This window comes from Streptosporangium sp. NPDC002544 (assembly GCF_040295965.1).
In the GTDB taxonomy this organism is placed as follows: Bacteria; Actinomycetota; Actinomycetes; order Streptosporangiales; family Streptosporangiaceae; genus Streptosporangium.
On sequence record NZ_JBEOWJ010000036.1, the window covers coordinates 53,956 to 111,041 of the forward strand.

A 57,086-nucleotide genomic window follows, 5' to 3' on the forward strand; every position below is an offset into this window, starting at 1 on the left:
CATGAATGCAATGCAATCCATCTCGCTTCCGCCAACTTGCTCGCACAATAAGGTAGATCGCTTAGTCCATAGGCAGAAATAAGAGGAAATATTCCTTTGTTTGCAATACATAAACCATGTGGCTTTTTGTAGACCGTGCTCTCCTGGAGCGGGCGCCTCAGGCTCAGATGCTCCTCGTGAGGTGGGTAGTTATGGAGCCTCCCGTGCTCGGCTGTCGCGACGGATGGATCACCTCGTCGAGTGCCGCCGCGAGGCCCTGGACGGACTGTCGCAGCTGTGGTCCGAGGGTCTGCGAGCCGGGATTATCACCAACGGGATCGCGGACAACCAACTCGGCAAGGTCCGGCGTCGTTCGCCTTGCTGCCGGTTCACCTAGGTTGAGGTGACAGCGACGCCCCCGCTGCTCGTGTTCTGGACGATCTCGCTCAAGCGCAGGAATGGGCTGGCGGCTCTTGCGACGTCGGAAGGCGCGTCTGTCGGCTCAGACCGCAGTGCGCTATCTGATGGGCCGAACCGCCGACCATCCCGCCCCGGCCGGCCGGGGTGCGGATCTCTGCCCAGCTCCGTCGTAGGTTGTGCCGAAGACCAGAGACCACTGGCCGACCGCGACGGTCACGTCCTGTAGGAACTCCTCACAGAATGATCTCTCAGGGCGTCACGACGGTACGGTATGCCGATGGCGGACATCTACGAACTCGTGCTGTCGGTGGACATCCGTGCTGACGTGACCGACGACGAGCTCGCCGAGCTGCGGTGGCATGTGGGGCAAGGACCACGACCTGAGCGACTGCCGATCGGCACTGACAGATACGTGGAAACCTATCCACTCGGTGATCCCAACGACCCCGATTGCGAGTGGGAGGACGCGGAAGCGGAGCCCGTGTTCGCGCAGCGAGGCGCTGCCTGGCGGGTGGGGGGCGCGCTCGCTGCCGAGTTGGTCGCGCGAGAGCGATCGGACGGCTGGGCGCTGACGGTACGCCAAGAACTCCATCCCGGCGACTTCTACCGGCTCCGGACACTGCTGGACTGGCTCGGCCGGTGCTCGGTCGACGCACATGCCGGCGGTGTCGAATCCTTCGTCGGCTACCTGCGCTTCCACGAGAGCATCGAGATCACGTCACTTGTTCTCCTGAACGGGCGGATTCGCGTGCCGGAGGACATCGAATCGCATACCCCGCACTGGGAGAACAGCAAGTTGTGACCGGCCCGGCCCGTGACATGTCGGAGGAGACGGATGATCAAGAAGGATCCGCTGAGATTCGGGCTTGGACGGGCGTGGTTCTACTGGCTGATGTTCGTTCTGAGCGTCGCTTTGGTGCTCACAGTCGGAGTCCATATGGCCAACCGCGACGATCTGGAGAAGGCGAGGCGATCAGTCACCACGCCGGCCGGGGAAGACGACACATCGAACGCGAAGATCATCGACAAGGATCAGCGCATCGAGATTGACGAGGGCAGCCCGTTTTGGCCGCTGATCGAGGAGCTTCGAAGTACTTCCCCTCAAAGCGATTCCACGGCCACGGATTCCAAGAAGGAGTGATCGAACTGGCTGCATCGTGAGGTCTTTTTCACCAAGGCGCGCGATCACTTCGATCTGGCAGAGCCGGTCGACGAGCTATGGAGCCGCTACCGTCGGCGTATGCCGCACCTCGTTCACTGCCGACCCGAGGTGATGAACGGCCTGTCCCAGCTACGCGCGTCGGGCTGGAAGGTCGGGATTATCACCACGGGACGGCGGACAACCAGCTCGGCAAGATCCAGCGCACGGGACTGGCCGAGGCCGTGGACGCCTACGCGCTCTCGGGACTCGAAGGCATTCGCAAGCCCGACACCGGTCTGTTCGAGATCGCCGCTCAGCGGTGTGGCATGGCTCTTGCCGACGGGGGATGGATGGTCGGTGACCACCTGGTCGCCGACATCGGCGGGGGACGGGCTGCCGGCCTCCGTACGGCCTGGGTCGACCGGGGACGTGGCCCGGCCAGGAACGCGAGGCGGACCATGTCGTCACGGACGTGCTGCAGGCTATGAAGATCCTGCACGGCAAGCGCTGACCGAAAAGCCGCATCGTAGCTCGGTGGGAAACCGGCTCTGATCCTTCTCCGATGTGTGGTGCGGTGCCCGACCCGGCCGTCGTGTCTGTGCTGCGTGCCGGGGCATCGTAGGGTGTCGCTCCCAGCGCGAAAGGATCATCGTGCCGCAGTTCCCCCGGTTATCACGGTCAGCGCTGTCGGTATGGGTCGACTATCTGATCGTGGTTGCGGTCTTGGGAACCACATGTCGGAGGCCTCAAGTACGGTGCCGTTGACGACGGCCCGCCCAGACCGCCAAGACCTGGAGAATGACGTGCACTTTTTCGATATCGCGGTTCCGGAGACGGATGACTGGGAAGCATGGCTCGCCTACGCGGACCTGCTGATCGGGGCGGGCGACCTGCGGGGCGAGGCAATCCGGCTGGAGCATCGCTGTGAGAGCGGGGACGGGGACCAGGCCCAACTGGCCGCAGTCTATGAGGAAGTGGAACGGCGACTGGGACTGGATGGGCTGCGAGAGGACGGCTCCTGGCAGTTCACCTGGTCCCGCGGCTTCATCGACGAGGCGTGTTTCCGCCTGGCCAAGGACACCCGGCCGCAGCGCCAAGAGCTGGTGGAGCGGCTCCTGACGGACCACCCGCGCACCACCCAGATCGACCCGACCGACGCCGAACGGTGGGAAGGTGCACTGATCGACGCGCTGCTCTCCCACCCCACCAGCTACCGACTGCGCGCACTCGAACTACATCTCACCGACTACCACCACTCCGCCGAGCGCTCCGCGATCTCGCTTGCCGGCCGGCAGCGCCCCCGGCTGGAGCGCATGTACTTCGGCTACGGCTTCAAGTACCTGTTTGAGCCCAGCGAGGGATCAACAGGTAATCGGATCGATCCTTTGGATTACCACAAGCAAGGGCTTGTTCAGACCGACATATGGGACTCGCTGCCCGCCTTGCGTACATTGGAACTCGAAGGGGCATTCCTGTTCCACTCCGTGAACCACAACGGTCTGACCCACCTGCGGGTCCGGGGCTCCGTCATCTCCGACGGCTCAATTTTCAGCCTCGGATGGACTTCCGGCCTGGTGTCATTGGAAGTTGAAATCGGCAGTGACATTTTTGGCTGCCCCTGCTCGCTTGATCAACTCGACGAGCTTGACGCCTTTCGGTTCCCCAATCTTAAAGAACTGGACCTCAGCCAGGCTGATTTCAACGCCACCTCATATGAGCTATTTTCAGCCCTTGCAGATTCCTCAGTCCTTCCTCAGCTTGAACAGCTGTCCATCGGGAACCTGACGATCGATCAGGCGGACTGTGAGGGTGATCCGCTGGCCACGCTGGCTGAACTGGCGCCCCGATTCGCACACCTTGATCTGCACGTGGACGACGTCATCGACATCGAAGGCGCCGATGAGGAGGAAGTCGATCGAGTCCTCTCCCGATTCGGTCTGAGCCAAGCGCTCCGGTGAACTCCGGCATGTAACGTGCGGGGTGGGACGAGGGGTTAGGGGTTCTCATGAAGCGCTCGACGATCGCGGTGCTCGTGGCCGCTGCTGTGTGGGGCGGTGCTCTGCTCGTTCCCGTCGCTCTCTTCGTGCTGAACTACGGTTGCGATGCCGACGATGACCAGCTCGTCGACTCTCTCGGCATCCTCGATGTTCGTCCGGCAAGCGCGACACCGCAGGAGGGACGCGACAGCTCTTGCGAGAAGGACGATCGGATCACGACCGTCCGGCAGACCTACCGCCCCTCGGGCCCGCGAGCCGACGTGCTGCCCTTCTACCGAGACATCGCGCTCAAGAACGGGTGGACACCCCCTCCGGAGGATGACGGTGAAGGGGTGTACTGCTTCACCAGGTCCGTCGAAGGAAGGAAGGTCGAGCTCTTTGTGCAGTTTGTGGATGCGACGGGAGAGGAGTACGGCGATGACTACGAAGTACTCGTGAGCACTTCCGCAGCCGGCCTGAGCTGGTGGTGTTGACACCGCGGAGTCTCTGAATGCTTCGAGCCTCCAGCGCCGGCTACGGGAGGTGGGGCTGACGACAACGGTGACGACAACATCGGCCACCGCGAGCACACGTCGGCAGCCGTCCACAGCCTTCTGACCTCGTGTCCGTCGAGCGGAGCAGGGTGATCGCTCCGCCTGAAAAGTGGAAGGTCGGCGGTTCGACCCCGCCCCTGACCACAACAACTGGGCAGCACAAACGCCCCGAGCGAATACCGTTCGGGGCTTTTTTGATCTTCAGTGACAGCAATGTCATCCGATTACCGGTGAGCGTGAGACACGTGGATGATGTCCAGCCGAAATTCCTCCTGATTGACGCAGACGAGCAAATCTGTGGCTCCTGCCTTGATGCCGAAGGCGTCTTCGTCGAGGCGCCGGAGGACGACGAACATGTGACCGTCGAAATCCTGGGCTGCCTTCCCTCCCAGCGGATGCGTGACTACCTCAGCGGATCCAAGCGCTACCGCCAGAGGAACCCGCTGGGGCTGGAGGCGCTCCGGATGCTCGATATGGCAGGGAGTCCGCTCGCGGAGTTCTGGATGGGCGAGATCATCGACTGGCGGCCCTCACCACTCGGTCGTGAACGGGTGGACCTGGTCGCCCACTGTGGGGATGACGTCCCCTCTTCTCGTACGCGGCATGTCTGGGAGCGTTGGCGTACGGCCAGGCCCGACCGGATCAACCAGTGGGCCGGCTACGTGGGGACAGACAGAGAAGAGTGGCTGACCATCGTCTTCCACAACAGCCGCTGGCGGACAGGACACCCTGATCGCCCATCGGGACGCACCTGTGATCTCGACGGAACGCACGTCACCGACAAGGCGAGCTTCTACCTGGCGATCGGGGAAGCGGTCAACGGGCCGGGTGGTTACTTCGGTTGGAATCTCGACGCGCTGAGCGATTGTCTGTGTGGGCATTTCGGAGCAGAGGTGCCTTTCACGCTGGTCTGGCACCGTTCGCATATCGCTCGGGAATCTGTCGCCTTCTCATTCGAGGGAGCGGGTGCCAACTCGACCTACTTCGATGTCATCCGCACCGTCTTCGAGGAGAAGGGGGTAGATGTCGTGCTGAGGTGATCCTCTGCCGCCCGGATGTTCACCACCCTGCGGGCCGATCCGGGATTGCCGTCTAACGGCGTGATGCCCCGTCCTGATTTGAGGACAGGGCATCAACGGTCGGTTGATTCAACCTAGGGCGTCTCCGAGTTTGCCGAGGGCGTTGCGCTTGTCGTCGAGGGAGACGTGGGCGTAGATGGTCATGGTCACCTCGATGTCGCTGTGACCGACGATGTCGCGGACGACCTGGGGCGGTACGCCGAGGTTGAGCAGCAGGGTCACGCAGGTGTGGCGAAGGTCGTGAAAGCGCATGTCGCCGAGGCCGGCGACCTTGCGGATCGCTCCCCAGCTCCGCCGGAGGTTGTCCGGCTCCATGGCGTATCGGCGAGATCGAAGTAGCCCTGGTGTTCGTCGGCTTGACCCGCGACCACGGCGGCCCGCTCAGCGACAACCTGTGAAGCACCAGGTGAGGGCATCATGACAGTTGCCATGCGTTCAAGATCATCAGGATTCGCCTACATGTTTCATTGTCACGAGGGGGCGAGGCGGAGGATCTGGTCGCGGGCACGGTCGTCCAGGTCGGCCTGGAGCAGGCCGTTGTTGATGGCGGGGACGCAGTTCATCGAGATCGTTACCGCAGCGGCGGGTCCTTGTGGATAGTCGAATATGAGTCGGATGCCGCGTTCGTTGGCGCCTCCGAGTCCTTGGCATGTGTTCTGGCTCGGCACGGCGTCCAGAGAGTTCAGTGTCGCGGCCAGCGCGCGGGCGATGTCCCTGCCATGCCGTTTCCGGTAGGGCGGCCTCACGTACGTGGCGTCCCTGCACACGGTGAGGCGGTCGGGCCGTCCGGGAACCATCAACTCGTCCTGACCCCGGCGGTCGCCGGGGCCTCGGCAGGGGTCTTCCGGCGGTACAAGCTTCCAGATTCCGTCCTTGTAGGCGGTGGTGATGGCGGGCCCGGCGTAGGAGTTGCTGCTGGCCGTGCCGTTGGTGGTCCTCACGCAGTGGTTGACCTCCTCGCCGCTGCCCACCCACATGGCGCGGCCGTCGGGGTAGGCGAACCGGATGAGGTAGTTGGTCATCAGTCCCCCTATCAGCGTGCATGGACGGCCTACGGGGGCGGTGGTCACCGGGAGGTAGGCGAGGTCACGGGCCATCGTCGCCGCCTGATCCGTCAGCGTTCGCGAACCCGCCAGCCGTTCACCACCCGGATACGCGTTGTCCCCGGGGTAGGCGCAGATGAGGGCCTTCACCGGCGATCCGGGGACGAGCGACTCCTCCACACCGTCGATGTCGGCGGCGGCGGGTACCCAGCCGCCAATGTCGTTGCCGCCCCAGCGTTGCGGGCAGGTGGACGGTATGGGCGATGACTCGCCGACCGCTCCCGAGAGCACCACGGCCGCCACGCACACCCCGGCCACCGCGAGGCCGAGACCGATCGAAGTGGAAAGCTTCACAGTTCATAGACGTCGATTCCCGGTCGATCGGTTCGCTTCGCTGGTCCCTGTCCGGGCGCCGGGTGAATGGGATGAGGCGTGGGACTGCCTGTAAAGCATCAACCGAAGTAGAACAGTCAGGGGAACTCTGCAATCCCCGAGCGGGGATCATCGCGACTCACTGCTTCTCGTCTCTGAGGTGACACATTGAAAGAGGTGGCTCTGCAGCAGTACGCCCGGCTGCCGCGTGAGTACCGCGGTCTCAAAGTGCTGGCCGGCACGGTCGACGCGTACGGCCGGACACTGTGGCTGCTGTCCGACAGCCCAGACGCGCTACCGGATGACCTCTCCGGGAACGGAAGGCTCACTGCGCTGCCCCGAAAGCAGCCCTACGATGCGCTGCTTGTCATGGACAAGAACGGCACCGCGAGTGAACTCGTCCTCCATGACGTCCACCTTTTGGTCAGCGAGCTCGACGCCCTGCCCAACGGCCGCTTCCTGCTGACCGGGACCGCGGCTTGGCACCGCCCGCCCGCGTCAGCGGCTGCCAATGCCCAGATCTACGGTCGCGACGGGCGGCCACGCCGTAGCTTCCCGATCGGCCAGGTCGGACACCTCCTTGCCGATCGGCGCCACAATGTATGGACCGGCTACTTCGACCAGGCCATCTACACCGATCCCATCAGCGCGCCCGGCCTTGTCCGCTGGGACACCGGCGGCAACCAGCAGTGGGCGTATCAGCCTCCACCAGGAAAAGAACCCATCGCCGACTGCTACGCGCTCAACGTCACCGATGGCGTCGCATGGGCCTACTACTACCAAGCGTTCTCCCTGCTTGAAATCCATACCGGCGGCCGGCTGACGGTCCGCGACACACCCGTGAAGGGAGCACACGGGCTCGCCGTACATGGCGACCAGGTCACCTTCCTCGCCAGCAGGGGACATCACGACCGCTTACACCGATGTCGCCTGACCGATGACGCCGTCCTCTTGGAGGAGGAGGCGATCCTCACCATGCCGAGTGGCAGGCCACTCGGCCGCTACCGGATCGTCGGCAGGGCACATGCTCTCTACCTGCTCGATCCCTCGTCCCACTCCTGGCATGTGCATCTGACGTGACAGCTACGCATCACCCAAAGCAGGTCGGCCGAAGGGGTGTAAAGCATCAGCCGAAGCCGCACCGTCAAGCATCAACCGAAGTAGGACAGGCGGTCCCGTACAGGTGATTTCATACGGGTAGGTCGCTCCTCATGGTGACGTTGGAGGCGGTCACGCTACATGGGTGATGTGATGCCCTCACTGATGGGGACCGTGGCGAGGGCGTCGGCCAAGTGGGGCAGGGACGAGACGACGACCGAGCCGTTGATGCCGGCCATGTGCTTGCGGCTTTCACGCAAGCCGGCAACGCCGATCGCCTGGGTGCCGATGTCCGCCGCGATCATCATCGCCTGGACGGAGGCGCCGACCACCGTACATTCGGCGGGGTTCATGGCCAGTGCCTTCCTCGCCCGGCGTACGAGGGCGGCTCCCATCGGTCTGCTCGAAGGACGGTGGTGCCGGTACCCGACGACCGGTCCCACCAACTGCCGCAGTTCGTGCCGGTCCAGGTAGGACTCGATGGTGGCGGAGTAGCGGCTGCCCACCACGGCGACGCTTCTGCCGCCGGCCTGGCAGGCCAGCAGAACCTGGCGTACCCCGGGCGCGGGAACGGCCGTCGTGACCGCGGCCGTCTCGGCCGCGCGCAGGATGTCCTCCGCCTCGTCGCCGTGGGCGGCGCTGACCTCATGGGCGTAGGCCACCATCCACAGCGGGTTGGTGGCCATGAGGAAGGCGGCACCGGCCAACAACGTCGAAGGACTTGGGGGTGGGAGGCGCGAGCGGATGTCGTCGGTGATCGCCGACGTATCCATACCGGCGAACAGGTCGCAGATGACGCTGTCGAAAACGAACACCATGGCGCGGGTGCGTTCCAGCACTCGCGCGACATGGGGACGTACTCGCGTGGCAGGCAAGCGGGAACCTCCTGGCCATGATGTCGCAGCCGTCCTGGTGCGGCGCCGTACGAACCGGGTTTTCTTCCTGACGGTGGAAGGTATCAACACGAAGCCGGATGCCTGCCATGCACGTCACGCTTCAGATGGTCGCTACGGCGGCTGTTCCCTGGAGGGAACATGCCACGCGGTGATCACGATCGAGGTGACAGCAACGTCCCCACACACGGACTCACTCCGGCCATCGTTCACCACCCTCTGACCACGGTCTCCGCTACCCGACCGGGGTGATTGGTCCACCTGAGAAGCGGAAGGTCGGCGGTTCGACCCCGTCCCTGACCACCTCAACCGAGCAGCCCGAACGCCCCGAGCAGGCTACGCTCGGGGCGTTCGTGTTTGGCATTGACGACCAACGGACGGCAACGTCAGTTCTTCGTGATGTCAGGCGGGGTGAACTTGAGGTTGGCCAATAGGACCGCCGTCACAGGGCTTGGTCGCACCTTCGGAATCGTGAGCAGTGGGCGCTCTCATGGAGTGCTGGCCTAAGGCGATGCCGCTACGTTGCGAGGGGAGGCTCACATCCGAGGCGGGCGGCGTTCGGTTAGGTTCCGGAGGTTGGCCGGCGTGCCGCGGTGATTGCGGCATGGACGAATGCGGCGAGTTCCGGCGATCGACTGCCCGCTGGCCAGGCGAGCATCAGCGTGATGGTGGGGGCGTCGAGGACCGGTACGCACACCAGACTGCGGGGCAGGTGGTCACGGACGGATTCGGGCAGCAGCGCCACGACGTGGCCCCAGGTGATGAGCTGGGCGAGTTGACCGGTGTCGTGTACCTGCGGGCCGACTGCGTCGGTGGGCTGCGCGCCGCGCCAGACGGGCATCGTCTCACTGGACAGGTCGGCCATGGACAGGTGGTCTCGCCCGGCCAGGCGGTGCTGCCGGGGCAGTACCACGACCGGGTGCTCGACGAGGAGGTCCATGGTGTCGAGCCCGGCGAAGTCTTGCTGCGGGCTGTGCATGAACGCCACGTCGGCGCGGCCGTCGCGTAGCAGGCTCGCCTGTTCTCCGGCGCCGCAGATATGCACATCGACGTGGACGTCAGCGTGTTGGGCGCGATACGTGGCGAGCAGGTCGGGCAGGAGACCGCCATCGCCGGCCGCCTTCATCGCCACGACCAGCCGGGGTTCCGGCTCGCCGGCCCGTCGCGCGGACCGCGCGGCACGCGCCATCGCGGCCAGCGCCGTTCGGCCCTCGCGCAGCAGAGTCTCACCGGCCGGCGTGAGCTGGACCGAGCGGCTGCTGCGTTCCAGCAGCGTGACGCCGAGGCGGCGTTCGATCCGTTGGATCGCGCGAGATAGCGGCGGTTGGGCGATACCGAGGCGCTCGGCCGCCCGGCCGAAGTGAAGCTCTTCGGCCACGGCGATGAAGTAGCGCAGTTCGCGGACCTCCAGTGGATCCATACCGGCAGGGTATCGGTTGGGGCGGAGTTGGTGTTGGCCCGATCGTCGATCGGATTGGTGAGATCGAGCCATGACCGATGAAATCAGCCACCACGGCGAGGTCGCCCTGGTGACAGGGGCGAATAAGGGCATCGGGTTGGAGATCGCCCGGCAGCTCGCGGCGCTCGGGATGACGGTGCTGGTGGGAGCGAGGGATCCGCGCCGACGTGACGAGGCCGTCGCCGCCCTGCGACCGGCCGGCGGCGACGTCTGGCCGGTCGCGCTGGACGTCACCGACGCTCCATCGGTGGGCGCGGCCGCCGTGCACATCGACGACCAGTTCGGCCGCCTCGACGTCCTGATCAACAACGCCGGGATCAGCGGCGGCGCAGATCAGGCCCCCGCCGGCGCTGATGTGGACGCCGTCCGCGCGGTGTTCGACACCAATGTGTTGGGGGTGATCCGGGTAACCGAAGCGATGTTGCCGCTGTTGACCCGCTCACCCGCGGCGCGCATCGTCAACCTCTCCAGCAGCGTCGGATCGCTCGCCCTCATGAGCGACCCGGACGGCCCGCTCGCTCAGGTGCCGGCGTTCCTGGGATACGGGCCGTCGAAGACCACCGTGAACGCGTTGACCGTGCAGTACGCCAAAGCCCTGCGCGACACCAAGATTCTCATCAATGCTGCGGATCCGGGCCGTTGCGACACCGATCTGATAGGGCAAAGCGGTTTCACCTCCGACCGCACCGCTGCGCACGGCGCCGTGATCGCGGTACGGCTTGCCACGCTCGGACCTGACGGACCCACCGGCGGCCTGTTCAACGACCATGGCCAGGTGCCGTGGTGAGCGCTCCAGTGCTGCCGACGTGCCCAGGACCCAGGCTACGACCCCAAGAGGCGATCGCATGACACCGCGCTACCGACGGCCGGACTGGTTTACCGTCCATATGATCAATCCGCTCGTCCGATGGCTGGGGGCGGCCAGCACTCTGCACGTTCCAAGGCGCACCACGGGCGCCCTCCAACGGGTTCCTGTGAACGTCGTCGAACTCGCCGACGCCCGCTACCTGGTATCGGTGCGGGGTCGAACAGAATGGGTGCGCAACCTTCGCGCTGCCGGCCACTGCACCATCAGCCGACGCGGCCACCGAGACCGATACCAGGCCGTGGAACTGGCCGGCGATCGACGCGAAGAGGTCGTCGCCGCCTACCGGTCCCGCTGGGGCACCGGACAGGTGCGCCGCCTCCTCGACCACCTCCCCGACCCCGACGACCACCCCGTCTTCCGCCTGGACCTTCTCGGCCGGGCGACCCGCGGCTGATTGTTGGGGTCGCGCATTGCCAACGCTTATGTGAGAGCCACTCGTCGGTGTGGGTGTAGCCCATGGGCGCGCTTTATTAAGGGAGCGAGGAATGGGCCGGCGGCTCTTGCGATGTCGGAAGGCGCAGGCCGCAGTGCGCTATCTGATGGGCCGAGGGTTCATCGAGATACGCGCCACGACGCACATCGTGCGCAGGGAGTAGCCCGCTCAGCCGCATCGACCGTATAAGAATGATCGCCGACATCTGCCACGACCTTCCGGCCGACTTCAGGCCGGGAAGTGATCGGGAGCGAGAGCGGCGAGCGGTTGAGAGTCCGAGACTCCACCTGCGGGGTCGGATGGTTGGAGCATGGACCGTCATCCTGCCCGTCTCGGGGAGACTCTCTGTGCAGGAGGCCGCAACCCGCCTGACCGGCCCGTGCCGAACGTGACCTCAGCCTTTCAAGGTCGGTACCCCGAGCGCGTGCCCGACGGCCGCCTCGTTGAACGCCCGGATCGCCGCCGTCTCCGCCGCCTTCACCCAAGCCAGGCCGAGGATCGAGGGAGGCAATCCCGTGACGGGGACGAAGCTGACATCCGGGCGCCCGTGGTGAGCCGCCGTGGGGGTGCAGAGCAACATGCCGCCCCGGTTGAGCGCCACCTGGGTCAGTCCCTCCTGGCTGGTGGCCACCGTACCGGCCAGGGGAATGGGACGGCCGGAAGGGGTTGCGGACGGTGCCACACGCTCGCGCCACGTGCGCGGAGCCGGGCCGTCCAGGCCGATCAGGGATACGCCGGCCAACTCCTCCGCGCCGATGCTCGCACGGGCGGCCAACGGGTGGTGCGAGGAGACACCGAGCTGGTATGAGACCCGGTTCAGTCCTTCACCCGTCGCCAGATCGGGCTCGTCCAGCGGGAGCAGCGTGAACGCGATGTCCACCTGCCCGGCCCGCAACTTGCCGAAGGGGTCGGAGAGCGGGATCTCCACCAGCTCCGCCTCGCACCCCGGGTACCAGCGCTCGAAGGCACGCACGCTGCCGGTGACGACATCCGTGGGCGTGGCCAGGAAGCCGATCCTGATCACGCCTGTCACCTCGCGGGCAGCCGCCTTGGCCCGGCTGACCGCGTTCGCGAGGCCGTCGTAGGAGGGGCGCAGGTCGGCCAGGAAGCGTTCGCCCAGGGGCGTGAGGCGCACGCGCCTGCTGGTCCGGTGGAAGAGCCGGCCGCCGAGCCTGGTCTCCAGCGAGCGCATGAGCTGACTCACCCTGCCGGGTGACAGGTAGAGGCGCTCGGCCGTACGCGCGAAGTGCAGCTCTTCGCTGAGCACGACGAAGCACTCCAGCTCCCTGAAGTCCATCCCCACCTCCATCCGATCGCTTAGTCCACCTAAACCAAGCCTTCGACCTTCGCCATTGTTCCCGCTGGTGGCCGGCAGAAAGCTGGCCGGCATGACCATGACTGATGTTTCCGCCGCCCCCCGGGCGCGCTGGCTCGCCGTGTCCTCGGTCGCGGTGGGCACCTTCACCATCGTGACCAGCGAGATGCTGCCCGTTGGCCTACTGACCTCGATCGCCGCCACCCTCGGCGTCTCCGACGGGACGGCCGGGCTGATGATGTCGGCGCCCGGACTGGTCGCCGCCGTCTCCGCGCCCGTGCTGGCGATCACTACCCGACGGCTTGACCGGCGCATCACGCTGCTGGGGCTGATGGCGCTGCTGGCGGTGGCCAACCTGGCGGGCGCGTTCGCGCCGAACTACCCCGTCATGCTGGCCGCCCGGGTGCTGACCGGGGTGAGCATCGGCGGGTTCTGGGCCTTCGCGGCCGGACTCGGCCTGCGGCTGGTGCCCGAAGAGTCCGTCGGGCGGGCCACGTCAATCATCTTGGCCGGGGTGTCGGTGGCGTCGGTACTGGGGGTGCCCGTGGCGACGTTCATCTCGTCGTTCGCGGGGTGGCGGACCGCGTTCATCGCCATGGGGGTGCTGGCCCTGGCCCTACTCGCGCTGCTGGCCACCATCCTGCCGCCCCTGCCCGGCGAACCCCGAGCCCGCGCGTCCGAGCCGTTGCCCCGCGCGGAGGCCCCGGCCCGCGCGTCGGAGGGACGGCTCACGTGGCTCTCCGGCCCGCTCAGGGTCGTCCTCGTCCTGACCGTCCTGATCGTGTCCGGCCACTTCACTGCCTACACCTACGTCCGGCCGTTCCTGGAGCAGGTCTCGCACGCCGGCCCCGCCCTCGTCAGCACCGCCCTCCTCCTGTACGGCGCCGCGGGCGTGGCCGGCAACTTCGTGGCAGGCGCATGGGCGGCCAGGAACCCCAAGCCGGTCCTGGTCACGCTGGCCGTGCTGATGGCACTCTCCATGGCGGCGCTGCCCCTGATCGGCCTACCCCTGATCGTGCTCGTGGTGTGGGGTCTGGGCTACGGCGGCGTGGGGGTGACCCTGCAGCTCTGGATCATGCGGTCGGGCGGCGGCGAAATGGGCACGGCGCTTTTCGTCGGTGCCTTCAACGTCTCCATCGCGCTCGGCTCGTTCGCCGGCGGCCGGATCGTGGACAGCGTGTCGATCTCCGCGGTGATGTGGGTGGGAGCGGTGCTCGCCGTGGTCAGCGCGGCCGTCGCCGGCGGCTCGGGCAGGAGTAGGACGACCGGTTCATGAAAGGATCGCGCCTGATCGGAGTGCCGCAGCGGGAGGAGGGCAGGTCGCGGCGGTCGTACACCTCCAGCGAGCGGTCGAAGTAGCCGCTCTCGCCGTTGACGTTCACGTACTGATCAAGAAATGCGGGCGTGACCTGAGCACGGGTATTCGATAGCTGGGAGGCGATCGAATCTATTGGGCCTGTTGGGGACCGATACTAGGCTCTAGATCATGAAGCGTCTGGTTGTCGCGGTGCTGGTGGTCGGCGGCCTTGCCGGTGCTGTCGCCGCCGTAGGCGTCCTGGGGGTCGGCAGTTTCGTGGTGGATCGCCTGGGCTTGTTGTTGATGCCCCGCTCGCCGTTTCCCCGTTGTACCGACGATGACAAGCGGCTTGCTTCGGCTCTCGTAGTGCTCAGCATCCTCGATGCCCGTCCGGTCGAGGCGAAGCCGGACGGGAAACGTCTCGGGGGGTGCAATGACGATGACCGGCTCGCGTATGCCGAGCAGTCCTACCGGCTTTCGGTATCGCGTGCCGATGTGCCGTCCTTCTACCGCGAGGCTGCGATCAAGGACGGCTGGAAGTCGGCGCCGGTGCCGAAGCAGGAGGAGAGTGCAACGCAGGTCTGCCTCACTAAGGTGATCAACAGCCGGAATGTCTATCTGTCGGTGGGGTACTCCGACAGGCCGGAAGAGAAGGACAGCGATGACTACTTCTTGCAGGTCAGTTCTGGCCCCAGCGGGAGCAACCTGTGCTGATGCCTGGGAGGAGTGTTCGGCCGGTCTCGGTTCTGGAACGTGAGAGCTGACGACAACGGTGACGACAACGTCGGTCACCACAAGCACACGGCGGCAGCCGTACACCACAATCTGACCTCGCGTCGGTTGAACTGAGCGGCGCGGTTGGTCCGCCTGAGACCCGCACCCCCCGGTGTTGCCGCTCCATGAGGGTGTTCCATCGGCCTTGAGGACGGGGTAGTCGATGCGCGTGCTGTCGCACCGGGCGACGAAGGGGAGGTTGCCCCTTCTGGTCGGGGCTCCTTGTTCGGTGGAAACGTGGGCACCCGGTGGGTGGTGTCCAACTCCGCCGTCCCCTGGACCGTGGTCTGGGCGGGGTCCTTGACGGTGATCTTCGGTTCCCAGACGGGTTCATCGGGTAGCGTGATCGACTCGTGCCAAAGGGGGAGGCCCACCTCCACCACGAGTCCGTGGCAGATCAGGACTTCCAGGTCGTGTCAGAAGTGCAGCCGAGGTCGCCAACGACGAGGTTTTGAATCGTGCATTCGGTCGTGGAAAGGCCCGATCAGTTCTTTGACATTCTGCAGTGTCATTCCGCAGCGCAACGGGCCGAGCCGACCGCTGTCAGCGAACCGCACAACCAAATCAAGCACTTGAGTCACCAGGTCAAAGAAGCAGATGTCCCGGGTGCGCAGCCACAGAAAAGCTTGTTCGGTGAGTAAGCAGGGATCTAGGCTCCCGACCATGAAGCGCTCGACGATTGCGGTGCTTGTCGTCTGTGTGGGGGGCGCTGCTGCTTTGGTGGCTCTTGTCGCTTTCCTGATGCGTCCCGATGGGTGTACCGCTGAGGATGACCGGCTCGCCGCTTCCTTGGCCACGCTCAGCATTCTCGATGCTCATCCGGCGACCGCGACGCCCCAGGGGGGACGCAGGTCCGGTTGCTACGGTGATGGCCGGCTGGTGAACGTCTTGCAGTCCTATCGCTCTTCAGGCCCGGTAGCCGATGTGCTGTCCTTCTATCGAGACGCCGCGATCATGGATGGCTGGAAACCCCCTCCGGGGGAGGGGCGTGAAGGGGTGAGCTGCTTCGTCAAGTCCGTTGGTGGTAGGGATGTTGGCTTCTCCGTGTGGGTCGTGAAGGAGGAGGGCGAGGAGTACGACGTAGACGTGACCTCTTCCATGACCGGCGGCGGGGGCTGGTGCTGACGTCGAGAATTCTCGGAACGCTTCAAGTCTCGACCGCCGGCTACGGGATGTAGGGCGGAGAAGTGGAGCTTGGCTGGTTCAACGCTCACCTATGGCCCGTTCCTTTTACCTCTATCAGCGACGGCAGACGGGACGATCTCCGTGTCGCGCTTGTCGTGAACACCTGTGCCGGGCCGTACGAAAAGGGCATCGGGAAGGCCGGCGTCCTGCGATGAGATCGTGATGAGGCGCGAGCGATGAGGGTGATGTCTAGCCCAGATAATGCTGCAATGGTATTTCGCGGGCTATATATCCTGATTGTTTCGCTTGTGGTGGTAGGGGCTTCCGCCTGCTCGGTCATACCTCAGCCGCTGATTTCCAAGATGACCGGAAGAGAGTCCTACCACGAACCGAGCGAAGCGATGATGCCTACGCTCAGGATGGGTGACGTGGTCACCGGCCGGGTGACCGACGGGACGTACGTGCCCAAGGCGGGTGACGTCATCGCCTTTTCGCCCCCGGAGTCGTGGGGCGGTAGCGGTGGCTACATGATCAAGCGAGTCATCGGCGTTCCAGGGAGCACGGTCGGTTGCTGCGACCTGCGGCATCGGATGGTCGTTGACGGCAAGCCGGTGGATGAACCGTATGTGACCAACGAGCGGGCTTCGAATCTGACCTTCGGGCCGATGGTCATCCCGGAGGGACGTATCTGGGTCCAAGGCGACAATCGCGATATCTCTCTTGACTCGCGTGGCCACCAGCGCGCGGGGGCCGACGGCACCGTCCCCGTGTCCAACGTCATCGGAGTCATCGATGTCAGCACCGCGAGGTAGAACCCGCTCATGAAGCGTTCGACGATCGCGGTGCTCATGGCTGCTGGTGTGGACCGGTGCCCTGATTGCTCCTGTCGCTTTCACTGTGCTGACCTAAGAGTTCTACGTGGGATGTATCAGTATTTCCTGACATAGTTGCCCCTGTGTTCCGCGTACTTCTCGCCTTTGCCGCGATGACAGCTCTCCTTTTCGGCGCCTCGGCTGCCGAGGCGGACCGGTTCCCGAAAATCCTCGCGGCCCCGGTCGGCCCTTGGCCGGAAGGCGGACAGTTCTCCGTTCTTCTGTGCGCCAAGAACGACAGTGTGGACGCTTGTGGAGACAAGGAAGCGACTCCGGTGCAGAGACGCGCGATCGAGCAGAGCCTACGGCAGATGCCGCAGATCACGGACCTCCGCTATAAGAGCGGGCAAGAGATGTTGGAGGCTCTTCCCGGTCTGGCGGGAGTCATGGAAGAAAATGATATGCCAGGGAGCTTCTCCGGAAGACTGCATCGGTGGAGTGACGCACCTGCCCTCAATTCGGCGATCAAGGCGCTGCCCGGTATCTTCATCGCCAATATCATACCCACCCTCTTCTGGGAGGGTAAGGCTGATATGACCGTCCTCCTGTGTGACGACAGCAGAAGGCCGGGGTTTTGCGAGGGGCGAGGTAGGGCGACGGCTGGCGAGAGAGAGGCGATCGAGGCTCTTCTGAAGAGGATGAAAGGCGTCAAGCGCATCTATTTCGCGGGTCAGGCGCATAACATGTGGATGTCCAAGCAGTTCGACACCCTGTTGTCGCACGTGATAGACCCTGATCCCCAGGGCAAGGACGACGATACCAAGCCGTTGGATAAGTACTACGAGAACTACTACGTCAAACTTGACGATCCGGCGCTCGTCCCATCGATCGTGGACAAGGTAAACAACCTGCCCGGAGTGGCGGGAGGGGGTACGGTATCTGTTTTTGACGGTTTAGGCATCTGACCCGCCTGGTCGAGAAGTCGGTTCGGGCAGCTTGGGGGAAAGTCACGGTGATCGTCTAGTGTCCTGCGCCAGAAGTTCGCCGGCTAAATCAGTGGCATTGGCTTCGGAATCGCGGAGATGAATGCCGCGGACTCCTCCGATGCAGGTTCAGAGAATCATCTCTTTTCTCCCGCGATCACCGCTGTACTGATCAGTCGGTGGGCGGAACGTCGTCCGGACGCGAGGGTTCTGCCTGCGGGTCGATGTACGTCCCTCTTCCGACCACGGTCCTGATCAGGCCTCGCCCGCGTAGTTTCCGCATCGCGCGCCGCACCGTCAGGTACGCCACCCCGTATTCGGGAGAAAGATCATGCTCTGCCGGGAGTCGCTGACCCGGCCGGAGGTCGCCGGCATCGATCAACGCCTGGATGTGATTGGCCAGCCGGACATACACGTATTCCGGGCTGTCCTCTTCTGGACCGAACGGCGAGACACGCATTGGCGAAACGGGAAATCCCGGCAGGGAGAGTGCCGCGGCGGCTCGCCGGTCCGCACTGACAGGCACTGAGAATCAGAGAACGGTTTAGCATCGGGTGGATGGAGCTGTGGGAGCGTTCCGCGACGCTGGATCTCCTCGGAGATCTTCTGCGTGAGAGCGCCCGCGGCGGTCGCGTGGCGGTGGTGGCCGGCGAGGCGGGCATCGGCAAGTCCGCGCTCGTGACCGAGTTCGCCCGGCGATGTGGGTCGGCGGCATGGGTGCTCTGGGGCGGCTGTGACCGGTTGATCACCCCGCGGGCGCTGGGCCCCCTGCACGACATCGGCCGCCAGACCGGAAACATCCTGGCCGATCGGCTGAACGCCGGCGCTGCGCAGGAGGAGATCTTCGCGGCCTTCCTGGACGAGCTTTCCGGCCCGCCGCAGCGGCCGCGCCCGGTCGTCGTGGTGGAGGACGCACACTGGGCCGATGAGGCCACACTCGACTGGCTGGTCTGGTCGGGCCGAAGGATCGGCCGGATGTCGGCCCTGTTCGTGGTGACCTACCGTGACGACGAGGTGGGCGCCGAGCACCCACTGCGGGGTGCCCTGGCGGCCCTGCCCAGCGCCATCGTGCGACGCGTGTCGCTGCCGCCGCTGTCTCCGGCGTGTGTGACGGAGCAGGCGCACCGGGCCGGGCGGGATCCGGAGCTGGTCTACCGGTTGACCGGCGGCAATCCGTTGCTGGTGACCGAGTTGTTCAAGGCCGACGGCCGGGCGGTGCCGGCCACCGTGCAGGATCTCGTCCTGGACCGGATGCGGACACTATCGCGGCCCGCCCGGGAGCTGGCCCAACTGGTGGCGGTGATCCCGACTCGCGCCGACGCCGCCGTCGTGGCGGGAGCGGCGGACCTGGTCGACCTGTGTGTCGACGCCGGGGTGCTGGTGTCGTCCGGTGACGGCGTGTCGTTCCGTCACGAGTTGCTGCGCGGGGCGGTGGAGGACGCGATGTCGCCCGCGCGACGCGCCGTCCTGCACCGACGGGTGCTGGGCGTGCTGGCGGGGGCCGCCGGGGTCGACCCGGGCCGCCTGGTCCACCATGCGCTGCACGCGGGGGACGAGGCCGCGGTCCTGCGGTACGGGCAGGTGGCGGGGGCCGGCGCGGCCCAGCAGGGCGCGCATCGGGAGGCGACGGCACATTACCGGGTCGCGGCCGTACACGCCGACCTGCTGCCGGCCCCGCAGCGGGCCGAGCTGCTGGAGGCGTACGCGTTCCAGGCGTACCTGGCCGGGCTGGCCGAGGAGGGACTGCGGGCCCGGCGGGCGGCGCTGGCCGTACGGGAGGATCTGCGGCAACCTGAACAGGTCGGGGAGAACCTGCGCTGGATCTCCCGGCTGGCGTGGTGGGCGGGGGACGCGGGGAAGGCCCGGGAGGCGGCCGCCCGAGCGGTGACGGTCCTCGAGGCCGGGCCGCCGGGCCGACAGCTGGCCATGGCCTACAGCAACCGGTCGCAGCTGCACATGCTGGCGGGCGAGCGGGAGATCGCGGTCACGTGGGGGGAGCGGGCGCGGATCCTGGCCGACCGGCTGGGGGATGTGGAGACCTCCGTTCACGCCGCGATCAACGTGAGCAGCGCCCGGCTGATGGACGGTGACGACGGCGCGGCCGCGGCGCTGCGGGAGGCGCACGAGCGGGCCTCATCCCTCGGGCTGGCCGATCACGCCGCCCGGGCGCTGGTCAACCTGGCCACCTCGCTGGTCGAGCTGGCCGAGTACGAAGCCGCCGTCCCGGCGGTCGAGCGGGCGCTGGCCTACGCCACTCGACAGGACCTCGACGGCTACGTCCAGTACCTGCTCGGGGTGCGGGCGGGGGTGCGGCTGGTCCGCTGTGACTGGACCGGCGCGCTGGCCGACGCGGACGCGGCGCTGGAGCGGCCGGTCCGGGCCGGGGTCGCCGTGGTTCCCGCGCTGGTGGCGCGGGGCCGGATCCAGGCGGCTCGCGGCGAGCCCGAGGCGCTGGCCACGCTGGACGAGGCCGCCCGCCAGGCCGAACGCACCGGTGAGGTGCAGCGGGTCTGCCCGGTGACGGCGGCCCGCTCGGAGTTCTTCCTGTGGTGCGGCGATGCCGAGCGTGCCGCAGGGGAGGCTCGGCGCGGCCTGGACCTGGCCATGACGGTGAGCCACCCGGTTTACGTCGGAGAGCTGGCCTACCGGTTATGGCGGGCCGGCGGGACCGGGATCCCGGGCGCGGTGGCGCGGCCGTACCAGCTGATGATCGACGGCGACTGGGCGGGCGCGGCCGCGGAGTGGGCCCGGCACGGTGCCGGATACGCGCGCGTCGAGGCGCTGGCGGGCGGTGACCAGGACGCGGCGGCCGAGGCGTTGCGGGTCCTGGACGAGCTGGGGGCCACGCGGGCGGCGGAGAGGTTACGGGCCGAGCTGAGAAGGCGCGGATTCACCCGGGTGCCGCGCGGTCCCCGCCGGGCGACGGCCGCCAACGCCGCCGGCCTGACGCCGCGCCAGGTGGAGGTGCTGGCACTACTGGCCGAAGGGCTGTCCAACGCCGAGATGGCCGGGCGCCTGTCGTTGTCGGTCAAGACCGTCGACCACCACATCTCCGCGGTGCTGGGCAAGCTCGGGGTGGCCAGCCGGGGCCAGGCGGTCGCTGCGGCGCACCGGCTGAACCTGCTCCGGGATCCCGCAAATTAGGGAGATCTCCCCAATCGCGGACCGTCGCGGAGGTCCTACCGTTCTGCGCGGAGGCGCCGCCGAAGGGGGAGACCATGACCTATCTCAGCACGCCCGCCGAATCACCGCTCTACCAGGCCGAGCGGGCCGCCCTGGGATACGTGCCCAACTACCTCAGGGTGCTGGCGCTGCGGCCTGAGGTCTACGACGCCTGGCGGCAGCTGGGGGAGGCGGTCAAGGCCGGCATGGACCCGCGTCGCTACGAGCTGGTCACCCTGACCGCCGCCCGCCGTCTCGGTTCCACGTACTGCGGTCTCGCTCACGCGGCCGTGCTGCGTGAGCGGTTCTACGACGACGCGGCGCTGCGCGCGATCGTGGCCGACCACCACGACGCGGGGCTGGCTCCGGTGGACGTGGCGGTCATGGACTTCGCCGAACGCGTTGCCGCCGATCCTGTCACGGTGACCGAGGCGGACACCGACATCCTGCGCGGGCACGGGCTGGCCGATGTCGACATCTTCCAGATCGTGCTCGCCGTCTGCCTACGCCGCTTCTTCAGCGGCGTCCTATCCGCGGTCGGTGCCGTCCCGGATCCGGTCTTCGACGGGCTGCACCCCGGCATCCGGGCGGCCCTCGGGACAACCGGCGTCGAGGCCGTCTCCGGCTAGGCCCGTTTTCCGCACCGTTGCAGGTCGGCAGCTATATCTGAGCCAGTGCAGCGGGTAATCACCCCAGCTCGATCGGGGTCACGTGCGGAATGCGAGGCCAAGGGCCGGGTGACGGCGGTTCGCCGGTGCCGCGTCGTTCAGAAAGTCCACGTGCTCCATCGACGAAAGACAAGGAGAGATCCATGGCCGGAAAAGCTGTCGTCAGTTTGACCACCGGGCTTGAGGACCCTGAGCGGGTCACGGTGGCGTTCCTGGTCGCGGTCGGCGCGGCCGAGCAGGGCCGTCCCACGCTCATGTTCCTCACCAAGGAAGCGGCCCGGCTGGCGCTGGACGGCGTCGCCACCGCCGTCGCGTGTGACGGCTGCCCTCCGCTGACCGACCTCGTGGTCCGGTACGCCAAGGCAGGCGGACACTACCTGGTCTGCCCGATCTGCTTCGAGGCCCGTGCGCTCGACAAACAGCGACTCATCGAGGGCGCGGAGCTGGGCGGCACCGTCCCCATGTGGCAGTGGATCGGCGACGAGGGCGCGACCACCTTCAGTTACTGATGTCCCGGTGAACACAGCCATCGAGGTGCCGCGTCGGCGAGCGGGTTGAGCAGGGCGATGTGCACTCGGGTACCCCAGGAACAGGCAGAATCAGATGATCTGATTTTAACGATCTGCTGATCGCCGCGACGGCCGCGACCACCGCGAGAACCGTGATCACGATGAACTCGTCCGCCATGTTCGACGATCTACCCGGTGTGCGGGCACAGGTCGTTCCCCGCTGAGCATTGACGGCAACGTCCGTCACCGCGGCCACACGTGGGGCACCGTCGGCATTCCGTTACTTCCAGGTTGCGGCCCGGGAGCCGGGCGGCTGGAGCTTGCGGCGCAGGTCACCGGCCTGAGGGTGGCCGAGATCGAGGAAGATCTTGTACGCCTCCAGCCAGCGCTCGCGGGCCGTCTGCGAGTCCCCGGTGGCCTCGCTCGCGTCACCGAGGTGCCCGAGCAACTGGGCCCGTAATTCGGGGCTTTCCATCGTGCCGGCCAGCCGGAGGCCACGCCCGTAGTGCCGGATCGCGGTCTCCGGGTCGCCCAGCCGCTGGTAGAGCAGGCCCAGCGTGTCCAGGGTGACCACCTCGTTGGCCTGGTTACCCGCCCGTTGCTGTAGCTCCAGCGCTCGCAGCTGGAACTGCAGCGCCTGTTGGTAGGCGCCGAGCTCGGAGTGGTACCAGCCCACCGCGAGGCTGGCCTTGCCCGCCCAGAGCGGGTCGTCGAACTCGGTGAAGAGCGACAACGCCTGCTCGGCCTGGTCGAGCGCACGCTCGCTGTCGCCTTGCAGCCAGTACACGTAGGACAGCACGAAGCGGTTCTCCGCCTCGCCCGCCCGGTCTCCGGCGGTGAGGCTCAGCTCGAGCGCCTGCCGCATATGGGCGTGCGCGTCGTCGAACCGGTCGAGCCGGCCGTTCACCGCGCTCAGGAAGCGGTGCGCGTGCGCCGCCGCCGGGCGGTCGGTCATGGCGGTCGCCGCGCGCAGTGCCACCGCCCACGCCGCTCCTTCGTCGTGCCATCGCCGCTGGTCGTTCAGGAATGTGTCCAGCGCCCAGCTCAGCTGCCACGCGTGCCGGTGCATGCCCTCCTCCTCGGCCTGCCGCAGCGCGGTCAGCAGCACTGCGTGCTCGGTCTTCAGCCAGGCCAGGGCGGCCGGGAGGTTGAACACGCGTTTCGGCTCGGCCCCGTCCACGGGCGTGCCGAGGGTCATCGGGATGGGCGCGCGCACCGGATTCAGCACCAGCTCCGCGTGGTACGCGGTGTGCGTGTAGTGGTCGAGCAGCCGGGTCAGCGCCGCCTGCCGCACGGCCTCGGACTCCTCGGCCCGGGCGCGCTCGCCGGCGTAGGCGTGCAGCAGGTCGTGCATCCGGTAGCGGCCGGGCGCATGCTCGGTGAGCAGGCTGGCGTGGGTCAGTTCGGCCAGCGTCCGCCGGACATCGGGCAGCGCCCGGCCGGCCAGCGCGGCCGCGGCGGCCACCGAGATGTCGGCACCCGCGGCGAGCCCGAGCAGCCGGAACAGCCGTGCAGCGTCCTGGCTCAGCGCGTCGTAGGACCAGGAGAACACGACGTCGATCTCGAGGGCCGCGAGCCGGCCCCCTGGGTGGCGCAGCTCCGCGGCGATCGCCTCGGGCTGGAAACCGGTCAGCCGCGCCCGCGCACCGACCAGCGCCAACGCCAACGGGAGCCGTCCGCACGCGGCCGCGATCGCGGCCACGGCGTAACCGTCCGCGACCTCAGGCCCCGGGCGCCGACCGGTGTCCGCCGCGGCCCGGGAACGGTGCGGCCCGGTCTCGGCTGCGGGTGATCGGGGGTTCGAGTCGGTCTTCTGCGGGGCACCGATGCCGAGCCGGTGGCTGAGCAGCTCGACCGCCTCCTCGATGTCCGGGATGTCCAGCGTCAGCGCGGCGGCACCGGTCTCGGCGATCAGGGCGGTGAGCTGCCGGCGGCTGGTGACGACCGCGCGGGCGGCCGGGCCGGCCGGCAGCAGCGGCCGGACCTGGTCGGCGTCGCGGGCGTTGTCGAGCACGACCAGCAGGTGGCGGTCGGCGGACCGGCTGCGGTAGAGCGCCACCTGCGCCGCGAAGCCGGGCGGGACGCGGTCGGGCGGCACCCCGAGGGCGTCCAGAAATCCACGGACCACCTCGGCCGGGTCGACCGTGGTGTGCTGGGAAAAGCCGCGCAGGTCCACGTACAGCAGGCCGTCCGGGAAGCTCGGCGCGGCCAGGTGAGACCAGTGCACGGCGAGTGAGGTCTTGCCCACTCCGGCGGGCCCCGAGATGGTGACCACCGCGGCCGTGGCCGCGTCGAGCGCGCGCAGCGCCTCGGCGCGACCGGTGAATCCGTCGACGTCGGCGGGTAACTGCGCGGGCACCGGTGGGTGTCCGGCGTCCGGCTGCGCGGCGAGCTGGAAGGCGGCCCGGTCCGCCGGGGACAGCTTCAGCGTGTCGGCGAGCACCCGGACGGTGCTGGACCGGGGCACCGTGACGCGGCCGGACTCGATCTCGCGGATCTGTCGCTCGCTGATGCCGGACAGGGCGGCCAGCTCCTCCTGCGTGAGCAGTGCCCGAATCCGGAAGTCACGCAGCACGCTGCCGAACATCGATCCCCTTCCCGCCGGTCCACGGTATTTGATCACGTTCGTGGCGTTCGCAGCCTAACCGCCGGTTAACCGCCGGTCGAGCGCCTGCCGCCGGACCGCCGCGGTTGGTTCGCTGGAGGGACCTCACCGGGTCCTACCACTGGAGGAAAGTTGACGTTCCGCACGCGAAGACGGCGCTCGCCGCGGGGGCAGCGCTGACCATCGCATGACGGGCTTGGTCGTCGCGATCGGCATGGCGATCGGCATGGCGGTCGGCCGGCGGCGAGGCGTGCGGGGTGACCGTCCGATACGGCCCCCGGCGCGGCGACGTGGGCTACGGCAGGACGACATGTCACGAGAACGTCGTGATCGACAACCCCAACGAGGCGGCTCCAGGTCCATCGGGCCGGGCGGTCGCCCCTGACAGCCGGGCACTACGGCCAGTACGAGCGCACGGTGAGTTGCTGATCGCAAACGTCCGGTGATCGGCCGGAGCGGGTGGTCCGGCCCGCTCCGGCCGCCGGGTTCCGCGGACGGGTTCGCCAAGCCCGGCCGCCTTGATGTCGCGGAACGGCGCCGGGCTCTCTCCCCGGAGTTCCGACCTTCCGCTGCCTTACTTCCGGACCGGGCCGGGGTTCGTTTCCGCCATCCCTCTCCTTGGCCCTACAGCCTTACGGGAAGCCATGAGCACTATTCGCATGAGAGCAATCACGTTTCTGACGGTGTCGGTTCTGTTGCTGTGCGCGTCGATGACGGTCTCGGCACAGAGTGCCGGCGCGCACGCCACCACCACGGTGACGACGCAGACCGGCTGCGATCACATCCGTGATCGATTCCCGTCACTCGCCCGTCAGGGCAAGAGGAAGGTGCTGTGTGTCGCGCCGGTGGCGCAACGGCCCGGCAGATCGGTCCTGAGTTCGACGAGCGTCGCCGACGACCCACCACCCCTGCCCGGCTGGTGCATCGACCCCCCTGACGATCAGTCGAAGAGCGCGTGGAAGACCAGGCGATTCGCCGCCTGCCTGATCAACTACGCGACCGTCAGCGTCTACGACACCACCACAGGGCTTCTGCTCGGTCGCACCACCGTGAACTACATCCATTTCATCGGCATGTTCTACGACAGCCTGGAACTCACCGATGTCTTCGCGATCGTCCGCTTCTTCTCCGAGGGGGAACTGCTCCCGGATGACGCGATCAGCTTCCGCCTGGTGGCCAGTTGTTCCGTCGGCTGTACGGCGGGCGACTTCGGCCCTGCGATCACGCTGCCCGACAGTTCCACCCAGTCTCTGACCCCGCCCGTACCCCATCTGGTGAACGTGCCCCAAGGCGGTGAACGCACCGTTCACACCACCTATGAGCTGCAGCTGACGCATCCGGGTGGGGACACGGAAGTGATCAACTATTTCCCGCCCACCCAGGGCCCCTACCCCTCACCGGACATTCGCTGCGACAGGATCCTCAGCGGTGCCGGCTGCGTCATACCGAGTTTCGCCCCCACGCTCAACGGACTGGCCGACTATCCGGCGGTCAGCGCTCACATCAGGACGGCGCAGGCCGGTGGACTTCCCGGAGCCCCCGGCACCACGCCCCTTCACCGGCTGGCCGACGCGGCCAAGGCCAAGAAGAACCGGGACCTGGCATGCCCCGACTCGCTGCCCCGTCCCCCAGGGCAGACATGCGACGAATACCCCATGGCACGCACCTGGGAGGGCGCCTGGACGAGCGGCGGCGCCTTCAGCCGGGCCATGGTCCCCGAGGCGGAGAACGAGGGCGCGGGAGGGAAGTTCGGAGCACTCGTCCGCTACCAGCGACTGCTGGACCGGGACGCCTTCTGGGTCGATCCCAACTGAGTCGCCGGGACGTCCCCTTCACGCCCCCCGGCCGGGCCGTAGATCCACCTATGAAAGGACAGCCATGACGAGCACGAACGCGACGACCTCGAAGCGGTTCAGGAGGGCTCTTCTTGCCGTGGTCATCGGAGCGGCGTTCACGGTCGCCGGTCCGATCTCCGCCGCGAGCGCCACCCCATCCGAGTGCGATCAGTCCGGGATTCCCGACTACTACCAGGTGGTCGGCGGTGCCGACGTCTATGTGGCAGGCGGACGCTTCCTTCAACTGTGGAACGGCGGCGCCTTCAACTACAGCTACGCCCGGCTCTCACCTCGCCAATCGGGGGAACAGGTCTGGATCGACCGTAGCCTGCAGGGGATGCCCAGCAGCCTGCCCATGTACCCCACCACCGAGCAGGTGAACGCGAACGGTGGCTGGAAGCAATGCGGTCCGTTCTCCAGTTCCGAAAGCAGCCTTGTCATGAACTGGAACACCAGCCAGCAGCGGCACTACGCGGTCCGGGCATGCGCGCGCATCGCGCTCGGCAGCATATGCGGCAACTGGTACATCGACCGGTCCTGACCGGCCGCCACGGCGCCGGGCCGGTGACTCGCACGTCACCACCGGTCGACCACCCCGCCCACGGCACAGCCCTGCTGAGGGCTGTGCCGTGGGCGGGCGTCCGGCTTCTTCCACCGCCTGGGCCGGATATCACCTTGACGCCCCGGTCAGTTCCCTGGAGGCCTGCCCTACCCCGGCACGGCCCAGACGGCTGGGCCACCAAGCCCGCGTGTCCAGATCCCGTACCAGCGCCGGGACCAGCAGAGACCGCACCACCAGGGTGTCGAGCAGGACGCCGAAGGCGACGATGAAGGCTGTCTGGACGAGGAAGGCCAGGGGGATCACCACCAGTGCGGCGAAGGTGGCGGCGAGCACGACGCCCGCCGAGGTGATCACCCCGCCGGTGGTGACCAGCCCGCGCAGCACACCCTCTCGCGCCCCGCGGTGCGCGGTTTCCTCGCGCACCCTGGACATGAGGAAGATGTTGTAGTCCACCCCCAGCGCGACCAGGAAGACGAAGCCGTACAGCGGTACGGACGCGTCACTGCCGGTGAATCCGAACACATGCGTGAAGACCAGCGCGGAGACGCCGAGGGTGGCCAGGAAGTTCAGCGCCACGGTGACCACCAGGAGTACGGGCGTCACCAGCGAGCGCAGCAGGACGATCAGGATGAGCAGGATGATCGTCAGGACGACCGGGACGATGAGCAGCGTGTCGTTCTTCGCGGTCTCCGTCGTGTCGTATCGCTGGGCGCTGTACCCGCCGATCATGACACCGTTCTCGGCGGTGAGCGCGGCACGCAGGCGCTTGACCGTGTCCTGGGCGGCGTCGCCGTCCGGCGCGTCGTTCAACGTCGCCTCCACCAGCACGAGTCCATCGACGATCTTGGGGGTGTCGCCCGGTCGTCCGCTCCGGGTCACCGCCGCGGTGTCGGACACGCCCTCGACGCCGCGGGCCGTCTTCTCCACGGCCGTGGCACGCCCGGCGGGGACGACGATGACCGCGGGCTGCCCCGAGCCTCCGGGGAAGTGCTCACTCAGTGTCGTCTGTGCCGCCACCGACGGCGCGTCGTTCACGAAGGTCTCGTCCAGCGGCACACCTCTGGCGTTCAGTTGCGGCGCGAAGAGGGCGAGGCCGATGAGAGGCAGGATGGTGGCGATCCAGAGGCGGCGCGGATGGCGGTCGACCAGGGTGGCCACCCGGCCCCAGATCCCGCGGGCCTCGGCGCCTGCCGGACGCGGCTTCGCCGGCCACAGGGCGGCGCGACCCAGCAGGACGAGGGCCGCGGGCAGGAAGGTGAGCGCGCTGAGGGCGGCGCACACGATGCCGATGGCGCCCACCGGGCCGAGTGCGCGGTTGTTGGTCAGGTTGCTGAGCAGCAGCGCGAGCAGAGCCAGGGCCACCGTGGCGGCACTGGCGACGATCGGCTCGAACGAGCGCCGCAGCGCGACGCGGCCTGCGGCGAAGCGGTCGCCGGTCGTGGCCAGTTCCTCCTGGAAGCGGGCGGTCAGCAGCAACGCGTAGTCGGTGGCCGCGCCGATGACCAGGATGAACAGGATGCCCTGCACCTGGCCGTCGACCCGGACGATGCCGCGGTCGGCCAGGAGGTAGACCACGGCGCATGCCAGGCCCAGTGCGAAGACCGCGCCGGTGATGATGACGAGCGGCAACAGCAGGCTTCGGTACACCGCCAGCAGAATGATCAACACAGTGATCAGCGCCACCCCGAGAAGCAGGCCGTCGATCCCGGCGAAAGCGCCGGACAGGTCGGCCCGGGTGGCCGCCGGTCCCGCGAGCTGAGCCCGAAGGCCGTCGACCGCCACCGCCGAGCCGATCCGGTCCAGGGTCTCCCCGAGCGAGCCCTCGAGGTCGGGGCTGAGCTGGACCACGCCCCGCAGGGCCTGGCCGTCGTCCGATCCGATGGCGGGCGTGGGCGTCCCGACGACGCCCGCCGTGCCGCGCAGCGAGGCGAGCGTCCGGGTCGCCGCGGCGCTCTGCTCGGGAGCGATGTCTTTCCCGTCCGCGGTCCACACCACGATGAGTGGCTGCGTCTCACCCTGGCGGAACCTCTCCTGCACTTCCAGTACGCGCGTCGACTCCGCACTCTGTGGCAGGAACGCGGCCTGGTCGTTGGTGGACACCTCGGTGAGCTTGCCGGCGAACGGCCCCAGCCCTCCGCCGACGGCCAGCCAGACCAGCACCAGCAGTGCCGGAACAAGCCAGCGGATCGGTTGCCGCGCCATGAGATCACCTTTCCGTGATGCCATGTAACTCTAGCATTGAGATACTTGACTGTTGAGTTAATGTAACATGACGGCATGAACGGCGATAGCGAGGTAGGCATCGACCTGCAGTCCTTCGCGGTACGACTGCGCCGGATGACCGCCGAGTTCAACCGCATCGCCCATGAGTTCGCCCACGAGCAGGGGCTGCACACCACAGATGTCCAGGCCCTCATGAAGATCTTTGACGCTCCGTCGCCGATCACTCCAGGTCGGCTGCGGGAGGAGTTGAACCTCACGTCGGGTGCCGTCACCGCGTGCCTCGACCGGCTGGAGCGGGCCGGGCACATCCGCCGGGTTCGCGACGTGCACGACCGGCGCGTGGTCCACCTGCACTACCTCGACGCGGCGAAGGAAATCGCCGCGGCCTTCTTCGGCCCGCTCGGCCGTGGCACGGACAACGCCCTGCGGCGTTTCAGCCCGGAGGAGTTGCGCACCGTGGCAGCCTTTCTCGACGCCATGAACGGGGAACTTGGCGTGTTGCGAGCCGAGTCGGGTTCTTCCTGACCTTGTCTTCGAGTGCGCGGGCCGAACGGTTGCGTTGAGGTGCCGCGGAGATTCCGGGGGCTACCGGGGATCGGCCGAGCGGAAAACGGAAACGCCTCGGGGACCATGCCCCGAGGCGTTCCGATTGAGATCTTTGTCAGCCGAGGGCGTCCCTGATTCACGCGATCGGTCTGCGGCGGTCCGCCTCAGCGGAACCGTGGGTCGTTTCCGGCCTTCGTGGTCACCTTGAGCGACAGAGCGTCGGCGATCTCACCCCACGAGACATAGGAGAAGTTCGTGGCGTCGCGTTCGTCGTCGACGTCGGGCCCGGTCTCGGGCTCGTCGTGCGTGACCAGCAGGCCCTGGCGGTAGTCACCGACGGGACGGTTCGTCACGGCAAGCCCGTCGGAGCCGTTGACGTCGTCGGCTCCCTTGGCGCCCTTGACCCGGAAACCGCCCAGCGGAGCGTTCCTGCCCTGCCGGTCGTAGACCGCGAACGTGTCGTCTCCCTGGCTCGACACGATGACGTATCCGGTCGATCCCGGGCCGTAGTAGATGTCGACGCCCTCGGCGTCAGCCGTGAGCCGGTTGCCGCCGAACCCCTTGGCCTTCGGATCGATCGGCCGGCACTCCTCGGACTCCTTGTCGTAGGCGTCGTGGATGCCGAAGTCGGTGACCTTGTCGATGAGCGTCGGCTGCCCGCCCGAGCCGAGCGGCAGCCGCAGCCGCCACAGGCCGACATCCTCCTGCGCGGCATAGAGAACGCCCGACTTCTGGTCCACCGCGACACCCTCGAACTGCGGCAGTACGCCCGGCTCCGCACACGGGGACCAGGTCGAACCGTCCGGCAGCTTGAAGGTGCTCGGCATCGTCAGTTTCTTGACGCTCGTGTAGCCGAGCTTGCCGTCGATCTCGACGATGCGCGCGGTCGCGAGGGTCGTGGCACCTTCCTGGGTGACGACGGCATACGTCTCACCGCGCTTCGGCTGCCAGGCGGCGAGTCCGTACGCCGTGTGCTCCTCGTCGACGGCTTCACGGTCGGGGTTGAACAGGAACCGCTGATCAGCCGCGGTGACCTCGGTCAGCGGCGTACGCGCCGCGGCGCCGGCCGGGTCGATGACGAAGAACCGGAGCTGGTCGTTGTAGCGGTCCGAGACGACCGCGACGTCGACCACGCGGCCGGCGAGCGTGATGTCGTAGGCGATGTCGACGTTGTTGTACCGGCCCTTGGCCGTGTCGGCCCGCGGGGCCTCGGTCGCGGCCAGTGACTGGAGCTCCCGGGATTTCATGTCGTAGACGCGCAGGCCCCCCTCCTTGGCGGTCACGATCACGATCGACTGGTGGGAGTCCTTCGGGTGGACCCAGATCGCGGGGTCGTCACCGGAGGCGTTGCCCCCCTCTTCGTCGTCATAAAGGGCAGGCGTCTCGTTGTCCGTCGTCACGACTGCGGGATCGCCCCGGTGCTCAACGGCGGGAAAGGCCGCCGCGGGGGAGGCGGCGAGCAGGGCGGCGGCAACTGTGCCGACCGACAGTGCGGCTTTCAGGATGTGAGTCACGTGTTCGAGCGTGCCCGACGAAGATTGCCGCGGATCTGACCGGTAGATAGCTGCCGGTTGAACTCTGGAACTCGTCATGCGGGGAGGACGTCGTCGGCGACCATGCCGCGGTGCGGGGTGTCGGGGCGGGAGGCTGCCACTCAGGCTCGCATGGCGTGCAACGCCTTCCGGGCTGCGACGAGTGCTTCCTCTTCGGAGGCTCCGGTGTGCAGAGCGACCCTGGCGAACTCCTCGGCCGCCGCGGCGAGTCGGAGGCGGAACCGGTCGGCCGTGTCGGTGATGACAGCCGCTCGGCCACGACGTAGTTCCACCAGTCCCTCGTCGCGCAACTGCTGGTAGCCCCGTAGCACGGTGTGCAGGTTGATGCCGAGGGTGGTGGCCACGTTGCGCGCCGAAGGGAGCCGGTCCCCGGGGGCCGCCGTGCCATTGGCCAGCGCGGCGCGTACGGAGGCCGCCACCTGGTCGGCGAGCGACTGTGCCGATGAGGGGTCAACTGTGATCAGCACTACGCCGTCTCCCCCTGTCGTTGCCTGCTCAGCCATCCGTTGACCAGCGCGGCCGCCGTCTCCGCTTCGCGCGTGGAGTAGACGAACCGCCGGCCGTCACTCAACGACAGGACGAGCACCGGCCCCTTCCCGCCGACGACACCCCAGCCCGCATCACTGTCGTCCAGCTTGTACCGCCCGTCGGGAGCCTCGCTCCTGGCCTCAGCGAATCGTATCCTCGGGTACGGCACCGTCCGGCGTAGGGCGGGTAGCCAGGGGACCTTCACCGTGACCCCCGAGCCGTCGATCTGCAGACGGGTACGCGCCTGTGCCATTTCAAAGACCGTCCACAGCGCCAGCACCGTCGTGCCCTGCCATGCACCGGAGCCCTCGGACACGGTCCATGCGGTGACCGCGGCCAGTACCGCGGCGACCAGCAGCCTCCGTGCCGACCAGGCGGAGGTCACGAACATGGCACGCTGCCACGGGCCGAGCGTCATGGTGGGCGCATGCGGCGGCGGTGCGGCGGTGGTCTCGGGCGCCGGCGGCAGCGGACCCGCCGCCGCCCAGCCCAGGGCGAGCGCCCCCGCGGCGGCGGCGATCTCCACCATCAGGAGCCAGGCGGGCCGGGCCACGGGACCCGGGGCGTCGACCAGCATCAGCAGCCACAGCGCGCCGGACACCGGAGCGGCCACGCCGATGAGGAAGCTCCCGGCCACCAGGGCCCGCTGGACCTGAGGTAGGCGCCAGTGGCGCAGGAACGAGACGATGAGCAGCGCTTCGAGCCACACCATCGCCCCCCAGAGGGGTTGTGAGACCCAACCCTGCCAGGTGGGTTCGTGGCCGGTGTCGATGGCCCAGTTCTGGAGGTAGACGCGGTCGGGAAGGCGCTCCCCGTACAGGGTGACCAGGGCCATGGGAACGATCAGCAGGAGTAGTGGGCCGGCGGCCGTCAGGGTCAGGCGGCGGACCCTGCCTGGCGCGGCGTGATCGGGGTGGTAAAGGGACGCGGAGGGGATGGGGATGAACATGGCTCAACCTCCAACTGTTTGCTTTTAAATATAACAGTGCAAACAGTTCCTGAACGGTGACAGGAGGCTTCCCGGGTCAGGCCACTCCTACCTGGCGAAGGCCGGACGGGGCACGGTATCGGCCGGTCAAGAAGCCTGGTAGGCCGGATGGGCGGGCAACTCGAACCAGACGGCCTTTCCGGGCCTTCCCGCGCGCGTGCGGTCGGTGCCCCAGGAACGGGACAGCATGTCGACGAGGAGCAATCCGCGGCCGTTCTCGTCGTTGTCGGGTTCCTCGCGCACCTGGAGCAGGGCCGGATTCTCGTCCTCGACCTCGCAGCGCAGCGTGCCTTCCCGGAAGGAAAGGGTGATGACCGGTACTCCCCGTCCGTGGAGCAGGGCATTGGTGACCAACTCGCTGACGAGCAGTTCGGCGATGTCGCTCTCCCCGTCGTATCCCCAGTCGGTGAGCTGGGCGCGGACGAGATGCCGCGCTATGGGCGTTGACGAGATGTCGGGCGACAGCGTCCATGAGGCCCGCTGGATGCGCGTCGCGCGGACGGCTCGGGCCACGGGCTCGCCGAGTCCACGAAGGAGCCGTCGTAGCCGGTGCCATCCCCCCGGGCAGCCGTTCCCCGGCAGGGCCGGGGGAGCCGACCGGCCGGGCGCCGCGGGACACCGGCGGCACGCGAGTTCAGGCCGCCTGCGCATAGGAATCCCGGTGAGCGGGGATGCTGCGCCCGTCGGGCAGAAGCTCGCCGCTGTCCTCGAACAGCACCACGCCGTTGCAGAGCAGCCCCCATCCCTGTTCCGGATGGAACGACACGAGGCGGGCCGCGTCGTGATCAGGGGCGTTCGCGGGTGGGCACGGAGGCTTGTGCTGACACATGGCCGTTACCTCGATCCTTGACGATCGCAGGAGAGTTTTCGAAGGACACCGGCTCCGGCTTGACGGTCATCGCCGGCGTTCCGGTCCAGTGAGCTGCTTTCGCTTTCTACGATGCCGCGCCCGCCGCCCGTTGTCTGCGCTGGCAGCATCCATTCGGGCCCGGTGCCAACGGCAGTCCCGGCATACCCGCTAACTGCAATGCGCCGTCCGGGGCCTGCCGCCCTGGATTCGTAACTCTGCGTTGTCCTATCGTTGACGGACGGTTCGGGTTCGTGCGCCGAGCCGCCAGGTAGATCGTTTGCCCAGGTCAGGGGCATCTCTCGGAACATCCCGGTGGTGAGAGGAGTGCTGCGAACGGCGGCGGCGCTGCCCTGGAGAGCCGGGGCGGAAGGTGCCAGAAAACTTCGGGAGGTGTGTCGATCTGACCTTGTCCCATTCGTTGTCATGTTGTACGGCAACCCGCCGCGCGAGGACATAGAGAGAGCCGGATCATGAAGTACATGTTGCTGATCTACGGTGCCGCGACGACCGACGGGGCTGACCAGTGCGACTTCGAGGAGTGGGCGCTCTATGACAAGGCACTGAAAGAGGCGGGAATCTGGGTCACCGGGCACGCGCTGAAGGATCTGACCACCGCCACGACGGTCCGGGTCGGCCCGGCAGGTGAGCGGACCGTGACCACGGACGGGCCGTTCGCCGAGACCCGCGAGATCCTCGGCGGCTACGACATCATCGACGTACCGAACCTCGACGTCGCGCTCGACTGGGCCGCCCGCTGCCCCGGATCGCGCGACGGCGGATCGGTCGTGGTGCGGCCGGTCGCCGAGTTCGAGGTCTGACCCCGATGGACGAGCGAGCCGCCGGTGCCAGGTCGTCCGTGGAGTCGATGTTCCGTGAGGAACACGGCCGACTGCTCGCCTCCCTGGTCCGCCGCTTCGGTGATCTCGATCTCGCCGAGGAGGTCGCCTCCGAGGCCGTCGAGGCGGCGCTGGTGCACTGGCCGGTCGAGGGCGTTCCGGCCAGGCCCGGGGCCTGGCTGCTGACGACGGCCCGGCACCGGGCCGTCGACCGGCTGCGGCGGGACCAGGCCTACGCCGCCCGGCTCGCCATCCTGCAGGTGGAGGCGGATCGGGCGGACCCCGCCCCATCCGCGGACGCGAACAGCGATCTTCCTGACGAGCGGCTGCAATTGTTCTTCACCTGTGCCCATCCGGCCCTTCCCGCCGACGATCGCGTGGCCCTGACCCTGCGCTGCCTGGCCGACCTGACGACGTCCGAGGTCGCACGGGCCTTTCTCGTCCCGCCCGCGACGATGGCCCAGCGGATCGTGCGGGCGAAGAAGAAGATCCGCGAGGCCCGCATCCCGTTCCGGGTGCCCGGCGCCGACGAATTGCCGGAGCGCCTGCCGGGGGTGCTCCAGGTCATCTATTCGATCTTCACCGAGGGGTACGCGGCCAGCTCGGGCTCGGATCTGCAGCGGCTCGACCTCGCTGAGGAGGCCATCAGGCTGGCGCGGATCCTGCACCGGTTGCTGCCCGCCGAGCGGGAGGTCGCCGGACTGCTCGGGCTGATGCTGCTGGTCCATGCGCGACGCGATGCCCGGAGCGGTCCGGGCGGCGAGCTCGTGCTGCTCGATGACCAGGACCGCGGCCGCTGGGACCGCGTGATGATCGAGGAGGGCCGCGGCCTGGTACTCGTCGCGCTGACCGGTGGTCCACCCGGCCTGTACGGGGTTCAGGCCGCGATCGCCGCTCTGCACGACGAGGCCGCGGACGTCGTGACCACCGACTGGCCGCAGATCGTGGCGCTCTACGACGTGCTGTTCGCTCTCGCGCCGTCCCCGGTCGTCGCACTGAACCGGGCCGCGGCGGTGGCGATGCGCGACGGGCCGGAGACGGGCCTGGCGCTGCTCGACGAGTTGGCAGCCGAGCCGCGACTGCGCGGCTACCACCCCTATCCGGCGGCCCGGGCGGATCTGCTGTGCCGGCTCGGCCGATTCCCAGAGGCAGCGGCGGCCTACCGGGAGGCGCTCGACCTGGCCGGCACCGAACCCGAACGTGCCCACCTGCGGGGCAGGCTGAGCGCGGTCACGACGGCAGGTCCGGCCGACACCTGACGGTTGGAGAACAAGGGGAGTTGGACATGGACCGTGACGAGATCCTCGCCTGGGTGAAGGCCGAACGGCTCAGCCTCGCCGACTTCCTCGATGACCTCGACGATCACGAGTGGAAGGCAGCCTCCCTCTGCTCCGGCTGGACCGTGCACGACGTGGCCGCGCACCTGACGCTGTCCACGCGCACCACGCTCCTCGGCACGATCAAGGGCATGATCCGGGCACGCGGCGACTGGGAGCGGATGGAGGCCGACCTGGCACGGGAACGGGCGGCCCGGTTCGGGCCCGCGGAGCTCATCGCGCAGTTCCGCGAGACGGCGGGCTCGCCTCGTCGCGCGCCGGGCTCCGCCCCGTTGGACCCGCTCACCGACGCGCTGGTGCACGGGCAGGACATCGCGCGACCGCTCGGGCGGGTGCGGGAGATGCCCGCGGAGCGGACGGTCGCGGCGCTCGACCACGTCTGGCGCAGTTTCTTCTACGGCGCCCGCAAGCGCTTCCGCGGCACGCGGCCGGTCGCCACCGACCTGGACTGGTCGGCGGGCGAGGGGCCGGACGAGGTTCGAGGGCCGGCGGCCGACCTGCTCCTGCTGGCGACCGGACGAGCCGCCGGACTCGCGGGCCTGTCCGGGCCGGGCGTCGAGCGAATCGCGGCCACGTTGTAGGCACGTGTGTCGAGGTGCGGGTATCGACGGTTGAACATGGTGCACGAGCGTCCGGGTCCGCCGACCTCGGAAGCCGGTGGGGGCGAAGGAGGGCCGGGCCGGGGCCCGTACACCGTCTACTCGGACGGGGTCAGTTCACCTCCCTGTGGATCACGCGCACCGCGCCGGCCGTCATCGGGATGACGATCCAGAAGATCGTCGACACGGCCAGCCGAGCGGCGTCGCCACCGGTCATGTCGCCGGCCATCAGGGGAGTGACGGTGGTGTTCAGGTCGAACCACTCGGCCAGGACCTCGCCGACGGCACCGAGCCTGCCGACCAGGGCCCACAGGATCGGGGTCGACAGGCAGATCACGATCGCTGCCGGTGCGTTCAGCAGCAGCATGCCCACGGCGAGCCCCATCGCGACCACGAGGACGTTCGTCCCGGTCCAGCCGAGCAGGGCGAGGGGCGCGACCTCCCAGTCGGCCGGGACGTTCTGAACACCGGCGATGACAGCCGTCACCGGCACCGCGACCAGCATCGCGAACAGGGAGGCGGCCACGGCCGTGATCAACGGCGGCAGGCACTTGGCGGCCAGCACCCGCCGGCGCCGGGGTTCGAGCACGAAGGTGGTCAGGGCGGTGCGGTGGCTCCATTCGCCGGTCACCGTAAGGATGCCGAGCACGGGGAGCAAGGTCCCGAGTCCGATTCCGGCGGTGCCGATCAAGGTGTGCAGCTCCGGACCGGAGACGACGCCGCGACCGATGATGGACGCGATCACCAGGGTGGCCAGGCCCGCGGTCATGATCTTGCTGCTGCGGGTGTCGAAGAGCTTGCGGGCCTCGACCGACAGCAGCCGGCGGAACGGAATCGGTGTCCGGGGCCGATGGACGTCCGTGCTCTTCGAGCCGGCACCCCTGGCGTCGTCCGTCCTGGTGCCGTTCATCGAGTCTTTCTGGGAGGAGGTCATTCGGGGCTCCGGTCGGCGTTCGCGGTCAGTTCGAGGAAGGTCTGTTCGAGGCTCCGGCCCCGGCTGAGCTCGCCGACGGTGCCCTGGGCGAGGACGCGGCCGCGGCCGATCATCACGATGTGGTCGGCGACCTGCTCCACCTCATGCAGCAGGTGCGAGCTGAGCAGCACTGAGCAACCCGAGCCGGAGAGGCCACGGAGTAGCCCACGCATCCACTGGATGCCCTGGGGGTCGAGACCGTTGGCGGGCTCGTCCAGGATGAGCACCCTGGGCCGGCCGAGGAGCGCGTGACCGATGCCGAGACGCTGCCTCATGCCGAGCGAGTAGCCGCCGGCGGTCCGCCGGCTCTCCCGGCCGGTCAGCCCGACCAGGTCGAGGACCTCGTCGACCCGCGACCTCGGCAGGCCGAGCGTCATCGCGCCCAGGGTCAGGATCTCCCGCCCGGTGCGGCCGGGATGCTGGGCGCCGGCGTCGAGCAGCGTGCCGACCTGGGAACCCGGGCAGTCCAGCTCGGGGTACGGCCGGCCCAGCACGGTGGCCGAGCCCGAGGTGGCGCGGGAGAGCCCGACCAGGATGCGCATGGCCGTCGACTTTCCGGCGCCGTTGGGCCCGAGAAAGCCGGTGATGCTCCCTGCTCCGACGGTGAAGGACACGTCGTCGAGTGCCTTGACACCTCTGTAGACCTTGCTGACGTGGCTGAATTCGATCACGGATCCAGTCCACCGGATGTGCGGCCACAGGCCATCGAACCCAGGTCGAGGGCCACCGGACGCGGGGCCAGATCCCTCTCCCCGGTTCTCGACCTGTGGCCACCTGGATATCGACCCAGGTCGCTAAGGCATCGGCCCGCTGCTCCATAAGCTGTGGGCTGTGGACGACCGTACGGAGAATCAGCTGGGCATCGCGCTGCGCTACCTGTGCGCCGTGCTGCCGATGCTGTTCTACGGCGTCATCCTGGCCGTGGTCGTCTCCCAGGACCGTGACCGGCTCGCATGGGCACTGGCCGATGTGGGGCTCGGCGTGATCGGGCTGGTCCTGATCCGCTGGCGGCGTCGCCGGCCGTGGCCGACCGCGCTGGCGACCGCTCTGCTGACCGTTTTCTCCACCACGGCGACCGGCCCCGCCCAGGTCGCGTACGTGTCCCTGGGAACGCATCGTCGGTGGCGTCAGTTCATCCCGGTCATGGTCGTGTCCTGGCTGTGCCTGGTGGCACGCTCCAGCTGGAACGGCGTCAACCAGGCGACCGTCGTCTCCGTGGTGACCGGAACCGTCATCCTCGGCGGGCTGGCCGTCTTCGGCCTGTACCTGCGCGGGCGTCGTGACCTGGCCGTCTCACAGCGAGAGGCGGCACTGGCCGCGGGGCGCGAGCAGTTGCAGCGGATCGAGCAGGCCAAGCTGGCGGAACGGGCCAAGATCGCCCAGGAGATGCACGACGTCCTGGCGCACCGCATCTCCCTGCTGTCGATGCTCGCCGGCGGCCTGGCGTACCGGACCGACCTCACTGCCGAGGAGACCCGCGAGACCGCATTGGCCATCCAGGAGAACGCACACCAGTCGCTGAACGAGCTACGCGGCGTGCTCGGCACGCTCCGGTCCGACGGCGCCCTGGAGGCCCCGCAGCCGAACCTGGCCCACCTGGATGCCCTGTTCGACGAGGTGCGCGCCGCCGGCCAGCAGGTCGAGGTGGACGACACCATCGACGACCGGGAACTGCTGCCGACGCAGACCGGCCGGCACGCGTACCGGATCGTGCAGGAGGCTCTCACCAATGCGCGCAAGCACGCGCCGGGCAGCCGGGTGACGGCCGAGCTCGGCGGGCGGCCGGGTGACGGTCTGCGAATTCGGGTGAGCAACCCGGCACCGGCCGGGACGTCCGCCGGTCCCGGCGGGAGGCTGGGGCTGGTCGGCCTGGCCGAACGGACCCGGATGGCCGGTGGCACCATCAGCCATGCCGTCCAGAACGGACGCTTCGTCCTCGACGTCCGGTTGCCATGGGAGGCTTGACACTGTGATCCGACTGGTGATCGTGGATGACGACCCGATGGTACGGACCGGGCTGCGTCTCATTCTCGGTGGCGAGCCCGACCTGGAGCTCGTCGGCGAGGCCGGGGACGGCCTGCAGGCCATGGGCGTGATCCGTGACCTGCGGCCCGATGTCGTGCTGATGGACATCCGGATGCCCAACCAGGACGGGCTGACCACCACCGAGCTGCTGCTGGCCCGGCCGGACCCGCCCCGGATCCTCGTGCTCACCACCTTCGACGCCGACGACATGGTGCTCCGGGCCCTGCGGCTCGGTGCCGACGGCTTTCTGCTGAAGGACACGCCGCCACCGAAGATGATCGAGGCGGTCCGCACCGTGGCGAAGGGGGAGCCGGTGCTGTCGCCGAGTGTCACACACCAGGTGATCGCCGCTGCCACCGGTAGGCACGAACCGCGGCGCGCGGAGGCGCGACTGGAGCTGGCCACGCTCACCGAACGCGAGCGCGAGGTCGCGATCGAGGTGGCCCGGGGCGGCTCGAACGCCGAGATCGCCGAACGTCTCTACATGAGCGTCGCGACGGTGAAGGCGAACATCACCCGGATCTTCGCCAAGCTGGGGGCCGACAACCGTGTCCAGGTCGCCATGAAGGTGCGCGACGCCGATCTCCTCTGAACGTGAATGAGCGACCCCGTTCGGTGCCTTCAGTAGGGGAGGAAGATCTGGCGTTCCGTCGCGCTGTCGTCGAAGGACTCCAGCCGGGTCTGTCCTTCGGTGGACAGGGTGTCCAGCATGGTGTGGAGCAGCGCGGTGCACAGAACCGTGGGACCGGCGTGGGAGTCGAAGGCGAAATCAGAGCTCACCGGTGCGAGCAGGACCTCGTCCGCGAGCTCGGTGAGCCGGCCCACCGGCTGGTCGGTGATGAGGGCGATCTTCAGCCCGACCCGACGCGCCCAGGTGAGCCCCTGTTCCAGCTCGCGCGGGTAGCGCGGCAACCCGATGGCGAGCACCCACTCGGCTCCGGAGTCCGCCGCCCGGCTCAGCCGGTCCTCCGCGACCGAGCCCGCGATGTCCAGTACCCGTACGTCGGGGAGCACCTTCTCCGCGAGATGGCCGAACAGGTGCGCCAGCGGTGCGGAGATCCGAAGTCCCATCACGAGGAGAGGGCGCGACCTGGCCAGTTGACCGGCCACCTCCCGGAGCTGACTCAGATCCCGGAGGCTGTCCCGCAGTCGTTCAAGGTCGCGGATCTCGGAGTTGACCAGTTCCTGGATCTCGTTGAGGTTCTCCGCGGGCAGTGCCGGCCGTGCGCCGCCGAACACCGATGAGCGGAGCGCGTCCCGGAACTCGGGGAACCCCCTGAATCCGAGCGCGGCGGCGAAGCGGGTGACCGACGGTTGGCTGACGCCCACGCGCTCGGCGATGTCGGCACTGGTGAAGAAGACGGCTTCCTGCGCGTGCTCAAGCAGGTAGCGCGCGATCCGGCGCTGTGAGGGGGAGAGCCGGTGGTCGTCGAAGAGCCCGCGCAGGTTCGCGGCGATCCGCGACGCGTCCGGCACGGCGAGCGGCTGGCCGGTCTCTCTGGCGTGCCCCATTCTTGAACTTCCCTTCCCCGCGGAGTGACGGACCCAGCGATGATTCTCACCGCCCGGCGGGCAAGGTGATCGGGTTTTGGCCGCATGACTTCAAGAGTGTGGGGCGAAAGCGGCGCCGGGCGGCCCCCACAGGGGACCGCCCGGCTTATCGGGGCGCGCTCAGTGCTTCGGGCCGTTGCCGTTGAAGCGGGTCTTGCACTCCTGCAGCCGCACATCGACCTGCTCGCCCCTGTCGACGGTGACCTTCACCGTCTCAAGGACCTCACCGTTCGGACGGGCACAGGTGAGCGTCCAGCTCTCCTGGAGGAAGTTGCCCGGGCCGGTGGCGACGACACCGTTCTCGGTGTAGGCCGGGACCGGCCGCACCGACGGGTTGACGTGCCAGGTGAACTTGCCGTTGGTCGGGGCGACCAGGCTGGACTCCAGGTGGGTGGGGACCGCCTGGGGCGGGTCGAGGACAGTGCTCGTCTGCCGGATCGGCGCGGTCCACAGGTCGAAGTCCTTCGTGATCGTCAGAACCGCGCCCTTCGGCGCCTTGCCCGTGATCACGGAGTGCCCCGCCGGGTCCGCCGCGTACTCCAGGGCCACCAGGAACGCCTCACGGTTCGACTTGCCCTCGTAGCGACCGGTGCCGAGGTAGTCCTCGATCACCTCGGGGTAGGTGTTGTTGGTCGACTGGGTCTTCATGATCTCGTACGTGAAACCGAGGCCGCGGGTGGCGTAGTACGACCAGTCCGGGGTCTCGCCGGTCGTCTCGTAGTCGAAGCCCGACTTCATGCCCACATAGCCGTTCTTGGCCGACATCGCGTCGCTCAGGGCGGCGTAGACGGCCTCGTCGGGGGCGTCGCCCGCGCGCTTCTCCAGCGGCGGACGGAGCAGGGTGTGCCCGGAGGTGTGGTTCGTGATCAGGACGGTGACCTGGTTGTTCGTGGTCAGGTCCATGATGTTCTGGATCTCGGGCTCGGAGCCCGGCGCCGGGCCGCGGTTCGTCACGTTGGAACCCGCGTTGCTGCCCCAGCCGAGGGGGTAGTTGCGGTTGAGGTCGACTCCGCCGCTGCTGACGCACGTCGGCGAGATGCCGCAACTGGTGCGCCGGTTGATGAGGAATCCGTCCACGTTGACGACCGGGACGAAGATGACCCGCGCCTGGTCGAGCAGGCGCTTGATCTTCGGGTCATTCCCGGAGTTGTTCACCAGGTCGTAGGCGAACTCCATGGTGTGCTCACCCGAGGGCCACTCGTTCCCGTGGTGTATTCCCATCATGAACAGGACGGGCTTGCCGTCGGAGGCGTTGACGTCGCGGGTCACCTCGATGCCGTACACCTCGCGGCCCTGGCGGGTCTTGTGCGGCAGCGTGATGTGCTTGACGAGGTCGGGGTACTGCTTGCTCAGCGCGAGCATCTCGTTGTTGTAGTCGGTGATCGTCCGGTAGGTGGTCCGGCCGCTGGGCAGCGTCGCTGACTGCGCCGCCAGCAACTGGGCGGTTGCTGCGATGTCGGTGGACTCGGCGAAGGTGGTGGTGGCCGCCGGAATGCTGAGACTTCCCAGAAGTCCGACGCTCAACGCAAGCGTCAAAACGCGTTTCTTGGCGCTCCAGGTCGCGGGGGACTGCGAGTCTCTTGAAGACATGCTGAAAGGACCTTTCTAGCCACGGACGAATTGGCGTCAGAAACGCGCGCTTCTTCCCGCCCTGTTCTTTCGGGAGCGCTCTTGGATAACCGACTATCGACCGTTGATTGCAAACTTTCAGTTAGTCTTAGCCATGAATGTATGATTGTCAACCAGGTGTGCCGATGGTATTTCCGCACATGTGTGGAATGTCGGAGGTGAGGGATGTCTTCGAAACGCGGCCGGAGCGGGCGGGTGAGCCTCGACTCGGATCGGGTGGGGGGCGGGTGCTCAGGTGCGGTGGTGGGTCGCTGGGTGCCACGTTAATCGGGACATGGGCCATATGGTGGTTAAGGGTCTGTTACAAAATGGGGCCGACTGGTTCCCGGGACGTCGCGGGCAGTGGCTCGATCGGTACGACGGTCAGGGAGAAACACCTGGTCATGACGTCGTACGGGCGAGCACTTCCAGGGGGCTGGCCAGTATTTCGGAGAAGGCGAGTTCGGCCGCGCCGATCAGGGTGACGTCGTTCCCGAGAGCCGAGGTGCGGAGTTGTACCTTCTCCCGGGAGATCACCAGCCCATTGGCCGCCACCCGGCGATGGACCTGGTCCGCCGAACCCCGGTAGATGTCACGCAGCATCCCGCCGAAGATCACCAATCCGGGGTTGAAGAGGTTGATCAGGTTCGCCACCCCGATGCCGAGCCAGTCGCCGATCCGGTCCAGCGCGTTCTGGGCCGCGAGGTCGCCGCGGCCGGCGGCGTCCACCACGGCCCGTATGCCGTCGTGGCCGACCAGTTCGGCCCGGCCGGCGGCGTCGAGCAGGGCCTGCTCGCCGACCTCCGCCTCAAGGCAGCCTCGCGAGCCGCATCCGCAGGGCCGCCCGTTGTACGGGTTCACTATCATGTGCCCGAGTTCGCAGCCGTACCCGCCGTCGCCGTCCAGCAGCTTGCCGCCGACGATGATCCCGCCACCCACGCCGACATCCCCGTGCAGGTAGACCAGGTTCGCGAAGCCGATGCCCACCCCGCGTTCGTGCTCGGCCAGCGCGCCCAGGTGGGCCTCGTTGCCCACGGAGACCGGCAGCCCGAGCCCCAGCCTGAGGCCGAGTTCGGCACCGAAGGCCTGGTCCACCCAGCCCATGTTCGGCCCGAAACGCACCATCCCGTCACCGGGCCGGATCATGCCGCAGTAGGCCGCGCCGACTCCGACGCAGATCGAGTCCGGAGCCGCCTCGTGCTGTATCCGGCGGGCCAACCCGGCGAGCACCTCGACCACGTCGTCGAGGTCGGCCCCGGCGCGCGCCCGGACCGCCTCCCTGCGGTTCAGGATCTTCCCGCCCAGCCCGACCCTGGCGGCGACCAGCCGGTCCACGGCGACGTCAAACGCCAGTACGTACACCCGGTCGGACTCCGGCCGGACCACCAGCGACGGCCGGCCCGCCCTGCCGGTCTCCTTGGGGAGTTCCTCGCGGACCAGGCCCGCCGAGGTGAGCTCCGAGGTCAACGCCATGATCGTGCTGCGGTTCAGCCCCATCCGATCGGCCAGCACCGTGCGGGAGACCGGGCCGCCGAGGTGAACATGCCGGAGCAGGGTGCCCAGATTGTGCTGGCGGATCTCCTCCTGGGACGGACCGGCTTTCAGCATCGTGGGGATCCTGACGACTCGGGGCTGTCGCCGTTGTGCCTGACGACAATGGTGATTCTAGGTTCTTAGCGCACTCCGCGGAATCGTCAGGTCGTTCGTGGGCGCGGTGGAGGAACATCCGGCCCCGGATGCGGTCGACAGGGCGTCGGCCGCCGGCTCGCACCGCACTGACGAGCCGGCGGAAAAGACCGCGGACGTGCCCCGTCAGCTGGACGGGGCACGTCCGTGACGCTCAGGTCAGGAGAGCGTCCACTTCTGGTTCGCGCCGCCGCCGCAGTCCCACAGCTGGAGGCGGGTGCCGTCGGCGCTGGTGTTACCGGTGACGTCCACGCACCTGTTCGTCGCGGGGTTCACCAGGTCCCTGGTCGTCGGGTTGTAGGTCCACTGCTGGTTGGGACCGCCGAAACAGGTCCACAACTGGAGCCGGCTGCCGTTGGCCGTGCCGTTGTCGACGACGTCCAGGCACTTGCCGAGCGCGCGGAGCGTGCCGTCGCCGGGGCGGGTCCACTGCTGGGCGGCGGTGCCGTTGCAGGTGTAGAGCTGGACGGCGGCGCCGTCGGCGCTGCTGCCGCCCGCGACGTCCACGCATTTGCCGCCCAGGCCGGTGATGGTGCCGCCGGTGCCCGCCGAGGTACCGGCCCAGGTGAAGGTGGCGGTGGTGCGGGCGGGCAGGGAGTAGACGAAGGACTGGTTGCCCCAGTTGACCCGGACGGACTGGGCGGAGGTGCCGCCGTTGTGCGCGATCAGGGCCTTGGAACCGTCGGGGTTGCGCCAGGCGACGTTCTGGATCGTGCCGTTGGCGGTGGAGTCGATCCGGTAGGCCCCGGGCCTGACGAACTTGGTGAGGTGGCCGGTCGTGTAGTACTCGATGGTGTAGTCGACCTGGCCGGCGCGGGAGCCGCCCTCCTGGACGGTGATCAGGCCGGTGCAGGTGCCGCAGCCGCCGTTGTGCGGTCCCATGCTCTGGTTGAGCGCGAGGCTCCACTTGACCAGGCTGCCGCTCCAGTTGCGGGTGTAGCTGACGATGTCGGAGAGATCCTCGTTGTGCTGGTTGCCGATCCAGGTGCCGCCCGAGTGCTCGGTGCTGAACTGGCGTACCGCCGGGTACTGGTTGTGCACCTGCGTGCCGACCGCCGGGTCACCGAAGTAGCCGTGCCAGGCGATGCCGCCGAAGAGCGGGTCGTTCCGCACGCCCGCGTCGTTCAGCACGCCTGAACCGAAGTTGGCGTAGTCGCCGTAGTTCCAGTCGTGGACCAGAACCTTGGTGGTGATGCCGGCGGCGCGGAAGGCCGGGTAGACGTGGTTCTTGGTGAACTCGGCCAGCCCCGAGGGGTTCCAGCTCATGCCGGGGTAGTTCATCGCGGTCGGGTTGCCCGCCTGGCAGCAGTTGGGCTCGTTCTGCACCGAGATGTAGTTCACCGGGATTCCGGCGGCCTGGTAGCTCTGGATGTACTTGACCAGGTACTGGGCGTACATGGGGTAGTACTCCCACTTGAGCCAGCCCATCTGGTCCATCCGGCCGTTGTCCTTCATCCAGCCGGGGGCGCTCCACGGCACGCCCTTGACGCGCAGATCCGGGTTGAGCGACTTGGCCTGCCCGGTGAGCAGGCGCACGTTGGTGTCGTACCCGTTCGCGCCGAAGTCGCCCAGGTCGCAGCAGGTGTCGTCGAGGGAGACGTGGCCCGGCCGGGAGAGATCGGAGGCGCCGATCGGGTTGCGCACGAACGACAGGCCGATGCCGTCCGTGGGGTGGAAGAGCTTGCGCATCACGGTGTCGCGGGTGGTCGCGCTGATCGCTCCGCCGCGCAGCAGGTGGGCGGTGGTGTCGGTGATCGAGGCGCCGCCCCCTTCGAACTGCTGGTAGGTGGTGCCCTCGTTGACGGTGATGGTGTGGTTGGCGCTGCCGCCGGCGGGCCCGAAGGCGATGGGGGACTGCTGCTGGAGGCCCCGTGTGACGGTCCGGCCGCCCGAGTCGGAGGTGGTGGTGAGCCAGATGTTCACGGACTCACCCGCGGCGAGGGCGGGCGAGGCGATGCCGGGCCCTGCCATCCACAGGGCGGCGACGCAGGCGAGGGCCAGGGTGAGGGCCCGGCGGGGAGGTCGAAACACGGCAGGGGTCCTTTCGGGGGGTGCGACAGGGCCGCGGGTGGGGCCGCGACGCTCTGGGCTGCTCGAATCGGGTCGCATTCGGCACCCCGGGAGCCGTCACTGTAACAAATGTAACAAGTAAGAAACCTGTCTGTTACAGGAAAGAACAACACGGTCGGGAATTGGTTGTCAAGGCCAGAATTACAGCGCTTTGTGCGCGCTTTTCCGAGGGCGAGTCAGTGCTGAAACAAATGAAACAATCAGTAAGGGGCGGGTCCGGTGGAGCCGCGGACGACCAGGTCGGTCCCCAGGGAGACGTGCAGTGCCTCCAGCCTGTGCCGGCTGAGCAGCCGCGTCAGCAGCGTGACCGCCATCCGGCCCATCTCCTGCAGGGGCTGGCGCACCGTGGTCAGCATCGGCAGGGTCGCCCTGCCGATGTCGATGTCGTCGAAACCCGCGACCGAGAGGTCGCCGGGGACGCTCAGGCCGCGCTCGGCCGCCGCCCACAGCGCGCCGACCGCCATCTTGTCGTTGAACGCGACCAGGGCCGTCGGCCGCTCGGGCAGGTCGAGCAGCTCACAGGCCGCGCGGTAGCCGTTCTCCGTGTTGGGCTCCGGCACGTTGCGCAGCAACTCGGCCGAGGGCAGAACACCGACGTCGGCCAGCGACGCGGTGTAGCCGGCCAGCCTGGCCTCGCTGGGCAGCCACTTCACCGGACCGCCGATGATGCCGACCCGGCGGTGACCGAGCTCGACCACGTGCGCCATCAGCCTGCGCGCGCCGGCGAAGTGCGCCGCCGACACCGCCACGATGTCCTTGGGAGGGGGTGTCCTGGGGTCGATCACCACGAAGGGGAAGCGCCGGTCACGGAGCCGTACGAGCTCGTCACCCGACTCCGGGGGAAGGATCAGGATCGCGCCCGCGATGTCGGGGCGGTCGGGCAGGCCGGAGAGCACCGGGGTGTGCTGGGCGGACTCTCCGGTGCTCAGGATCATCTGCCCGCCGTGCAGCTCGACGGTCTCCCCGACGGAGGAGACGATGAGCCCGAAATAGTCGGTCAGCAGGTAGGGGCAGCGCACGTAGATCGTGCCGCCGGCCATCGCCTCCTGCCTCGCGCGCGGCCGGGGGGCCTGCTCTCCGAGGCGGCCGACGGCCTGTAACACCAGCTCCCGGGTGTGCGGGGCGACATTGGTCTGCCCGTTCAGGACCCGCGAGACGGTGGCGATCGACAGACCCGTCTCCGCCGCGATGTCGCGCACGGTCGCCCGCATCCCGGGTCTGGCCATTCGCGCCCCCTGGTCGCCGCGTCCCTGCCGTCAGAATAACCACCGGCGACCGCGTGATGCCCGGGGCGTGACGCCTTGCGGGGATAGCGGGTCACCTAGTCTGATGCGCGAAGGGCGAAGAGGAGGGTTGGCTCTCTGTCGTGGAGGCGTCTGTCGAGCAGCTGGTGTACGTCCGGGAGGACGAGTACACGATCGCGCGGATGAGCGCCGAGGGCATGCCCGGCTTCGTCGCCTCCGGCCGGGCGCTGGGCGGGGTCCAGCCGGGGGAGACGCTCCGGCTCATCGGCGCGTGGGGCGAGCATCCGCGTCACGGCAGGCGTTTCGAGGTCACGGCGTGCGAGCGGCTGGTCCCGGCCACGGTCAGGGCCATCCGGATCTATCTGGGCTCCGGCCTGATCCGGGGTATCGGGCCGAGGCTCGCCCACGCCATCGTCAGCCACTTCGGTGACACGACGCTGACCGTCATCGACACCGAACCCGAACGGCTCACCGAGGTCGTCAACATCGGCCCCGCGCGGCAGGCCCAGATCGCCGACGCGTGGCAGGAGCAGAAGGCGATCGCCGAGCTGATGGTGACCCTGCAGGGGTTCGGGATCAGCCCGCTGCTCGCGGCCAAGATCTACCAGGTGTTCGGAGCCGAGTCGGGCGACATCCTCACCTCCGATCCGTACCGGCTCATCGGCAAGGTCAGGGGCATCGCGTTCACCACGGCCGACAGGATCGCCCTGCGCTCCGGGGTCTCCGAGAGCAGCCCGCAGCGGATCAAGGCGGCGATCCTGGACAGGCTGGAGACGGCGGCCAGCCGCGACGGGCACTGCTACGTACGGCTGATCGCCCTGGTCACCCGGTCCGCGGAACTGGTCGAGCAGGACCACGACCTCGTCCGCCGGATGCTCGACGCCCTCGTCGCCGACCGCAGGGTGGTCGTCGAGGTGTCGCCCGACGACCAAGGGCAGGCCGTGGTGTACCTGAAGGAGACCCACAGCCGCGAACTCACCCTGACCGCCCAGCTGACCAGGCTCATCCAGGCCACTTCGACGCTGCCGATGCGCGCCTTCCAGGAGGATCCCGGGCTGGACGAGGATCAGCGGGCGGCGGTGAACATGGCGCTGACCAGCACCGTGTCCATCATCACCGGCGGTCCGGGCTGTGGGAAGAGTCATACCGTCAGGACCATCGCGGCGACCGCGAAGGCGATGGGCGGCTCGGTGACCCTTACCGCGCCGACCGGCAAGGCGGCCAAGCGCCTGTCGGAGCTCACCGGCATGCCCGCGATGACCGTACACCGGATGCTGGCCCACCAACCGGACTCCGACAGCGGTGCGCTGTTCGAGCAGACACCCGCGCAGGCCGACCTGATCGTGGTCGACGAGGCCTCCATGCTGGACCTGCACCTGGCCACCCGGCTCACCGCGGCCATCCCGGTGGGCAGTCACCTGCTGATCGTGGGCGACAGTGACCAACTGCCCAGCATCGCCCCCGGCAGCGTGCTGGCCGATCTGCTGCGCGTCGAGGAGATCGCGCGGATCCGGCTGACCCGGGTCTTCCGCCAGGCCGAGGGGAGCGGGATCATCAGGGCCGCTCACCGGATCCGGACCGGAGAGGTGCCTCCGATCCCCGGTGGCGGGGGCTTCTGGTTCGAGGAGGTCGACGACCCCGGGCAGGTGGCCGAGCGGGTGATGCACCTGGCGACGGTGGCGATCCCGCGCAAGCAGGGGGTGGGTCCGGACCAGGTCCAGGTGCTGTGCCCGATGCGCAGGGGCCTGACCGGGACCGCCGAGATCGGCCGGATGATCCAGGAGCGGCTCAACCCGGCTCGCGAGGGAGTCGCGGAGCACTGGTCGGGCGCCTCGGTCTTCCGGGTCGGCGACCGGGTCATGCCGATCCGCAACAACTACGACAAGGGTGTCTTCAACGGAGACACCGGCACGGTCACCGCCATCACCCCCGAGGAGAGGCTCGTCGAGATCCGCACCGACGACGGGCAGATCGTGAAGTACGGCTTCGGCGAGCTCGACGAGCTGACCCACACGTACGCCATCAGCGTCCACCGCTCCCAGGGCAGTGAGTATCCCTTCGTGGTCGCGCCGCTGGTCACCGAGTCCGGCGGCGTCATGCTGCGCCGCAAGCTGCTCTACACCCTGCTCACCCGGGCGCGGTCGTGGGTGGTCGTCGTCGGCGAGCGCAAGGCTCTGGAGATGGCCGTCAACCGGATGGACCACCGCCGCAACACGGGACTCGCCCGCAGGCTCGCGCTGAGCCTCGGCGCGGACCCGTACCCCGAGCCCGCCCCCGCCGCCGGATGACGGTTACGGGGGTTTGTTCAGCCTCGCGATCTTCTTGACAATTTTTATTCACATAACTTGAATTAAGTCAGACAAAAACCGTCCTCGGCTTGCCGAAGTTGTTGGTAACGCCGGTCTCCGTTATGCCCGTGGGCGGGGCGGGCTTCGCCTTTGTCGTTCGTCAGCTCGTCGCGAGACAGAGGAAACACATGACCAGGGAAAACATGGTCGGCGCGACACGGACGTGGGTGAGGCTGCTCGCCTTGCTCGCCCTCGCGCTCGGCCTCACGACCCTTCCCGCCGCAGGGAACGCGCGGGCGGCGATCGCCCCGAGTTTCAAAGTACTCGCCTTCTACAACGGGACGTGGGACGCGGCCCACATCAACTTCGTCCAGGAGGCCAACCGCTGGTTCCCGCAGATCGCCGCGCAGAACAACTTCACCTACACCGCGACCAACAACTGGAGCCAGCTGAACGCGAGCAACCTCCAGCAGTACCAGGTGGTGATCTTCCTGGACGACCTGCCGCAGAACGCCGCCCAGCGGTCGGCGTTCGAGCAGTACATGCGTAACGGCGGGGCGTGGATGGGCTTCCACGTGAGCGCGTTCAACACCAACGCGCAGAGCTGGGCGTGGTACCACAACGAGCTCCTCGGCACCGGGGCGTTCAGGTCCAACACCTGGGGTCCCACCTCGGTGGTCATGCGCACGGAGGGCGGGGCACACGCCTCCACGGCGCGGCTGCCCGCCACCTTCACCTCGTCGGTGAGTGAGTGGTACAGCTGGGCCAACGACCTGAGGAACAACCCGAACATCAGGATCCTCGGGTCCATCGACCCGTCGAGCTTCCCGGTCGGCACGGACCCCAACCAGACCTGGTACAGCGGCTACTACCCGCTGATGTGGACCAACCGGAACTACAAGATGCTGTACGCGAACTTCGGCCATAACGCCATGAACTACAGCAACAACACCCCGCTGTCGTCCACGTTCGCCAGCGAGGTGCAGAACCGGTTCGTCATCGACGGCCTGCTGTGGCTGGGTGGTGGGAGCACCCCGCCCCCGCCGGACACCATCTCGCCGACCGCGTGGTACAGCCTCGCCAACCGCGGCAACGGCAAGTGCGTGGACGCCCGCGCGGCGGCCTCGGCGAACGGCACCGTGATCCAGCAGTACACCTGCAACGGCACCCTCGCCCAGCAGTTCCAGGTCCAGCCGACCAGCGGCGGCTTCGCGCGGCTCAACAACCGCCTCAACAGCGCCCAAGTCGTCGACGTGACCAACGTCTCCACGGCCGACGGCGCCCCGCTCCAGCTGTGGACGTACTCGGGAGGCAACAACCAGCAGTGGCAGGCGGTGTCCGAGGGCGGCGGCTACTACCACTTCGTCAGCCGCCTCAGTGGCAAGTGCCTGAGCGTGCCGGGCTCCTCGACGGCCGACAGCGTCCAGCTGGTGCAGAACACCTGCAACGGCGGCGCCGCCCAGTCGTTCCGGATCTCCCAGCAGCCGTAGCCTCCCGGGAGTCGGCACGCCCGGTCTTTCCCGCCGACGGGGAGAGCGGGCACATGACAGAGGCCCAGGCCGGTGATCCCGACCTGGGCCTCTGTTGTCGTTCCGGATGTCACGGGTCTCCGCTAGGAGGCGTAGACCTCGAACTCCGACAGCTGCGCGGCGGGCCAGCCGGTGTTGGCGGTGACGTCGACCCGCAGGTAGCGCTGGCTACTGGCGGGGAAGGTGATCGTCACGGTGTTGCCCGTGGCGGGGTCGAAGACGCGGGGAGCGGACGCGGCCAGCGTGGTGAAGGCGGAGCCGTTGACGCTGCCCTGGATGGAGAGGGTCTGGGCGCGGGTGGCCCAGGCCGCGGCGGGCGGCAGCTTGAGGGTGACCCTGCTGACGCTGGTGGCGGCGCCGAGGTCGACGGTGGCCCACTGGGGGAAGGCGTTGTTGACGCTCTCCCAGTAGGTGTCGGCGTTGCCGTCGACGATGTTGCCCGAGCCGTAGACGTCGGCGTGGCCGCTCTCGGTGGTGCTCTTACCTCGGGCCAGGTTGCCGGTCGGAGGTGTGACGGTCGGGGTCGGGGTCGGGGTGATGGTCGGTGTCGGGTTCGGCGTGCCGTAGACCTCGAAGGAGGACAGCTGCGCGGCGGGCCAGCCGGTGTTCGCGGTGATGTTCAGCCTGATGTAGCGGGCGTTGGCGGCGCCGAACGGGATGCTCACGGTGTTGCCGGTGGCGGGGTTGAAGGTGCGGGCCGCCGCGGCCGACAGGGTGGTGAAGTTGGTGCCGTCGGTGGAGCCCTGCACGGCGATGGTCTGGCTACGAGTGGCCCAGGCCGCCGACGGGGGCAGCCTCAGGTCGACGCGCTGGGCGGAGACGGCCGCGCAGAGGTCAACGGTGATCGTCTGCGGGAAGGCGTTGTTGACGCTCTCCCAGTAGGTGTCGGCGTTGCCGTCGACGGCGTTGGCGGCGGCGAAGCCCTGGTTCTGGGTGCTCGCGGTGACCGGCTTGCTCCGGGCCAGGTCACCGCTGCCGGGGGTGCATCCGGGCGGGGTGACGGTCGGGGTCGGGGTCGGGGTGATGGTGGGAGACGGCGTGGGATTGCCGCCGCCCGGGTAGATGTAGTTCGGCGCGGGCCAGGTACCGGTGCAGACCGAGTCGCCGGGGCTCCAGCCGCTGTTCCCGGCGCCCGTGTTGATCACGAAGGAGGTGCCGACGCAGTTGTGCACCGACTTGCCGGCGCCGATGTGGGCGGCCCTGACGTTGGTGAACGTGGTGTTCGCCGCCGCCTGCGCCTGGATCATGTAGGTGCCGGTGCCGTCGATGTTCACGTTGTTGAAGTTGACGGTGGCGGTGCTGCCCTCGATGAAGTGGATGGCGGCGTAGGAGCTGTCCAGGATGTCGGTGTCGGTGACGTTGATCGTGGCGTTGATCGGCTCGTTCAGTCCGCTGAACCAGATGGCGCCGACGCCGAAGTTCCAGTTGAAGTCGGAGTTGCCCGCTCGGATCAGGGTGTTACGGGCGATGGTGGTGGTGCCGGAGACCGCGGTGCCCTGGCCGGAGTTGACGCCCGGGTAGCGGTTGGCGACGTGGATGCCGCCGCCGTTGGAGACGGTGTCGGCCACCACGTTGTCGGTGATCTGGATGTTCCTGCCGCCGTACGTGACGATGTTGTTGGCCAGCAGCGTGACGCCGACGGTGTTGAAGGTGAACTTGTTGTTCACGTTCGCCACCCTCTCGGCCCACATGGCCAGGCCGTCGTCCCCGGTGTTGCGGACGAAGGTGTTCGTCACCGTCGAGTTGGTGACGCCGATGTGGAAATTCACACCGTCGGCGGTCTGGTCGAGAATGCGGCTGTTCTTGATGGTGAAGTTGTCCATCGGGCCGTCCATCCAGGCCCCGACCTTGGTGTGCTGCATCCAGATGTTGTCCACGACGGAGTTGCTCATCGCGCCGCCGATGGCGTTGACCTGGTCGTCGTCCACCCGCTCCGTGATCTCGCCGATGATGGCGAAGTCCTTGAGCGTGACGTTGACGCTCGGGCCGCCCTCGTTGACGTACTTGCCGTAGACGCCGACGGCCTTGTGGCGCTGCGTGGGGTGGCGTCCGCCCAGCACGCTGTACCAGGGGCCGGCCCCGCGCAGGGTCACGCCGTCCACGATCACGTGGTCGTAGAGGTTGTAGGTGCCCTCGGGGATCCAGACCGTCTTGTTCTGGGCCTTGCCGGCGTTGACCGCGGCCTGGAAGGCCGCCGTGTTGTCGACGTTCGTGTTGTTCTTGACCGCGCCGAAGTCGTCGACGGAGAGCGAGTCGGCGGGGCGGGTGATCGGTGCGCCGACGAGCTCGAAGTCGGCCAGGTCCACCGTGATGGAGTTGGTGACGGCGGTCGTGGAGACCTGGATGCGGACCTTGGTGCCGGCGGGGAGCGTGGAGCCGAACATGGTCCGGGTCTCGTCATAGAAATGGTGCGGGTTGCTGCCGCCGGGGGTGTTGTTGAAGGGGTACCCGCCGTAGTACCAGCCGTACTTCGAGGTGAAGGTCAGGTCCTTGAGGTGGGAGCCGTTGACCCGGAGGCTGACCGGGGTGCTGAGGCCCGTTCCCGCCGCGTTGTCCGGCACGCTGTAACGGACGGTGACGGCGTTCGCGGGCTTGGTCAGCGTGAACTCGACGTACTTGCCGACGGCGTCCAGGAGCACGGCCCTGCGGCCCGAGGCCTCGGAGGCGAGACGGCCATAGATGCGGTCCGGTCCGATGATCTGGCCGTTCGTGGTGGCGTGCGCCGGGTCCTCGGCCTCGAACTCGGTGAAGGGAACTGTCGCTCCACGTCCTGTGACGTCGAAAATCGAATCGACCGCCACCGCGGCCGAGGCTCCCGGCGACATGAGGGCGGGGACCGCCAGCACTCCCGCCGTCAGTGCCAGGGCCGTGGCTGTCGTCCAGCCGCGTAACCTGCCGGTTTTCCTCATCGGGTGACCCTTCTTGGGGGGGAGAAGAGCCGGACCTCGGCGCGGCCGGGAACGAGCCGACCGCCGCCTGCCCGGAGAACTGCCCACACCATAAGATGACGGACAGATCACCGCAATGTTTCGACGAAAACATGCAAGGTAACGACTGCATTACGACATTTTAAGAACAGCTGTCTCGGTGTCGCCGCTGTCGGCCGCCGGGAAGCGGTCCCCGCCGGTGCTTTCGCGGCCATGAGCCGGATGTGGAGACGGGCCGTTCGGCCTCTCAGGGGCGAAGATGAGGTGGCAGATCATGACGCGTCTGCTATGAGGTACGGGCGCAAAGGCCTGAATATGCAAAGGTAAGGTGATTGTTCGTGACCACGTTTCGGATCAGTGAGGCCGCCGCGCTGCTGGGGGTGAGCCCCGACACCGTCCGCCGCTGGGTGGACGCCGGGCGGCTCGCGGCCCGGCGGGACGAGCACGGTCACCGGATGGTGGCGGGTGCGGATCTGGCGGCGTTCGCGCGTGCCCAGATCGAGTCCGAGAACGGCTCGGGGCTCTCCTCGGCGCGGAACCGTTTCCGCGGGATCGTGACCGAGGTGATCAAGGATGCGGTGATGGCCCAGGTGGAGATCGCCGCGGGTCCCTACCGGGTGGTGTCGCTGATGAGCCGCCAGGCCGCCGACGAACTGGGCCTGGAGGTGGGGGTGATGGCGGTCGCCGTGATCAAGTCCACCAATGTCGTCGTGGAGATCCCCGACCACGCCCGTACGGCGGGCTGACGGCCAGGTGAGCGGTAGGGCGGGTGTGTCGGGCGAGTCCCACGGGCGGGTGCCGGGTGACATGACGGGCGGGTCACCCCGGCGGGCGCCGGACGGCAGGGCGGGTGGCACGTCCGGCGCGGTGGCGGGCCGCCTGCCCTGGGTGCTGGTGCTGCCCGCGGTGGCCGGCATGCTCTTCCTGACGCTGCCGCTGGCCGGACTGCTGGTGCGCGCCCCCTGGTCCACGCTGGTCGAGAGGCTGGGCGAGCCCCATGTGCTGGAGGCGCTGCGCCTGTCGCTGGTGACCGCGACCCTGGCCACGCTGATATGCCTGCTCCTCGGCGTGCCGCTGGCCTGGCTGCTGGCCCGTGTCGACTTCCCCGGCCGCCGCCTGGTGCGGGCGCTGATCACGGTTCCCCTCGTGCTGCCCCCGGTGGTCGGCGGGGTCGCCCTGCTGCTCGTGCTGGGGCGGCGTGGCCTGATCGGCCAGTGGCTGGACGCCACCTTCGGCATCACCCTGCCGTTCACCACGGCGGGAGTCGTCGTCGCCGAGGCGTTCGTCGCCATGCCGTTCCTGGTCATCAGCGTCGAGGGCGCGCTGCGCGCGGCCGATCTGCGCTTCGAGGAGGCCGCCGCGACGCTGGGAGCGTCCCGCTGGATCATCTTCCGCCGTGTCACCCTGCCCCTGATCGCCCCCGGCATCGTCGCCGGAGCCGTGCTGTGCTGGGCCCGCGCGCTCGGCGAGTTCGGCGCCACCATCACCTTCGCCGGCAACTTCCCCGGCCGGACCCAGACCATGCCGCTGGCCGTCTATCTCGCCCTGGAGACCGAACCCGAGGCCGCGATCGTGCTCAGCCTCGTCCTGCTCGCCGTCTCAGTGATCATCCTGGCCGGCCTGCGCGAGCGGTGGGTGAGTGCCCCGTGACGCTGAACGCCCGTCTTGTCGTCACCAGGCCCCGCTTCCACCTGGACATCGAACTGGAGGTCGCCGCGGGACAGGTCGTCGCCCTGCTCGGCCCCAACGGCGCGGGCAAGACCACGGCGCTGCGCGCGCTGGCCGGGCTCACCGCCCTGTCCGGCGGGCGGATCAGCCTGGACGGCGAGGCGCTGCACACCCTGGCGGCCGAACGACGTCCGATCGGCGTGGTCTTCCAGGACTACCTGCTCTTCCCGCACCTGTCCGCGCTGGACAACGTCGCCTTCGGGCCCCGCTGCCGTGGCGCCTCCAGGGCGGAGGCGCGGCGCGGCGCCGCGGTCTGGCTGGAGCGCGTCGGCCTGGCCGGGCACGCCACGATGAAACCCCGGCAGCTCTCCGGCGGTCAGGCCCAGCGCGTCGCGCTGGCCCGCGCCCTCGCGGTGGAGCCTCGCCTGCTGCTGATGGACGAGCCGCTGGCGGCCCTGGACGCCCACACCCGCCTGGAGATCCGCTCCCAGCTCCGCCGTCACCTGGCCGACTTCGGCGGCGCGACGGTCCTGGTCACCCACGATCCGCTGGACGCCATGGTGCTCGCCGACCGCCTGGTCGTCATCGAGAACGGCGCCGTCGTGCAGCAGGGCACTCCCGCAGAGGTCGCCCGGCGTCCGCGTACCGACTACGTCGCCCGCCTGGTCGGCCTCAACCTCTACCAGGGCGCCGCCGCCGGACAGCAGGTCTCCGTCGGAGAGGTGCTCTTCAGCGTCGCCGAGCATCTGGAGGGCCCCGCGTTCGTCGCCTTCCCGCCCAGCGCGGTCGCGCTGTATCGGACCCGTCCCGACGGCAGCCCGCGCAACCTCTGGCAGGCCACGATCGAGGGCATCGAACGGCACGGCGACAGCGTCCGCATCCACCTGGCCGGGCCGATCGCCGCCGCGGCCGACGTCACCCCCGCCGCCGTCGCCGACCTCGACCTCACCCCCGGACAGCGGATCTGGGCGTCGGTCAAGGCCACCGAGACCCACGTCTACCCGTTCTGACGCCCTGGCCGGCGGGATGGACGGCGATCCGCGTGGCGGCACGGCCGCCGGAACCCCGGTGAGCATAATGACGTGGAGGGGGGGA

The 57,086-nt window shown here is 68.2% G+C and carries 51 protein-coding genes, 1 tRNA gene and 2 pseudogenes; 31 read left to right on the plus strand and 23 right to left on the minus strand.

The genetic code is table 11. The features are described from left to right. The first annotated feature begins 676 nt into the window (after positions 1 to 676). Together ABT061_RS39150 and ABT061_RS39155 are read left to right on the plus strand one after the other, a co-directional pair. Positions 677 to 1,201: a hypothetical protein gene (locus ABT061_RS39150; RefSeq protein ID WP_350927720.1), complete on the plus strand. Its 525-nt coding sequence runs from the start codon at positions 677 to 679 to the stop codon at positions 1,199 to 1,201. A gap of 33 nt (positions 1,202 to 1,234) precedes the next feature. Next, positions 1,235 to 1,540: a hypothetical protein gene (locus ABT061_RS39155; protein WP_350927722.1), complete on the plus strand. Its 306-nt coding sequence runs from the start codon at positions 1,235 to 1,237 to the stop codon at positions 1,538 to 1,540. A gap of 113 nt (positions 1,541 to 1,653) precedes the next feature. Here the strand turns inward: ABT061_RS39155 and ABT061_RS39160 are convergent, their stop codons facing one another. Next, complete coding sequence (locus tag ABT061_RS39160) at positions 1,654 to 1,905, minus strand: hypothetical protein (RefSeq protein ID WP_350927829.1); 252 nt, start codon at positions 1,903 to 1,905, stop codon at positions 1,654 to 1,656. Here ABT061_RS39160 and ABT061_RS39165 point away from each other — a divergent pair. The 5 genes from ABT061_RS39165 to ABT061_RS39185 all read left to right on the plus strand — a co-directional run bounded on the left by ABT061_RS39165 (position 1,867) and on the right by ABT061_RS39185 (position 5,110). After that, entirely contained in the window at positions 1,867 to 2,028 is a 162-nt protein-coding gene (locus ABT061_RS39165; protein ID WP_350927825.1) for an HAD hydrolase-like protein, read from the plus strand. The two genes, ABT061_RS39160 and ABT061_RS39165, sit on opposite strands and share 39 nt — an antisense overlap. A gap of 315 nt (positions 2,029 to 2,343) precedes the next feature. Further along, a complete protein-coding gene (locus tag ABT061_RS39170; RefSeq protein ID WP_350927724.1) occupies positions 2,344 to 3,498 on the plus strand; it encodes a hypothetical protein in 1,155 nt (384 codons plus the stop codon). 47 nt (positions 3,499 to 3,545) lie between these two features. Further along, positions 3,546 to 4,010: a hypothetical protein gene (locus ABT061_RS39175; RefSeq protein ID WP_350927726.1), complete on the plus strand. Its 465-nt coding sequence runs from the start codon at positions 3,546 to 3,548 to the stop codon at positions 4,008 to 4,010. A gap of 138 nt (positions 4,011 to 4,148) precedes the next feature. Continuing rightward, positions 4,149 to 4,214 (plus strand) — tRNA-Phe (locus tag ABT061_RS39180). 101 nt (positions 4,215 to 4,315) lie between these two features. Then, the gene (locus ABT061_RS39185) at positions 4,316 to 5,110 is read left to right on the plus strand and encodes a barstar family protein (protein WP_350927728.1); all 795 of its coding nucleotides are present in this window, start codon (positions 4,316 to 4,318) and stop codon (positions 5,108 to 5,110) included. A 108-nt stretch (positions 5,111 to 5,218) separates the two neighbouring features. Here the strand turns inward: ABT061_RS39185 and ABT061_RS39190 are convergent. Continuing rightward, a pseudogene (locus ABT061_RS39190) lies at positions 5,219 to 5,467 on the minus strand (tyrosine-type recombinase/integrase); the annotation flags it as partial. A gap of 152 nt (positions 5,468 to 5,619) precedes the next feature. After that, complete coding sequence (locus ABT061_RS39195; RefSeq protein ID WP_350927730.1) at positions 5,620 to 6,546, minus strand: hypothetical protein; 927 nt, start codon at positions 6,544 to 6,546, stop codon at positions 5,620 to 5,622. A gap of 195 nt (positions 6,547 to 6,741) precedes the next feature. On the opposite strand from ABT061_RS39195, the gene ABT061_RS39200 reads away from it, so the two are divergent. Further along, a complete protein-coding gene (locus tag ABT061_RS39200) occupies positions 6,742 to 7,644 on the plus strand; it encodes a hypothetical protein (protein ID WP_350927732.1) in 903 nt (300 codons plus the stop codon). Between the two features lie 155 nt (positions 7,645 to 7,799). On the opposite strand, the gene ABT061_RS39205 is transcribed toward ABT061_RS39200, so the two are convergent. Then, positions 7,800 to 8,537 carry an HAD family hydrolase gene (locus ABT061_RS39205; RefSeq protein WP_350927734.1) on the minus strand — a complete coding sequence of 246 codons (738 nt, stop codon included), beginning with the start codon at positions 8,535 to 8,537 and terminating at the stop codon, positions 7,800 to 7,802. A 580-nt stretch (positions 8,538 to 9,117) separates the two neighbouring features. After that, positions 9,118 to 9,975, minus strand: coding sequence for a LysR family transcriptional regulator (locus ABT061_RS39210; RefSeq protein WP_350927736.1), 858 nt, complete (start codon positions 9,973 to 9,975; stop codon positions 9,118 to 9,120). Between the two features lie 70 nt (positions 9,976 to 10,045). Here ABT061_RS39210 and ABT061_RS39215 point away from each other — a divergent pair, with 70 nt between their 5' ends. Both ABT061_RS39215 and ABT061_RS39220 read left to right on the plus strand, forming a co-directional pair. After that, complete coding sequence (locus ABT061_RS39215) at positions 10,046 to 10,801, plus strand: SDR family NAD(P)-dependent oxidoreductase (protein WP_350927738.1); 756 nt, start codon at positions 10,046 to 10,048, stop codon at positions 10,799 to 10,801. Between the two features lie 100 nt (positions 10,802 to 10,901). Continuing rightward, complete coding sequence (locus ABT061_RS39220) at positions 10,902 to 11,276, plus strand: nitroreductase/quinone reductase family protein (protein WP_350927740.1); 375 nt, start codon at positions 10,902 to 10,904, stop codon at positions 11,274 to 11,276. Between the two features lie 433 nt (positions 11,277 to 11,709). Here the strand turns inward: ABT061_RS39220 and ABT061_RS39225 are convergent, their stop codons facing one another. Continuing rightward, positions 11,710 to 12,612, minus strand: coding sequence for a LysR family transcriptional regulator (locus ABT061_RS39225; protein ID WP_350927742.1), 903 nt, complete (start codon positions 12,610 to 12,612; stop codon positions 11,710 to 11,712). Positions 12,613 to 12,703: 91 nt separating this feature from the next. Between ABT061_RS39225 and ABT061_RS39230 the strand changes: the two genes are divergently transcribed. Then, positions 12,704 to 13,906, plus strand: coding sequence for an MFS transporter (locus ABT061_RS39230; RefSeq protein WP_350927744.1), 1,203 nt, complete (start codon positions 12,704 to 12,706; stop codon positions 13,904 to 13,906). Here ABT061_RS39230 and ABT061_RS39235 read toward each other — a convergent pair. Next, positions 13,854 to 14,045: pseudogene (locus ABT061_RS39235) on the minus strand (bifunctional DNA-formamidopyrimidine glycosylase/DNA-(apurinic or apyrimidinic site) lyase); the annotation flags it as partial. The gene ABT061_RS39230 and the pseudogene ABT061_RS39235 sit on opposite strands and share 53 nt — an antisense overlap. Positions 14,046 to 14,116: 71 nt before the next feature. Between ABT061_RS39235 and ABT061_RS39240 the strand changes: the two are divergent. The 4 genes from ABT061_RS39240 (at position 14,117) to ABT061_RS39255 (ending at position 17,603) form a co-directional block, all read left to right on the plus strand. Then, the gene (locus ABT061_RS39240; protein WP_350927746.1) at positions 14,117 to 14,641 is read left to right on the plus strand and encodes a hypothetical protein; all 525 of its coding nucleotides are present in this window, start codon (positions 14,117 to 14,119) and stop codon (positions 14,639 to 14,641) included. A 723-nt stretch (positions 14,642 to 15,364) separates the two neighbouring features. Next, on the plus strand, positions 15,365 to 15,826 hold the full coding sequence (locus tag ABT061_RS39245) for a hypothetical protein (RefSeq protein WP_350927749.1): 462 nt from the start codon (positions 15,365 to 15,367) through the stop codon (positions 15,824 to 15,826). 245 nt (positions 15,827 to 16,071) lie between these two features. Then, on the plus strand, positions 16,072 to 16,638 hold the full coding sequence (gene lepB, locus ABT061_RS39250) for a signal peptidase I (RefSeq protein ID WP_350927751.1): 567 nt from the start codon (positions 16,072 to 16,074) through the stop codon (positions 16,636 to 16,638). Between the two features lie 143 nt (positions 16,639 to 16,781). Further along, entirely contained in the window at positions 16,782 to 17,603 is an 822-nt protein-coding gene (locus ABT061_RS39255; RefSeq protein ID WP_350927753.1) for a permease-like cell division protein FtsX, read from the plus strand. Positions 17,604 to 17,793: 190 nt separating this feature from the next. On the opposite strand, the gene ABT061_RS39260 is transcribed toward ABT061_RS39255, so the two are convergent. Beyond that, positions 17,794 to 18,147 (minus strand): winged helix-turn-helix domain-containing protein, encoded by a 354-nt coding sequence (locus ABT061_RS39260; protein WP_350927755.1) that lies wholly within the window; start codon positions 18,145 to 18,147, stop codon positions 17,794 to 17,796. A 32-nt stretch (positions 18,148 to 18,179) separates the two neighbouring features. On the opposite strand from ABT061_RS39260, the gene ABT061_RS39265 reads away from it, so the two are divergent. From ABT061_RS39265 to ABT061_RS39275, 3 genes are all read left to right on the plus strand, one after another. Continuing rightward, positions 18,180 to 20,765, plus strand: coding sequence for an ATP-binding protein (locus ABT061_RS39265; RefSeq protein WP_350927757.1), 2,586 nt, complete (start codon positions 18,180 to 18,182; stop codon positions 20,763 to 20,765). Positions 20,766 to 20,839: 74 nt separating this feature from the next. Then, a complete protein-coding gene (locus tag ABT061_RS39270) occupies positions 20,840 to 21,412 on the plus strand; it encodes a carboxymuconolactone decarboxylase family protein (RefSeq protein WP_350927759.1) in 573 nt (190 codons plus the stop codon). 182 nt (positions 21,413 to 21,594) lie between these two features. After that, a complete protein-coding gene (locus ABT061_RS39275; protein WP_350927761.1) occupies positions 21,595 to 21,960 on the plus strand; it encodes a DsrE family protein in 366 nt (121 codons plus the stop codon). Positions 21,961 to 22,240: 280 nt separating this feature from the next. Here ABT061_RS39275 and ABT061_RS39280 read toward each other — a convergent pair whose 3' ends face one another. Continuing rightward, complete coding sequence (locus tag ABT061_RS39280) at positions 22,241 to 24,547, minus strand: ATP-binding protein (protein WP_350927763.1); 2,307 nt, start codon at positions 24,545 to 24,547, stop codon at positions 22,241 to 22,243. A gap of 701 nt (positions 24,548 to 25,248) precedes the next feature. On the opposite strand from ABT061_RS39280, the gene ABT061_RS39285 reads away from it, so the two are divergent. Together ABT061_RS39285 and ABT061_RS39290 are read left to right on the plus strand one after the other, a co-directional pair. Beyond that, positions 25,249 to 26,379 (plus strand): NucA/NucB deoxyribonuclease domain-containing protein, encoded by a 1,131-nt coding sequence (locus ABT061_RS39285; RefSeq protein ID WP_350927765.1) that lies wholly within the window; start codon positions 25,249 to 25,251, stop codon positions 26,377 to 26,379. A gap of 64 nt (positions 26,380 to 26,443) precedes the next feature. After that, the gene (locus tag ABT061_RS39290; protein WP_350927767.1) at positions 26,444 to 26,941 is read left to right on the plus strand and encodes a hypothetical protein; all 498 of its coding nucleotides are present in this window, start codon (positions 26,444 to 26,446) and stop codon (positions 26,939 to 26,941) included. Between the two features lie 129 nt (positions 26,942 to 27,070). Here ABT061_RS39290 and ABT061_RS39295 read toward each other — a convergent pair whose 3' ends face one another. After that, complete coding sequence (locus ABT061_RS39295) at positions 27,071 to 29,164, minus strand: MMPL family transporter (protein ID WP_350927769.1); 2,094 nt, start codon at positions 29,162 to 29,164, stop codon at positions 27,071 to 27,073. A gap of 75 nt (positions 29,165 to 29,239) precedes the next feature. Here ABT061_RS39295 and ABT061_RS39300 point away from each other — a divergent pair, with 75 nt between their 5' ends. Then, entirely contained in the window at positions 29,240 to 29,710 is a 471-nt protein-coding gene (locus ABT061_RS39300) for a MarR family winged helix-turn-helix transcriptional regulator (RefSeq protein ID WP_350927771.1), read from the plus strand. A 185-nt stretch (positions 29,711 to 29,895) separates the two neighbouring features. Here ABT061_RS39300 and ABT061_RS39305 read toward each other — a convergent pair whose 3' ends face one another. The 5 genes from ABT061_RS39305 to ABT061_RS39325 all read right to left on the minus strand — a co-directional run bounded on the left by ABT061_RS39305 (position 29,896) and on the right by ABT061_RS39325 (position 33,629). Further along, positions 29,896 to 31,245, minus strand: a complete 1,350-nt coding sequence (locus ABT061_RS39305) for a phytase (protein WP_350927773.1) — start codon at positions 31,243 to 31,245, stop codon at positions 29,896 to 29,898. Between the two features lie 140 nt (positions 31,246 to 31,385). Then, a complete protein-coding gene (locus ABT061_RS39310; protein ID WP_350927775.1) occupies positions 31,386 to 31,751 on the minus strand; it encodes a GntR family transcriptional regulator in 366 nt (121 codons plus the stop codon). After that, positions 31,751 to 32,761: a hypothetical protein gene (locus ABT061_RS39315; RefSeq protein WP_350927777.1), complete on the minus strand. Its 1,011-nt coding sequence runs from the start codon at positions 32,759 to 32,761 to the stop codon at positions 31,751 to 31,753. The genes ABT061_RS39310 and ABT061_RS39315 overlap by 1 nt, the downstream gene beginning before the upstream one ends. A 126-nt stretch (positions 32,762 to 32,887) precedes the next feature. Then, the gene (locus tag ABT061_RS39320) at positions 32,888 to 33,313 is read right to left on the minus strand and encodes an ATP-binding protein (protein ID WP_350927779.1); all 426 of its coding nucleotides are present in this window, start codon (positions 33,311 to 33,313) and stop codon (positions 32,888 to 32,890) included. Positions 33,314 to 33,434: 121 nt separating this feature from the next. Then, positions 33,435 to 33,629: a DUF5999 family protein gene (locus ABT061_RS39325; protein WP_350927781.1), complete on the minus strand. Its 195-nt coding sequence runs from the start codon at positions 33,627 to 33,629 to the stop codon at positions 33,435 to 33,437. A 491-nt stretch (positions 33,630 to 34,120) separates the two neighbouring features. On the opposite strand from ABT061_RS39325, the gene ABT061_RS39330 reads away from it, so the two are divergent. The 3 genes from ABT061_RS39330 to ABT061_RS39340 are packed head-to-tail and all read left to right on the plus strand — an operon-like array spanning position 34,121 to position 36,404. Then, on the plus strand, positions 34,121 to 34,468 hold the full coding sequence (locus ABT061_RS39330; protein WP_350927783.1) for a YciI family protein: 348 nt from the start codon (positions 34,121 to 34,123) through the stop codon (positions 34,466 to 34,468). A 5-nt stretch (positions 34,469 to 34,473) separates the two neighbouring features. Beyond that, positions 34,474 to 35,745, plus strand: coding sequence for an RNA polymerase sigma factor (locus tag ABT061_RS39335; protein WP_350927785.1), 1,272 nt, complete (start codon positions 34,474 to 34,476; stop codon positions 35,743 to 35,745). Between the two features lie 26 nt (positions 35,746 to 35,771). Continuing rightward, a complete protein-coding gene (locus ABT061_RS39340) occupies positions 35,772 to 36,404 on the plus strand; it encodes a maleylpyruvate isomerase family mycothiol-dependent enzyme (protein WP_350927787.1) in 633 nt (210 codons plus the stop codon). 130 nt (positions 36,405 to 36,534) lie between these two features. Here the strand turns inward: ABT061_RS39340 and ABT061_RS39345 are convergent, their stop codons facing one another. Next, complete coding sequence (locus tag ABT061_RS39345) at positions 36,535 to 37,356, minus strand: hypothetical protein (protein ID WP_350927789.1); 822 nt, start codon at positions 37,354 to 37,356, stop codon at positions 36,535 to 36,537. Continuing rightward, complete coding sequence (locus ABT061_RS39350; protein WP_350927791.1) at positions 37,353 to 38,066, minus strand: ABC transporter ATP-binding protein; 714 nt, start codon at positions 38,064 to 38,066, stop codon at positions 37,353 to 37,355. The genes ABT061_RS39345 and ABT061_RS39350 overlap by 4 nt, the downstream gene beginning before the upstream one ends. 160 nt (positions 38,067 to 38,226) lie before the next feature. Here ABT061_RS39350 and ABT061_RS39355 point away from each other — a divergent pair, with 160 nt between their 5' ends. Both ABT061_RS39355 and ABT061_RS39360 read left to right on the plus strand, forming a co-directional pair. After that, positions 38,227 to 39,360, plus strand: a complete 1,134-nt coding sequence (locus tag ABT061_RS39355; RefSeq protein WP_350927793.1) for a sensor histidine kinase — start codon at positions 38,227 to 38,229, stop codon at positions 39,358 to 39,360. Positions 39,361 to 39,364: 4 nt separating this feature from the next. Further along, the gene (locus ABT061_RS39360; protein WP_350927795.1) at positions 39,365 to 40,012 is read left to right on the plus strand and encodes a response regulator; all 648 of its coding nucleotides are present in this window, start codon (positions 39,365 to 39,367) and stop codon (positions 40,010 to 40,012) included. 29 nt (positions 40,013 to 40,041) lie between these two features. Here the strand turns inward: ABT061_RS39360 and ABT061_RS39365 are convergent, their stop codons facing one another. The 5 genes from ABT061_RS39365 to ABT061_RS39385 form a co-directional block, all read right to left on the minus strand. Then, complete coding sequence (locus ABT061_RS39365; RefSeq protein ID WP_350927797.1) at positions 40,042 to 40,932, minus strand: MurR/RpiR family transcriptional regulator; 891 nt, start codon at positions 40,930 to 40,932, stop codon at positions 40,042 to 40,044. Between the two features lie 159 nt (positions 40,933 to 41,091). After that, on the minus strand, positions 41,092 to 42,495 hold the full coding sequence (locus tag ABT061_RS39370; RefSeq protein WP_350927799.1) for a M14 family zinc carboxypeptidase: 1,404 nt from the start codon (positions 42,493 to 42,495) through the stop codon (positions 41,092 to 41,094). A gap of 486 nt (positions 42,496 to 42,981) precedes the next feature. After that, a complete protein-coding gene (locus ABT061_RS39375; protein WP_350927801.1) occupies positions 42,982 to 44,187 on the minus strand; it encodes an ROK family transcriptional regulator in 1,206 nt (401 codons plus the stop codon). A 237-nt stretch (positions 44,188 to 44,424) separates the two neighbouring features. After that, entirely contained in the window at positions 44,425 to 46,296 is a 1,872-nt protein-coding gene (locus tag ABT061_RS39380) for a ricin-type beta-trefoil lectin domain protein (RefSeq protein ID WP_350927803.1), read from the minus strand. Between the two features lie 239 nt (positions 46,297 to 46,535). After that, the gene (locus ABT061_RS39385) at positions 46,536 to 47,561 is read right to left on the minus strand and encodes a LacI family DNA-binding transcriptional regulator (protein WP_350927805.1); all 1,026 of its coding nucleotides are present in this window, start codon (positions 47,559 to 47,561) and stop codon (positions 46,536 to 46,538) included. Between the two features lie 140 nt (positions 47,562 to 47,701). On the opposite strand from ABT061_RS39385, the gene recD2 reads away from it, so the two are divergent. After that, positions 47,702 to 49,867, plus strand: coding sequence for an SF1B family DNA helicase RecD2 (gene recD2 / locus ABT061_RS39390; protein WP_350927807.1), 2,166 nt, complete (start codon positions 47,702 to 47,704; stop codon positions 49,865 to 49,867). 188 nt (positions 49,868 to 50,055) lie between these two features. Next, positions 50,056 to 51,357: a ThuA domain-containing protein gene (locus ABT061_RS39395; RefSeq protein ID WP_350927809.1), complete on the plus strand. Its 1,302-nt coding sequence runs from the start codon at positions 50,056 to 50,058 to the stop codon at positions 51,355 to 51,357. 122 nt (positions 51,358 to 51,479) lie between these two features. Here the strand turns inward: ABT061_RS39395 and ABT061_RS39400 are convergent, their stop codons facing one another. Next, positions 51,480 to 54,305: a galactose-binding domain-containing protein gene (locus tag ABT061_RS39400; RefSeq protein ID WP_350927811.1), complete on the minus strand. Its 2,826-nt coding sequence runs from the start codon at positions 54,303 to 54,305 to the stop codon at positions 51,480 to 51,482. Positions 54,306 to 54,661: 356 nt separating this feature from the next. Here ABT061_RS39400 and ABT061_RS39405 point away from each other — a divergent pair, with 356 nt between their 5' ends. The 3 genes from ABT061_RS39405 (at position 54,662) to ABT061_RS39415 (ending at position 57,001) form a co-directional block, all read left to right on the plus strand. Beyond that, positions 54,662 to 55,069: a TOBE domain-containing protein gene (locus tag ABT061_RS39405; protein WP_350927813.1), complete on the plus strand. Its 408-nt coding sequence runs from the start codon at positions 54,662 to 54,664 to the stop codon at positions 55,067 to 55,069. Between the two features lie 61 nt (positions 55,070 to 55,130). Next, the gene (modB, locus tag ABT061_RS39410) at positions 55,131 to 55,973 is read left to right on the plus strand and encodes a molybdate ABC transporter permease subunit (protein ID WP_502991574.1); all 843 of its coding nucleotides are present in this window, start codon (positions 55,131 to 55,133) and stop codon (positions 55,971 to 55,973) included. Further along, complete coding sequence (locus ABT061_RS39415; protein ID WP_350927815.1) at positions 55,970 to 57,001, plus strand: ABC transporter ATP-binding protein; 1,032 nt, start codon at positions 55,970 to 55,972, stop codon at positions 56,999 to 57,001. The genes modB and ABT061_RS39415 overlap by 4 nt, the downstream gene beginning before the upstream one ends. The last annotated feature ends 85 nt before the right edge of the window (positions 57,002 to 57,086 follow it).

Bases quoted from the DNA above. Each gene is read 5' to 3' on its own strand.
- ABT061_RS39230 (WP_350927744.1), top strand. From the start codon at position 12,704: ATGACCATGACTGATGTTTCCGCCGCCCCCCGGGCGCGCTGGCTCGCC.
- lepB (WP_350927751.1), top strand. From the start codon at position 16,072: ATGTCTAGCCCAGATAATGCTGCAATGGTATTTCGCGGGCTATATATC.
- ABT061_RS39220 (WP_350927740.1), top strand. From the start codon at position 10,902: ATGATCAATCCGCTCGTCCGATGGCTGGGGGCGGCCAGCACTCTGCAC.
- ABT061_RS39315 (WP_350927777.1), bottom strand. From the start codon at position 32,761: ATGTTCATCCCCATCCCCTCCGCGTCCCTTTACCACCCCGATCACGCC.
- ABT061_RS39275 (WP_350927761.1), top strand. From the start codon at position 21,595: ATGGCCGGAAAAGCTGTCGTCAGTTTGACCACCGGGCTTGAGGACCCT.
- ABT061_RS39155 (WP_350927722.1), top strand. From the start codon at position 1,235: ATGATCAAGAAGGATCCGCTGAGATTCGGGCTTGGACGGGCGTGGTTC.
- ABT061_RS39245 (WP_350927749.1), top strand. From the start codon at position 15,365: ATGAAGCGCTCGACGATTGCGGTGCTTGTCGTCTGTGTGGGGGGCGCT.
- ABT061_RS39295 (WP_350927769.1), bottom strand. From the start codon at position 29,164: ATGGCGCGGCAACCGATCCGCTGGCTTGTTCCGGCACTGCTGGTGCTG.
- modB (WP_502991574.1), top strand. From the start codon at position 55,131: ATGACGGGCGGGTCACCCCGGCGGGCGCCGGACGGCAGGGCGGGTGGC.
- ABT061_RS39270 (WP_350927759.1), top strand. From the start codon at position 20,840: ATGACCTATCTCAGCACGCCCGCCGAATCACCGCTCTACCAGGCCGAG.
- ABT061_RS39265 (WP_350927757.1), top strand. From the start codon at position 18,180: ATGGAGCTGTGGGAGCGTTCCGCGACGCTGGATCTCCTCGGAGATCTT.
- ABT061_RS39215 (WP_350927738.1), top strand. From the start codon at position 10,046: ATGACCGATGAAATCAGCCACCACGGCGAGGTCGCCCTGGTGACAGGG.
- ABT061_RS39335 (WP_350927785.1), top strand. From the start codon at position 34,474: ATGGACGAGCGAGCCGCCGGTGCCAGGTCGTCCGTGGAGTCGATGTTC.
- ABT061_RS39395 (WP_350927809.1), top strand. From the start codon at position 50,056: ATGACCAGGGAAAACATGGTCGGCGCGACACGGACGTGGGTGAGGCTG.
- ABT061_RS39280 (WP_350927763.1), bottom strand. From the start codon at position 24,547: ATGTTCGGCAGCGTGCTGCGTGACTTCCGGATTCGGGCACTGCTCACG.
- ABT061_RS39400 (WP_350927811.1), bottom strand. From the start codon at position 54,305: ATGAGGAAAACCGGCAGGTTACGCGGCTGGACGACAGCCACGGCCCTG.
- ABT061_RS39365 (WP_350927797.1), bottom strand. From the start codon at position 40,932: ATGGGGCACGCCAGAGAGACCGGCCAGCCGCTCGCCGTGCCGGACGCG.
- ABT061_RS39345 (WP_350927789.1), bottom strand. From the start codon at position 37,356: ATGACCTCCTCCCAGAAAGACTCGATGAACGGCACCAGGACGGACGAC.
- ABT061_RS39325 (WP_350927781.1), bottom strand. From the start codon at position 33,629: ATGTGTCAGCACAAGCCTCCGTGCCCACCCGCGAACGCCCCTGATCAC.
- ABT061_RS39225 (WP_350927742.1), bottom strand. From the start codon at position 12,612: ATGGACTTCAGGGAGCTGGAGTGCTTCGTCGTGCTCAGCGAAGAGCTG.
- ABT061_RS39240 (WP_350927746.1), top strand. From the start codon at position 14,117: ATGAAGCGTCTGGTTGTCGCGGTGCTGGTGGTCGGCGGCCTTGCCGGT.
- ABT061_RS39375 (WP_350927801.1), bottom strand. From the start codon at position 44,187: ATGCTGAAAGCCGGTCCGTCCCAGGAGGAGATCCGCCAGCACAATCTG.
- ABT061_RS39175 (WP_350927726.1), top strand. From the start codon at position 3,546: ATGAAGCGCTCGACGATCGCGGTGCTCGTGGCCGCTGCTGTGTGGGGC.
- ABT061_RS39385 (WP_350927805.1), bottom strand. From the start codon at position 47,561: ATGGCCAGACCCGGGATGCGGGCGACCGTGCGCGACATCGCGGCGGAG.
- ABT061_RS39165 (WP_350927825.1), top strand. From the start codon at position 1,867: ATGGCTCTTGCCGACGGGGGATGGATGGTCGGTGACCACCTGGTCGCC.
- ABT061_RS39340 (WP_350927787.1), top strand. From the start codon at position 35,772: ATGGACCGTGACGAGATCCTCGCCTGGGTGAAGGCCGAACGGCTCAGC.
- ABT061_RS39290 (WP_350927767.1), top strand. From the start codon at position 26,444: ATGACGAGCACGAACGCGACGACCTCGAAGCGGTTCAGGAGGGCTCTT.
- ABT061_RS39150 (WP_350927720.1), top strand. From the start codon at position 677: ATGGCGGACATCTACGAACTCGTGCTGTCGGTGGACATCCGTGCTGAC.
- ABT061_RS39330 (WP_350927783.1), top strand. From the start codon at position 34,121: ATGAAGTACATGTTGCTGATCTACGGTGCCGCGACGACCGACGGGGCT.
- ABT061_RS39300 (WP_350927771.1), top strand. From the start codon at position 29,240: ATGAACGGCGATAGCGAGGTAGGCATCGACCTGCAGTCCTTCGCGGTA.
- ABT061_RS39210 (WP_350927736.1), bottom strand. From the start codon at position 9,975: ATGGATCCACTGGAGGTCCGCGAACTGCGCTACTTCATCGCCGTGGCC.